Raw genomic sequence first — 57671 nt, forward strand, 5'->3', positions numbered from 1 at the left:
GTCTTCATTGATCTCATCCAATCGCTGTGATGGCCTTGACCACCAGGTCCCAGAATCCCTGGAAGTCCAGTTTGACGGCCACCTGGGTGTGGCAGTCCTCAGCTGAGGGCTCAGGGCCGCGCAGATCTGCCACGGTCATCCCGCAGGTCAGGTCCCCGCGCAGCTCCACATCAACCGGGCAACGACGGGTGCTCACAATAGAGGGGTCGATCAGATAGGCCACAGTGCATGGATCATGCACAGGCGGGTCCACGAAGTCCTGGTTATCCTGGTAGGACTTGCGGAAGAAGTCCATCAGCCCGCTGACGAAGTGGGCCAGATCGGTGCCGATGCCCTCTATGCGTTGCTGGACCTCGGGGGTGCACAGGGCCTGATGAGTCAGATCCAGCCCCACCATGGTGACCGGCCAGGGCTCGTTGAAGACGATATGCGCGGCCTCGGGATCCACCTTGATGTTGAATTCAGCGACAGCGCTCCAGTTGCCCACATGGTAGCCGCCACCCATAAGCACGACCTCACGGACGCGGTCGACAATGCGGGGTTCCTTGCGGACGGCCATGGCGATGTTGGTCAGGGGTCCAGTGGGAACCAGGGTCACTGTGCCTGGCTCCTCGCGCATGATGGTGTCGATGATCCAATCGACGGCGTGGCCAGGATCCAGGGGCCTGGTAGGTTCAGGCAGCTCGACACCGTCCAGACCAGTCTGGCCATGGATGGAGGCGGCCACCTCCTGAGGACGCACCAGCGGCCTATCACATCCGGCGTGGACCGGCACCTGACGCGCATGAGCCTTCTCTAGCACAGCCCTCGCATTATAGGTAACCTTGTCCAGACTCTGGTTGCCGCCAACCGTAGTCACTCCGATCAGGTCGATCCGCGGATCACCTACTGCCAGAAGGATAGCCACCGCATCGTCATGACCTGGATCGCAATCCAGGATGATCTTGCGCGTCGTCATATACTCGCCTACGCCTTTCTCATGGATATGTCCTGGGCCATGGACCATGGCCCAGGACATGATACCCCTGATTGGCATTGAAACGATGTAGGCGCGTTAGGCTGGGTCAGTATCGGACGTGGCGAATCCACCCACTGCCCAGGCCAGTCGATCCTGAAGATCAGGGTCCACCGCGAATAACCCCAATCCATGCACCCCTCGTTTGAGCAACACGTTGAACTCGTGCCGTAGATTATCCACAGGGTCCATCTCCTGCTCCGACCGCCGATTGGTCGCCAGTGTGTTGCAACTGAACTTCGGTTCGAATTCGACCTTTCCATTCCTGTAGGTGACCGAGGGCCCGATGATGACTCCCGCATAGTTGAGGTCAAAACCTTGGATGGTGAAGATGGAGCCGACCTCATCAATGGTGAAGGGCAGCTCGGCCCAGGCGATCCGGTGATTTGCTGCAGAGTTTCCCTGCTCCTCATACAGTTCATAATTCCAAGGCATGGCGAATTCACCATCCCCGTCCTGACCCTCTTCGGCCCACACCCATTGGCCCGAATCCTGCTGGTGCAGTACAACCTGCCAATGACGGGAGGGATCCTGTGGGTCCGGGTGATTCTGGCTGCTGTAAGGCCAGTCATAGGTGGCTAGGAGTCGGCAAAGCCCCAAGGAACCCTCGCCTCTTTGCTCCTGGTCCTTTCGGCGAATGAACTTTCTCAAAGTCTTAGGCGAATCGAAAACCTTGATCTCATAAGGATGCTCCCAAGGATCCGGATGCAGTGGGCCAATGGTGCCATCCTTGGCTGTCATCCGATCCAGCCAGGCGCAGGTTGCAGGATCAGCTTGGATACGCATCTGTTGATCCAAATGAACATGACTGACCTGGAAGATATCCTTGCGTACATGCTGACCGTCCCTTGACTTTTCGCGGATAACCATGGGTTGCGAGAAGGTCTTGTCATGCTCGGAACCCGTCAACCCCAGAAGCCGACTTTCCTGAGCATCTACGAACTGGGATCCACGCAAGACCTGTTCCGGGTCGAAGACCACGATGGCTACTTTTGCCCGCCGCAGAATGTCGTAAAGCTGGTTGCTTCCGGAGTAGCTCTGCGACCCTTGCGTCAGCAGCAGGTGCGCCTCGTCAACCAGCACCACATCCGCCTTCGCCTCGACGCTATTCATAGGGTCTGCCGCCCTGCCTGTGGACCGGCCATTTCGATGGGTGTGCTTGCTGAACCGGTTGATGAACTGGACAGCGCCAACAACGCACTGGCCGCGCTTCTTCTGCAGTCCCAGCTTCAGAGCCATTTGGTTGTAGACATTGGCCTGCTCGGCCTGGTTGACAATGATGTAGGAACGCTGTCTGGCATTTGCCGAACGGTTATCGTCCTTACCGTCCAAGTTCCCATAGATGCCATATCTGGCACATATTTGGTAGAAGAGGTGGCTAAGCAAAACGGTCTTGCCAGTTCCTGACATGCCCTGAACGACTATGACTCGAGTATGGTCTTTATCCTTGATCCGAACCGGGCCTATCGATTCTGTCATCGAGTGGAAACCCTCGCCTGGGTTTTGAATAATGACCGACTCCAGCACATGCAGAACAGCTTCTTCAGCTCGCCGTTGTTCGTCTGTGAGCTTGCGGAAGGGCGAGGCCTTGAACAGGGCGGAGTCCAGGATGGCCTTCTCTTCCGGAAACAGATCAGGCTCCATTTCATGCAGGATCTGCCAAGCCTTGGAAAAGATGCTGTCGAATTCATCGCTGGTGTAATACATGTTTTGAGCGTTAGTTCTACGGTTCATAACCAGCTTGACTGCATCGACGCTCTGCATATACCCCATCAACCGATTTTCCATATCCAGGGTCAGGGACTTGTTGAAGTGGCGATCACCGATGATGTACTGGCAGACCCTGTCTCGGTGATTGCGCATGAATCGCACCAGGCGTTCCCAATCCGTGCGGGTTCGTGGATCCAGCTCGATGTGCTGCCTGGTCCGAGAACGAATGTCATTGGTTTCCCCGACGTAAACCACGTAAGGGGGTCCACCGCCATGCTTTTTGCTGCTGTCCCTTTCATCAGCAGAGACAATATATACAGTGGGATAGCGTAGGAACAGCTCCTCAAGCAGCCTCTCCTCCAAATGACTGCCCTGACTGCCAACAGCTTTCGCCTGCTTGTACTCTGCAATGGCCTTGGAAAAATCCTCATCTCTGAAATCGCCATAGGGCAGAGTCATCACAACAGGCTGCGGCGCGCTTGATGAATCCATGTTTTTCACTATGCCACGAACCCATACCAATCTAATGGCAGGAGGGCCGGCTGATAGGCTCGAAATCATGATCAGCAAGGAAACAGAAACAGCGGTGATGAATTTTGTACACGAGCGCGACTGGGATCAATTCCACACGCCCGCCAACCTGGCCAAATCAATTTGCATCGAAGCTGCCGAGCTCTTGGAATGCTATCAGTGGGGGGACGATCCCAGGGACGGAGATGAAGGCCACGTAACCGACGAGCTGGCTGACGTGCTCACCTATTGCATCCAGCTGGCGGATCGGCTGAATCTGGACATGGATCAAATTATCATGGATAAACTGCAGAGGACGGCCGAAAGGTATCCGGTGGCCATTTCACGCGGCTCCAGCCGAAAATACCGCCCCCTGCAGTAGTCAGATTGAGTCAGCAGGTCTGCGCAGCCGACGACCCCAATCGTCCGAGTCGCTTGGCGATTAGTGCAGACAGATCATCCAGGGTGACTCCAACATAGCTCTTCATGGAAGCGAACTGAGGGCCTGATGAGGTGTCGACCGGGTTGGTGCCGGTATAGGCCACAGTGGTGGCTCCTGATGCCACAGCCGAAGTGATGCCGGTCAAGGTATCCTCGAAAGCCAAGCAGGAGGTCATCAAATCAGGGCTGTTGATGCCAACCAGACTGGCCGCATGCAGATAGGGCGCAGGGTCGGGCTTCTGCGCCAGCCCATCGTCCCCGCAAACATAGTCGGCAAAAGCCCCCTCGGGCGCCTTGGCAACCACTGCCTGGGCCATACGGCGTGGCGAAGCAGTGACCAGAATCGAGGGAATGCCGGCCCCAACCAGGTCTGCCAGGATAGTGCGAACACCTTCAATCCAAGGCATGTGACGCTCCTCCATGGCAATGACCCCATCAATCAACAAATCTGGAATCTGATCCTCAGGAAGGTCAAGACCACGCTCCCGCATCAACCTTGCCACGGTGGGCAGAGGTTTGCCGGAAACCTGCCAACCCATGTCGGCATTCCAGTCTCCTCCATGCTCGTGCACTAGATCAACCTCCGCCTGATGCCAGTAGGGCTCTGAATCGATCAAGGTTCCGTCCATGTCCCAAAAGACCGCGAGCGGTCGGCGACTCACAGCAGACCGGGCTTTGTCAGTCGACCCGGCACGACTTTCTTCCATTTGATGCTCCATGTTCATGCATTCACCCTATCGGCAGGGCTTGTCTTGAAAATGGTGCCACCCAAATTACTTGGCATGAAGATCAGGCCACGGATCAGGCAACAACTCATCCAGACTCACATTAAGCACTTGGGCAACTGCCATGATGTTAATCAAACTGGGATTGGCTGGACTCCCGGGTCGCGACTGTCCATGCTCCAACTGTTGGTATGCGAACCGGGAAAGGTTGGCATTGTAGGCGACGAACTCTTGGCTGTAGTGCAGAGCCGCCCTTCTGCGTTGTATGTTCATGCCTATTATTACGGCGTATTCCGCCCATCCACTCGGTACTTGAGAATGTGCCACAGAGCCAAGATAGAAACAAGAAACAAATTGTCATGCCTTACCGGTAATACTATATCAGTAAGGCATTACCGGTTATTTACACGAGAAACGATTTCCTAGCTCTGCCTCACACCGAAAATGGGTCTGTAGTAGTCGTTACTGGTTTCGGCACCTACAAGCCCGATGAACGAAGAGGATCATCAATGAAAGAAACAACCCTGGAAGACTATGCAAACATTGCAAAAAGGACGAATCCATGAAAAAATCTGCCATTCTTCATAACCCGGCCATTGGTTTGGCCATTTCACTCATCCTCTGCCTGGCGTGCGGGCTTATGTCCAATCTGGCCCAAACCGATGGGGGCCGCGTCACCAAGGAGACGCTGCAGATTGAATCTCCGTCAGGCCACCGGTTGAGTATGGACATGCTCCAGCCGAAAACGGCTACTCCTAAGCACCCGGCACCTGCCATTGTCTTTGCTCACGGAGGCAACACCAACAAGGAGAAAAGCGATGACTTCCAGATTGAGTGGGCTCGCAGAGGTTTCGTCGTGGTATCTTTCGACCTTTATGGCCATGGCGAATCCGAAATTCTCAATGACCAGGAATGGCTGGTGAACGGACGTGGACTGTATGACACAGTGGAATACCTCACCTCTCTCCCCTTTGTCGATGCTGATCGGATAGGGGTTTCAGGGCATTCAAGAGGTGGGAACACCATACATGAATCCATCCTGATCGACAATAAGCGACAGCATCCACTGATCAAGACCGTGCTCTATGTCAGCCGAGACCCGGTCTATAAGGACAACGAGACGGCCGCCTTCGGGTATGTTCCCGGCAAGACCAACGTCGTCGAAGCAGCCAAGAAGAACACCAACGGCAAATATTTCAACTACTACCGTGACCGTACTGTAGGAGTACTCGCCGGCAAATACGACGACTACTCTTTCAAGGAAAAAGATACGTCAACTGGCAAAATCAAGCCCAATCCGCAGTATCTCAAATCAAATAACGCACGATCCTTCCTCAACTTCGGCATCACACCCACCGATCAGACCCCTGCAGGGATCAGCGGCCGGTGGTACCACAAGCAGATCAATGGCCATCAAGCCTCGCACGTCATATATATGGAGAACGGGACGCATGGAACAGTGCTCTTCCTATCCCGCCCATGCACCGATGCCGTCCAATTCATGGTCCGGGCTTTCAACATGAAAACAGACCTTGCCGACGGCGTCCATATCTACCCTGTCAAAATGATCGGAGGACTTCTCGGACTGATCGGCCTCATGCTCTTCATGGTCTACGGGACCCTCTGTCTGGTCAGAACCAGCCTCTTCAAAAAGGCCGGATCAGAGGAACCGGCACGCATGCGTCAAGCTGATGCCTACAAGGGAGGTTCAGTATGGCTGTGGGCCTGCCTGCTGTCAGCCACCGCCTTCTCAGTTGCCAGCGCTCTGACATTGTTTGGGCTGAAGGTCGACAAGCATATCGGCAACTACTTTCGGCAAGGTATGCCCTTGTTCTATGGTGTGTGGGGCTGCCTGAATGCCATATTCATGATCGGACTGACAATTCTGTGGTACCGCATGTATGCGCGAAAGCGGGGCACTAAAGTCTCGGATCTTGATCTGCCCATCGGTGGACGAAGACTTTGGCAGACAATAACACTTGCATTGACAGTGAGCCTTCTGGCTATATTGCTGATCTTCACCTGCAAGTTCCTCTTCAACTCCGATTTTCGGTTCTGGTACTGGGCCGCCAGACCATTCACCGCCGACAAGATTCCTGAGATGCTCAAGCTACTGCCCTTCTTCCTTGTAGCCTACGGAACCACATCGGTCTTCATCAATAGTCTGAATTACTCCACATCATTCGGGAGGAACTCAACAGCCAACATAGGTCTGCTGGCGTTCTTCAACATGCTGCCGGCCCTGCTTATAGCTGTAATTGGATACGGGTATTTCTTCGTCACTGGAGTCAACGGCCTGTTCGGTAACAACACACAGATACCGGACTGGATGCTGACACCCTTGGTCCCGCTGGCCGTCATGCCTATGGTGACCCGGGCGATCTACCGTCACACCAGAAATCCCTATCTGGGTGGCATCATTACCGCGATCATTGTCACTGTGATGACCTGCATCAACTCCCAGATCTCCTTCCCCGCCTAACAGGGAGCCACACCTAACCTAAGTCCTTCCTGCCCCTGTCTACAAGCAAAACTTCGACAAGGACAGGGAGGACCAACTTATCTGACCACCAGTTCACTCGGCGTTGCCGAAGACCTGGTTGCGCAATTCGTTGCGCTGGGTCTCGTACTGGGTGAGCTGACCAAGAAGGTCGAACTTCTCCTGACCGTCGGGCAACTGATTCATCCGGTGCCTGGCCGAGGCAATCAGCCGCATGTATGTGGCGTCCAGCAGTCTTGCAAGCAGCTCGGAGGCATACTGACGCTCCTCCGGGCTAGGCTGCTTCAGCTGAACATCCGCGTCCTCGGAGCCCGCGCCCTGATCGCCTTCCTTATTGCCCGGTCCTGTGCCCCTCTGCCTATCCTCCTGCTTATCCAAATTCAGCGGCAAAGGCATGACAGCCAGCTCGTTGATGGCCGACTCCAGCATGGGCCCGCCCGCCTTGGTCAAGTTATGCATCCACAATCCTTGGGGTGTCTTCATGTCAGGCAGTCCTCCGGCGGCCTGCACAGCCCGATAGAGCGAGCGGAAAATCGGAACCTCGAAACTGTCCGGACTCAGCTGAGCAAAGGCATCTGAACCGATTGCTCTGGGAATCTGGATAAGCACGCCCATGAACTGCTGCTCGCAAATGAAAACAGAATCATCGATGTGATGATAACCCTGTCGGAGAGCATCCTCACGCTGTATCCTACGACGTTGCATGGCATTGTCACTGCCATGGCCCGCGCGACCCTCCGATTCACCCGCACCGCGGTGAGGAGTGCGGACCGCATATGCATCCTGGTCTTTCACATGCAGCTTGCGGCGGGCCCTGTTGACCTCCTGGCGCAGCAGATCCAGATCTACGCCGATTTTTCTGGCGGTCTTGCGGGTATAGGCCCCTACCAGGGAGCGATCCCTGATCTGGGCCAGGATGGGTGCCACAGCCTTAACCGCGCCCATCTGCCCGGTGGTGTACTGGGTATCGAACATGGCTACGGCCGTGTCGATGACGAAATCGTACAGCGGCCGGGCATGCTCGACCAGAGAACGCACAGCCTCATCGCCATACTGGATGCGCAGATCACAGGGATCCAGATTCTCCCGGGCCACAGCCACGAAGGTCTGCGTCAGAAAGCTCCCGTCAAGGCCGAAGGCATGCAGGGCGGCCTTCTGCCCGGCTGCATCCCCGTCGAAAGTGAAGACCACGCGGGAGCCTTGGACCGGTCCCACCAGCTGGATAGCCCCTAAGGCATCGTCGGAGATGAGCCGACGGACGATCTTGGCATGGTCCTCGCCGAAAGCAGTTCCGCAGGTGGCTACAGCAGTATCGACACCAGCAAGGTGGCAGGCCATGACGTCGGTATAGCCCTCCACAATGACCACCTGCCGCTTTTTGACGATGGCGTCCTTGGCCAGGTCGATGCCGTAGAGCACCTGGTTCTTGCGGTAGAGCTGGGTGTCGGGCGTATTGATGTACTTGGCGTTGATGCCATCGTCCTCGTAGAGCTTGCGAGCGCCGAAGCCCAGGGTACGACCCGTGGAATCCCTGATAGGCCAGGTGACCCTGCCCCGGAAGTAGTCGTAGACCCCCCGCTGCCCTTGCCTGGCCAGCCCCGCATCCAGCATTTCCTGCTGGGTGAAACCCTTGGTGGACAGGTGGCGAACCAGATTGTCCCATCCACGTGGGGCGTATCCGCAGCCGAAATGAGCGCTGTCAGCCTGGGAGAAGGTCCTGCCCGCCAAGAGCTTGCGGGCCGCCAGCGCCTCCTTGCTCATGATCTGTGAGACGAAGAAACGCTGAGCCTCCTCGTTGGCCTCCAGCAGCCGGGAACGTTTGGACCCGCGACGCTTGTCCTGACGGGAGTTTTCGTAGTGCAGCTCGATCTGGTACTTGTCTGCCAGGATTTCGACGGCATCGCCGAACTCGACGTTCTCCTCCTGCTCCACGTAGGTGAAGACATCGCCGCCCAGACCGCAGCCGAAACAGTGCCAGACCCCCATGGAGGGACGCACCGAAAAGGAGGGGGACTTCTCATCATGGAAGGGGCACAGGCCCATGTAAGTGCCGGAACCAGAGGGCTTCAGAGTCACGCTTTCGGATACGATCTCATACAGATCGGCCTTGGCTCTGACCTTCTCGATGTCTTCCTTCTTGATCATTCCGGACATGACACCCAGCCTACCGGGCCAGGGCGATGTGTTGCGCCCGGCATAAACACCGCAGGCCTAAGGGCAGACCAGGGAATGCAGGGCCAGCGCCGAGCCGTCGGTCAGGGAGGCCACCTGGTCGATAGCCACCCGCAGGCGCTCCCCATCCGAACCCGCTTGGCGCCAATCCTCCAGGAAGACATCCTCCAAGGCATCAGATGGGGCTGGCGAGTCGGCCATCATCACCTCAACCAGGTCGGTCACGATTTTCAGCTGCTCTGCATGGAAGGGCTCCTTCTCACGTGGAGCCATGACGAAGTAGACGGCAATCCCCTTCAAGGCAACAATCTCATAGGAGGTCCGAGGAGGAATGACCAGCCCAGCCGAGTACCTGGTCAGCGGACCTTGGCCGTGGCGGCTTCGGGTAGCCGCCTCCACGGAGTCGGCAAAGCGGCCGATCAGGTAACTGGTGGTGTTCTTCAAAGTAGCCAAGGCCCGGCGTGAACCATCAAAGCCCGTCGGCAACATGCCACGGACGGTCTCCAAGGCTCGGACCAGCTGGTCAGCATCCCAGCGGTCGCCATACCAGGATCGGGCGGCTCGGACCACGCCATCGATGATCCTGGGCTCAGCCAGCCGCTCAGGCACGAAGGAGCCAACCACTATGGCATCCTCCACGTCGTGAACGCTGTAGGCAATGTCATCAGCCAAGTCCATAACCTGGCACTCCATAGGCGTGCTGGCCTGCGGTGCTCCCTGCTTGAGCCAGCGAAAGACTTCCTGGTCGTCCGGGTAGACGCAGAACTTGGCAGTCCTCTCCCCCTTGGGATGAGCCGAGGCCTCAGCCAAGGTCCAAGGATATTTGACCGCAGCGTCCAGGGCGGCCCTGGTCAGGTTGACCCCTGCCGAACGTCCGTCCGGGTGGAAAACCTTGGGCTCCAGCCTGGTCAGCAGTCGAAGGGTCTGCGCATTACCCTCGAATCCCCCTATGTCTGAGGCCAGCGAGGATAGGGCACGTTCGCCGTTGTGGCCGAAGGGCGGATGACCCAGGTCATGGGCCAGGCAGGCACAATCCACCACATCGGGATCGCAGCCCAGCATGGTGCCGATCTGCCGGCCGATCTGAGCCACCTCCAAAGTGTGGGTCAGGCGCGTACGGGCAAAGTCGTCAGTGCCGGCGACCAGGATCTGCGTCTTGGCCCCCAGTCGACGCAACGCCGAAGAATGAACCAGACGCGCCCGGTCACGTTCGAAGGCGGTCCTGCTGCTGGTCTTTGGAGGCTCTGGCGCCCACCGTTCCTGATCCTGGGCGGAGTAGCCCTCGGCCAGCAGGCGGGATCCGCCCTCCTCATCAGTGCCCATCAGGCGCGCCCGCTCCGTTCAGTCCAGATTATCCACGACCACCACTTCAGTGGGCACATTGCCCGCTGTGGCCTTGGAATAGGGGCAAAGCTCCTGGGTCCGCTCCACCAGACGGGTGGCCAGATCACGATCGATGCCGGGCAGGCAGACCTCGATCAGAGCCTTGATGCCAAAGGACTCGCCCTGGTCGCCAAGGGAGATGTGAGTGCGCACCTTGCTCTGGGCCAGCTTGGTGGCTGGCACGCGCAGCTCCTTTCCGGCCAGTCCCATGGCTCCCTGGAAGCAGGCACCCCAGCCGATGGCGAAGAGTTGCTCGGGGTTGGTGCCCTGGCCCTTGCCTCCCATAGCCTTGGGTGTATCCAAGTCCAGGGAAAGATCGGGCTCGTGGCTGTCCGCATGGCCCTCGCGGCCTCCGGTGATGTCAGCTACGGCTGTGTATGAGATATTGCTGGGTTCATTTCCTGTATATGTAGTCATAACCTCATCTCACCACTTATATTGCCCCTTGACAAGGCCCCAAGCCCAGGTTCTACCTGTGATAGTGGTCTCAAAGAATGGATTCAGGGGCAATCATGTGCAGGTCGGAGGGTTCGACCACCTCACGCACACCCAGGTAGAGCCGTGGAATCCTACTACGCAGGCAGGTGAAGATCTCATAGCTGATGGTGTCAGCGGCCCGTGCCCAGTCATCAGCGGTTGGCTCAGCCTGGTCCTCCCCCTGGCCTGGCCCAAAGAGAACAACGGTATCGCCCTCGTCCACTCCCAAGTCGGAAGCCATCCCTTCTAGATCCAGTACACACTGGTCCATGCAGACCCTTCCAGCGACACGAACCAACCTGGGCCCTTGACGAGTCATCAGACGGACGGGACCTCCCAGATGCTCTCGGCCCATAGCGCCCTCGCAGTCAAAGCCCGAGGCTGACCGATGGATCCCGTCGGCGTATCCCAAGGGCATGATGGCCGTGCTTGTGGGCTTCTCCGTCAAATAGGTGCGCCCGTAGGAGATGCCGTGACCGGCCGGCATATCCTTGACAGTGCCCAGCTGGGCCTGAAGGGTCATTGCCGGACGCAGACCATAATCCGCCGAAATCCCCATGGAAGGATCAGGCTCGTACCCATACAGGCCGATGCCCGGACGGGTCAGGTCATAACGTATCCCTGGGCGGCTGAGCGTGGCGGCGGTGTTGGCAAGATGCCGGATTTCAGGCTTCATGCCTGCGGCCGTCATCCTGTCATAGAACTCTTCGAAGAGGGCGATTTGCTCGTCAGTGGACGACACGAACTCGTCCACCCCAGGCATGTCGGCCACTGCCAGATGGCTGAAAAGCCCCACAGGCTCCAACAGGCCCTGGGATGCCAGGCGGGAAAGCTCACGCAAGGCATCCCCAAAGGTCTCAGGTGTGAAGCCGTTGCGTCCGAAGCCGGTGTCCACCTTGACATGGACGCGGGCAGGTTTGCCGACCTGGCCTGCCGCCTGAGCCGCCATGTTCATGGTCTTCAGGGAACCGACGCCCAGGTCGATGTCAGCCTGAATCAGCTGGTCGAAGGGCGCGCGGTCCCCGTTGAACATCCAGGACAGTATCCGGCAACGGTCGGGGCCAATGCCTGCCCGACGCAGACGCAGGGCTTCGCTGGACTGGGCCGTTCCCAGCCAGGTCGCCCCGCCGGACAAGGCTGCCAGAGCAACGGGAATGAGCCCGTGGCCGTAGGCATCGGCCTTGACCACACCCATGACAGCAGCACCGGGGTTCGTGGAATGAACCAGTTTCACCAGGGTGGCCATATTGGCCTTCAAAGTCCGCAAGTCCACGATGATCTGCCCAGGATAGGCCCGAAGAGCTTGCTCGTAATGCTGCTGGCCCTCGGGCCCGGAGAACTGCCATGCCGGTGCTGCGCTCAAAGTCATGGCTCCATTGTGCGACGGCACTACGACGGTCTGCCCTCGCTCTCAGACGGTGACCAAGCGCTTGGCCTCCCTTTCGCGCTCAGCCAGGTCAAGGGGACGATTGTGCAGCTGATAGGCCACCCGCACGTTCTCGATCTCCTTGTTTTCAGGCATGATGATGTTGCCGCAGCGGGTGAAGCCATGGGTCTCCAGGATGTGCTGCATGGCGTAGTTCTTCAGTCCCGTATCGGCGCGGATGTTCTCGTACCGGCGCATGCTCCAATCGAGCAGGTCCCCGGCCGCGTGACGCCCCAGTCCCGAGGCGGCCACCCGATGGATGGTGGTATAGGGCCGGTCGTCCAGCCAGCTGCCATCAATGACCTTATAATCTGGTTCCGGGTCATGGAAGAGAGCAAAAACGCCGATGATGCGCTCATGGTTGCCCTTGTGTTCGTCCAACTCCGGTTCAGGGTAGACAGGATCCTCAGGAATCTGATCCATACCAGCTGCATCATCGACCAAGAGCATGGTGTGGCCCCCGGCGATGTCCTCGCGGATGCGTTCAGGCAGAGGGTACTTGTCCCCCCACTGACGGGGGTTGCCGGTCTCGGCCATCCGCTTTCTGGCGTAGGCGTAGACAGGCATGATCGCCTCAAAGTCGTCCATGGTGGCATGACGGATCCAACGTGCAGTTTCCATCGCGTACCTGCTCACTGTGGCTACCTCTTTCTCGACCGGTGCGGCAAGGACGAAACCCGCCCCTGCGATTGCCGAAGTACGAGTGTATCCATCAGCAGGCAGTCATGAAGTGAGTACGCATTGAGCGAATCGGGGAATAGTTTGGGCTATTGTGCGGCCTCTTGAACCCGACTTTCCGATTGCAAATGACTGGCATGGGTCAGATTGACCACACTGTGTCGGCTGACCAGACGGGTCGGCATGACCACATGCCGCTGGAACTCCTTGCCCTGTCGTGCATCGAGAATCATTCCCACGGCCATCCTGGCCATCAGATCAAATGGCTGATCCACCGTGGTAAGGGCAGGCATCAGGTAGGAGGATGGATAAACGTTGTCGAATCCGACCACAGACAGGTCCTGACCGGGCTCCAGTCCACGTTCACGCGCCGCTCTGTAGATATTGACGGCTGTCAAGTCGTTGCAGGCCAGGATCGCGGTCGGAGGATGAGCACGGTCCAGCAGATCACAGGCGGCTTGGTACCCTCTGTCGGGCAAATAGTCTCCCTGCAGAACCATGCTAGACGGCAGGCTGGCACCAATGGCTGCCAATGCTGCTCGGTATCCAGCCAGTCTGGCCTGCGCGGATTGCACATTCGCCGGTCCGGCTATAACGCCAATGCGCCGGTGCCCGGCATCAAGAAGGCATTTTGCGGCCTGGTATCCTCCAGTCCAATTGTCAAGCGTTATGCTCATGTCCTCATCGTTGACCAGGTCCACCGGATCGACCGCCACCAAGGGAATGCCTCTTGCTTTGAGCACATTCTTGCCCTTCTGGTCTATGGAGGACATCTGGGTAATCACACCCAGCGGGTTGCGATCAATGATCCCCCTCAGACATTCCTCGGCACGCCGCTGGTGATCGGTCTGCGTCACAGTCAGAGCCAGACCGGCATCCAAAGCCCACTTCGAGGCATAACGTATCATCTCGATGGTGCCATTGTTGGCGATATAATCCACCACCAGTTCAATGGTCTGGGCAATTTTGGTACTGACGAGCGGATGTGCATAGCCCTGATCAGCCAAGGCCTTTTCGACCCTCCGACGGGTTTTTGCCGCCACGCCCGGTCTACCGTTGATCACCTTGGAAACGGTCGAAGCCGAGATGCCGAGATGCTCGGCTATAGCGCCGACGTGCGGATTGCCGGGTTCCTGTCTGGCCATGTGCATCCTTTCCAGTACCCAACAATCGTAACCAATGTAGCGGCGATAACATTCATGTCGAGTTTAGAATTTTTACATTTTTAATTTTCAAATTTCTATTTCTGCGCCTATACTGACATCTATGTTCACGGGATTGGCAAAGGAGCCACGATGAGTACTATCACTGCGGTGAAAACGTATGACTTTCGTTTTCCCACTTCTCTGACCTTGTCAGGATCGGATGCCATGAACAAGGACCCGGACTATTCAGCCGCCTATGTGGAAATACACACCTCGGCCGACGATGGCATCAAAGGATGCGGCCTGGTCTTCACCATCGGACGAGGCAACGATGTCGTATGCAGAGCCATAGATTCCATAGGAGAGACTCTGTGTGGCCTGGAGGTTGAACGTCTGCTGGACAGCATGGGCCTGGCCTGGGACCTACTGGTCCATGATTCGCAGCTGCGCTGGCTGGGACCCGAAAAGGGAGTCGAGCATATGGCCATCGGCGCACTGCTGAGCGCCCTTTGGGACATGAAGGCCAAAAGAGCGAGGAAACCTTTGTGGTTGCTGCTGGCTGAAATGGACCCTGAAGACCTGGTCAGCACCCTGGACTTCAGATACCTCTCCGATGCCCTGCGTCCCGAGGAGGCCATAGACATCCTCAAGGATGGGCAATCCGGCAAGCAGGAGCGCATCGAGGACATTCGCCAGCACGGATACCCCGGTTATTCGACAGCACCAGGCTGGCTTGGCTACAGCGACGAAAAGATGGTGGAGATTGCCAAACGAGAGACAAAGGAAAAGGGCTTTAAGCAAATCAAGCTCAAGGTAGGCCAGAACCTCGATGATGACATACGCCGTCTGGGATTGGCCAGGGATGCCATCGGCCCCGACGTGCGTCTGGCCGTCGACGCCAACCAGGTCTGGGACGTCCCGCAAGCCATTGATTGGATCAACCATTTCCATGACTTCGACCTGGCATGGGTCGAAGAGCCCACTAGCCCCGACGACATCATCGGCCACGCAACCATTGCCAGGGCCATCAATCCCATCCCCGTGGCAACCGGCGAACAGATGCAGAACCGCATCATGTTCAAGCAATTCCTACAGGCCAATGCCTTCGGTATCATGCAGATCGACGCCACCAGAGTGGCGGGCCCCCAGGAGATAGTTCTGGAATACCTGCTGGCTCGCAAGTTCCACAAGATAGTCTGCCCCCACGCTGGCGGGGTCGGACTGTGCGAGATGGTCTGTCACTTCGCCATGTTCGACTACGCAGCCGTCTCCTGCACCACGCAGGGCCGAATGATCGAATACGTGGACAACCAGCACGAATATTTCGTAAACCCCGTGCGTATCAGCCAGGGCATGTATCAAGCACCAACCGCTCCCGGCAACGGGGCTGAAATGACCGTTGAGACTGCGCAGCGCTACCTCCACCAGGAGTGACTTCGGGTCATCTCAATCAAAACCAGGCCCAATCGCTGGATCCCTAGCAAATCATCCATTCATACAGACAAAGAAGCTTTCATGGATCTGCATCTCAAAAACAAGGTATTCATCATCACCGGTGGCTTCAAGGGCATCGGCAGGGGCATCGCCCTACAACTGGCCCAGGAGGGCGCCATAACCGCAGTCATAGACCGTGACGAGTCAGCCAGGGACCAGTTCTGCAAAGACATCGAGGCCTATACCGATACCTACCGGACCTTCATTCTGGATCTGAATGACACCGACGGCATAGCCCCCATTGTGGAGCAGGTGCACAAGGAATTCGGCCATATCGATGGCATAGTCAACAACGCTGGAGTCAACGACAACAAGGCCTTGGAAACTACTGACTGGCGGGAGTTCGAGCGTTCCGTACACGGTAATCTCACCCACTACTACGAACTCATGCACGCCTCTTGTGCCTATCTGAAGAAAAGCCACGGATCCGTCATCAACATCACCTCCAAAACCGCCGTGACCGGTCAGGGCAAGACCAGCGCCTATGCGGCGGCCAAGGGCGCAGTTCTGGGCCTGACCAGAGAATGGGCCGCAGCCTTGGTCCACGATGACGTACGAGTGAACGCCATCGTGGTCTCGGAATGCTGGACCCCCCTCTACGCCGACTGGATCAAGACGTTTGGCGATGAAAAGGCCCAGCAAGCCCGTCTTTCAGCCATCACCGACAAGATCCCCCTGGAACATCGCATGACCACACCCGAGGAGATCGGGAACACCGCCACCTTCCTGCTCTCTGATCGCGCATCACACACCACCGGCCAATGGGTGTTTGTCGATGGCGGATACGTCCACCTGGACCGGGCACTGAATTGAGCTCTGCCATGAAAAATCCAAATACGCAAAGCAAAGGCGGTTCCCAGGCCACCGTCGCCATGCTGGTAACCGCTCCCAGATTCCTCTACATCGCCTTGTATGCCTTTCGTGGGTGCCACATATGCCTTGAGCAGGGAGCCTGAGATGACGCGACAATTGCAGGTCATCGATGCTCACTTCCACATGTGGAATCTTGAACGGCAACATCTGCCTTGGCTGGAAGGAATGCCATCACTGAACCGGAGCTTTCCCCTCCATGAGCTGGAAGACGAGTACGGGCAGTTGGGAGTGGAATTTTTGGGCGGAGTCTATGTGGAAGTTGACTCGGATGACCCCCTATTAGAGGACCGCTTGGTCTATGAGAACGATGACCCGAAAATTCTCGCCCGAATGCTAAGGGCACAGGTAGGGCCCTATATGAGGGTACCTATCAATGCTACGGGCATCAGAGAGCCCTTGCATACTGACTCTGCCCCGCGCGGCCGTTGCCTTGAACCCTCCTTCATCGCCGGGCTCCACGCCATGGCTGATAAGGGGATGCCCTTCGAGCTATGCAACAGGGGCGCAGAACTGCCGGACATGGCCCAGGCATTCTCTCAGGTTCCTTCCCTGACTGTCATCATGGATCATATGGGCAATATGCCCAACCTGTCACCGGCCTGCAAAAAAGCCATGCGGGCTATGGCGGCCCTGCCGCACTGCTATATCAAGGTGTCAGGCGACCAGCCGGTCGATCGCGACATCGTCGCCTTCGTCAGGGACACCTTTCCCCCGAACAGGATCCTCTACGCCTCCAATTGGCCGGTAGTCACCGTACACTCCTCGCTCAGGGAACACTGGCAACTGATGCTGGATACCTTTGGCCCGGATGAGGACTTCTTCAAGCACAATGCCATGAGGGCCTATGGAATCGATACCGATACGCTTACTTCGGAAGGGTGAACATGAGCACATTATCAGCCAAATTTGAGGGAATTTTCTGCCCGTCGATAACCGTCAGCGACGATCAAGGAGTCATCGACACCGACCTGTGGGGACGACATCTGGACCATCTAATCCGGGCTGGCATCAACGGGGTGCTCCTGTTCGGAAGCATCGGCGAGTTTTATGCCTATGATCTCCAAGAGAAGCGCTCGGCCCTGCAATTCGCCGTCGACCATATACAGGGACGCATGAAGGTATTCGTCGGAGTTGGCGACACGAATATGGACCGGGTCATGGATCTGACCAAGTTTGCCGGACAAATCGGCGCCGATGCCGTGGTGGCTGTCAGCCCCTATTATTTCGGCCCTTCGGAACCAACCGCTTATAGGTATTTCACCAGCATCGCCCATGCCTCGACTGTGCCGGTGATCCTCTACAACTTCCCTGCCCGTACAGGCAACGACTGCTCCCCGGAGCTGGTCGCAAGACTTGCCCAGGAATGCCCGAATATCGTTGGCATCAAAGACACCGTGGACACAATCAGCCACACACGTCGAGTCGTTGCGGCAGTCCGGCATGTCAGCCCTGAGTTTTCTGTGTTCTCAGGATTCGACGAATACTATATGGTCAACCGCATCTGTGGAGGCAACGGTGTTTTATCAGGCCTGACCAACGTGGAGCCGGAAACCTTCGTTGCCATGCATAAGGCCTATCAAGATGGCGATTACCAAACCGCACTAGACAAGGCCCGACGCATCAACCACTTGATGGCTATTTACGACACTGCGGATTTGTTCGTGTCGGCCATCAAGGGAGCTGTGCGACTGCAGGGTCTGCCCATCAGCACACGCATCCGCGAACCGGCTATGCAGATTGATGACGACCAGATGAAACAGATCGAGACCATACTGCGTAGTTGAGCTTTCACCTGTTTCATCGAACAGGGCCTGAGAAGAGGAACCTACCCCCTCCTCAGGCCCTATTGTTTGCCTGTCCGCGCTCAGACCAGCTTGCGCTCGTAAGGATCGGAGCTGATGCCGGCAGCGACAATATCACGGCTCCACTGCTTGGCCGAGAAGAGCGAATGGTCGCGGTAGTTGCCGCAGGAGGTGATCTCGGTGCCTGGCACGTCGTCCCAGGTGGCCTTTTCGGCAATGAACTCCAGCGACTCCTTCAGAGCCTTGGCCACATCTTCGGTCGAATGACGGCCCCAGGCAAGCAGGTGGAAGCCCGTCCGGCAGCCAAAAGGCGAGCAGTCGATATAGCCAGGGATGCGCTCGCGCAGGAGCACGGCAATCGTATGCTCTATGGTGTGCAGCCCGGCAGTTGGAATGGCGTTCTGATTGGGCTGAACCAGGCGTAGATCATAGTTGGAGATGATGTCTCCCTGAGGGCCCTTCTCCTCGTCGATCAGGCGAACGTAGGGCGCCTTGACCTTGGTGTGATCCAGCTGGAAGCTCTCTACGATTGGTTTGTCAGCCATTGTTGTTTCCTTTCCTCTCGGGCGCCTAATCTGAAAGGCAGCCGCGATGAAGTCATGTATACCTCATGGTAGGCGGACCTACCTATCAGATCCGGCAGCACCTAAGACCACATTCGCTCCTTTTCCCGCCGAGAATTCGGAGATGACCCCCATGAACCGGGGCCCATATTGTTCCAGCTTGTGCTGTCCCACCCCGTTGACGGCCAGGAAGGTCACATCATCAACTGGACGCAGACGACACATATCGCGCAGCGCCTTGTCGGAGAAGACAATATAGGGAGGTTTGCCGATCTCGCGGGCTATGCTGGTCCGCAAATCTCGCAGCTTCTGGAAAAGTTCCTCGTCCTCTGGGCTGGCATCGCTTGCGCCGGCCTGCTCGAGACCGTCATCATCGACGGTCGAAGAAGACCCGCCGCCGAAGACCTTGCCTGAAGTACTCGGGCGTTCCGTCCGTTTGATCTCATAATGAAAGTCCGGACTGACCGTCTGCGCAGCCTTGGGTCCGAAATGGACCATGGGCAGCCGTCCTTCGGTGATATACAGATATCCGTCCGAGGCCATTTGGTTGAGCACGTCGCGAATGCGCGCCTCCGGAATCTGGGCCAGAACGCCATAGCTGGGGCACCGATCCAGCCCTCGCCGAAGAAGGTCCTGCGAGCGCGAGCCCCGGAGGATCTGGGCGATCTTGCCGGAGCCGAACCCCTGATTCACGTCATGCACGCACCTGCTTATGGCACGGGCCACATCGCTGACATCGATGGTTTTGAAGGTGCTCAGACAGTTGGAACAGTTCTGGCAGCCGGTGCTGACGGTGTCGGGATGCCCGACTGGGACGGGTTTGCCTTTGTCGGCCTCCGCAGGCGAAAGACCCGCGGCAGCCTGGTCCACCTCTTCGCCAAAGTACCGCAGCATGTACCGGTGAAGGCAACCGGTGGTCCGACAGTAACCGATCATGACGTTGAGCAGACGCCGGTGTTCGGCCCTGACCGCTTCAGCCTGCTCACCGGTCAGTCTGTCATTGCCATTGTCCATGTCCAGAAGGCGCCTGCGAGTGACGATATCGCTCTCGTTCCACAGCAGGGAGCATCGGGCGGGCTCACCGTCACGTCCTGCCCTGCCAGCTTCCTGGTAGTAGGCCTCGATGCTCTCGGGCATGTTGTGATGGATGACATAGCGCACGTTGGACTTGTCAATGCCCATGCCGAAGGCATTGGTGGCCACGACCACCTGCACCTTGTCGTTGACGAAGTCCCGCTGCGCTTGCTCTCTGTCCTGGGCATCCATACCAGCGTGGTAGCTGACAGCGCTTACACCAGCCTTGGTCAGATCATCGGCCAGAGCTTCGGTCTCCTTGCGGGTGGCGCAGTAGACGATGCCCGAATCGCCTCCATGCTTCAGGGCGTATTGGACCACCCAGCGATTCTTGTATCTGCTCTCCAGTTTGATCACGTCAAAGAAGAGGTTGGGCCTGTCGAATCCCGTCACCGCCACGTAGGGGTCGTCCAAGCCCAACATGTATACGATGTCGCGCCGGACCTTCTCGGTCGCCGTAGCAGTGAAGGCTGCCACCGTGGGCCGGTTAGGCAGGGATCTTATGAAGTCCCCGATACCCAAGTAGGCAGGGCGGAAGTCCTGACCCCACTGGGATACGCAATGGGCTTCGTCCACAGCGAGCAGGGAGATCCTCGTATGCTGGGCGAATTCCCTGAATCTGGGGGCATCCAGCCGCTCGGGGGCCACGTAGAGGATTTTGCTGCGTCCCTGGGCAGCCTGAGCCAGGGCCAGGGACTGCTCATCCATGTCCTGGGTGGAATTGACGAATGAGGCCTGGATGCCGGCATCCTCCAGCCCATCCACCTGGTCCTTCATCAGGGAGACCAAGGGAGAGATGACGATGGTCAAACCGTCCAGAAGGGTGGCAGGAATCTGATAGCAGATGGACTTGCCGGCACCGGTCGGCATAACACCCAGGCAGTCTCGCCCGTTCAGGATGGCCTTGACCAGATCCTCCTGACCCGGGCGAAAAGACTCATATCCGAAATACCGCTTCAGCGCCTGCCCTGCATCCTGGATGTCCACCATGATTCCCCAGTCTATTGCCCCGGCAGGAGTCAAGCAGTGGGCGAACGACCATGTGGTCAATCGTCGCCGGTATGCATAGCTATCCTGCCGCTAGTTCAGAATGCTGAACCCTTGGATGGCTGGTAGCTGCCGACGGCTGGTGAGCCAGTAGCTGAACACGATGCATATGGCCGAGAAGACCAGGGTGAAGACCACTTGGGGCCAGAGCAAATACACGGTGAAGTATCCCCATAGGTCAGTATTCATGAAGGGATTCAAGGTCTTGTACACCCAATGGCCGCGCGTCAGATTGAGCATCTGAACCGCCGTTTGCGGCCAACCCCAGAAATTCCAGCCGGAAATCGAATACCAGAGACCAACACAGATCAACAGCCCTGCCAGCAACAGGCATCTGCCTTTTCGATCAAGACGGGCAGCTAGGTCACCCAGCACCTGGCCAAGAAGAACGAAGGCTACCTGCACCATGAAGACATGCAACGCCAGAGCCAGCCAACGGGACGGCTGCTGGTCATACGACCGGTTAAAGCATGAAACACTCCAGGGATCAAGAGTGAGCCTCCAAGGTGAGCAGCCCTGCACGAGAAACCTTTGGTAACTTTCCGTAAAGGGCATCCATCCGATTTGGCCCAGGCTACTGATAATGGCGACCCCAATCATGAAAGTAGCTGTCGCTAGGGCCATGAACACATTGGAGATGATCTGGGTCCAAGCGATCGTGGACCGGGTCACGGCGTTGGAGATCAGGGGCCGGAAAGTCGTCAGTGAGCAGACAAGGGCGGTGGCCATGAACACCATCTCGGTGAACAGACCGGTGAAGCCGGAGCTTAGGGGAATGAACCCCACAACTCCCAGAGCGAGGACGAGAGCCCAAATCAAAAAGACGATCAGCCTCGGCATCACCTGTACGCGCAGGGCCATCCGGGTCTGCACCGCAGGCGACAGGAAGCGCTTGATTCGGGCCCATCCTTCAGCCGGTCCCGCACCGATGTCGGGCCTGTCTGGCCCTGACTTGGTCTTCGTCCGCACTGCCTCTGCAACTTGCATGTTATTCATTGTGTCGCACCTTCCGTAATCTGGACGAAGTAGGTCTGCAGATCCATGGGGGCGACAATAAGCCCCTTGGGCTGCTCGTCGGGCACCGGCCCCTCGAAGCTGACGCGCAGCAGGTCGCCGATGCGCTGCCTGCTCAGCAGCTGCGGGTCGCCCTGGGCAAGGTAACCCTCTACATCACGCGGACGTCCAGTGACAGTGTTCCCCAGGGCTGACAGATCATCCACGCTGAAAGATCGCAGGACCCGCCCCTGGTGGATGATTGTGGCGCGGGAGATGAGCTGGCTGACCTCGTTGATGATATGTGTAGCGATGATCATGGTCGGTCCACGGCGCTGATAGGCCTCCAGAAGGAAGGAGTAGATCCTCTCCCTGGCCGCCGCATCCATTCCTGTCGTCGGTTCATCCAGAATGAGGTATTCCACAGGCAGGCAGAGTCCGATGATATCCTTGACCACCTGACGCTGCCCTGTGGAAAGGGAGGCAAAAGTGTCAGTCAGCCTCAATGCGAAGCTCTTAAGAATGTTCTCAGCCAAGTGCCAGTCGAAATCACCGTAAAACCCCTCGGCCATGGCAAATGCCTGCCTAATGTGCCGTCGGGATGGATAGGGCCAGGTTTCGTTGACCAAGGCCACGCGACGAACGATTCTTGAGTCGCTTACCAGATCGCTTCCATCCAGGTGAATCAGCCCCTGGTCCGGAAGTGCCCTGCCCGTCATCAGATTGCACAGGGTGGACTTGCCGGCCCCGTTCCGCCCGAAGAGTCCGTATATATTACCGGGCTCAAAGCAGAGCGAGATGTCATCCAAGGCCTTCAGCTTTCCGTACGATTTGTCCACCTTGGAAACTGTCAGACTCATTGGTAGACCCTTTCTATGATGGCGTCCAGGTCCTCACGGGATACGTCCAGAGACTTGGCTTCCTCGACCAGATCCTGGAACCTTCCGTTCAGGAGTTCTCTCCTGCGACGCTCACGAACGCTTCGGCCCGCACCGGCAGTGACAAACATGCCCAGCCCCCGCCGTTTCTCCAGAAGACCCCGGTCCACCAGCAGGTTCATCCCCTTGAGGACGGTTGCCGGGTTGATCTGGTAAGCGGTCGAGATTTCCGTGGTGCTGGGAATCCTCTCACCATCGGCGATCAGACCCTCGGCTATGGCTTCGGCCAACCTGTCTGCCACCTTCACGAAAACGGGCCGACCATCCGGTATTTCGATCGCCATCGTTTGACCGCCTTGTCTGCCTTGATTCAGGGCGTCGAGTTAGGACCTTTACTATTGTTTATTACTTAGTTACTTAAGTAACTAACCAACAGTCTATAATTTGCTTTCCCAACCGTCAAATCATGTGCAGCCGTAATCCGTCGGTTGGCTCTGCACGGCTCATCCCACTGCTTTCACCCGATTCCGCTTGGGCAGGATGCCGCACGGGCCCCGGTACCTAGAGGGTTGCAGCTGCCAGTAGCTGACGGGTGTAGGGCTGATTTGGGTGATCGAGGATGGTCCTCACAGGCCCCTCCTCCACCACCTTCCCCTGGCTGAGCACCATGACCCTGTCCGCGATGTGCTGGACCACACCCAAATCATGGGAGATGATGATCATGGACATGCCACTTGACGAATCGCTTTGCTGTCTTGACTGGGCCATGATGGATTGAAGGGTATGAAGAATCCCCACGCGTGCTGAGACGTCGATGGCGCTCATAGGCTCATCGGCCAAGAGTATCCGAGGCTTGACGACCAGGGCCCGGGCTATGGCCGCCCGCTGGGCCTGGCCGCCTGATAGATCGGAGGGATAAGCCGTCATGATCCTGTCCGGATCAAGTTGAACCTCTGACAACGCCTCGGCCACCTGATCAGCGAGGTCTCGCTCCTTCTGATATCGATACCATACGCGCCCACTCTCCCTGCGCTTGACAGCCAAAAGAGGCTCGGCGACCGACCGGCCGATGGTCCACCGAGGGTCCAAGGAGGCAAAAGGGTTCTGGAAGACCAGAGCAGAGTCCCGGGCAAGCGCCTTGGCGGCCGGGGAACCATGCAGAACTGGCCTGTCCTGATATGTCACCTGTCCGGCATCAGGCCTCAACTGACCCAAAAGCAGACGGGAAAGTGTGGTTTTCCCAGAACCTGACTCCCCTATAATCGCCAAGCACTCCCCCGGTTGGAGGGAGACATCGATTCCGTCAACCGCAGCCTTTCGAGCCATGCCGCTGCCGTTGGAGGCATAGACCTTGATCAGGCCCTTCCCGGTCAGGATCGGATCGGCATGCGCATCGTCAGTCGTCCTCATGCTTGCCTCCATCTGCGCTCAGCGTCAACTCCTTGGCCGCTGTCACCAAAGTCCTGCCCTGTGGACTGGATGGATTGCGCAGAATGCTCTGCGTTTGTCCGCTTTCCACCACTCGGCCCGCGTCAAGGATGTAACAGTAATCAGCAACCCGGGCCAGGACGGAGAAATCATGGGTGATGAACAGCAGGGAGGCCCCACTCTGATCAACCAGCGAGACCAGCAGGTCCACAATCTGCCGCTGGGTGATGGCATCCAGGGCCGTGGTCGGCTCGTCCGCAAGGATCAGTCTGGGCTTGGTGACCAGGGCTGTGGCTATGGCCGCCCGCTGCTGTTGACCCCCGGACAGCTCATGTGGATAGGAGCCGGCCAGTTCCGCATCCAACCCGACCTGGGACAATATCTCCATGACTCGTCTGCGCCTTTCCTGGGCGCTCAGACGGTAGTGGCGACGGAGAGGCAGCTCGACCTGACTGTAAATTTTCTTGACCGGGTTCAGGGCCGTAGAAGGATTCTGAAAGATCATGCCCATCCGGGAACCGCGAAGGTCCGCCAGGGACCGGTCATCCGAACCGAGAATCTGAAACCCGTCCACCAGAATGGATCCCGACAGGGAGGCCGTCAGCGGTGCGGTGCCCAGAACGCTGCGGGCTATCATCGACTTTCCGGAGCCAGAGGAGCCGATCAGGCCGACCCTTTGGCCGTCTGCCACCTTGAGGTCCACCTGGTCAAGAATGGTGCGTCCATTGATGGACAGGCTCAGGCCGTCAATACTCAGGGACATCATCGACCTCCCTCGCCTGCATGGATTGCATTCTCGACATGACGACCGGAGTCATCTAATTGTGCAGACATCTCCTGGCGCTCCGCAGACGGGAGAGCGGATCGTCCAGCGGCAGCCACGGCTGCTCTGAGAGTGGGGTTGGTAACCGGATCGATGGCATCACGCAGGGCATCACCGAACAGGTTCAGCGCCACCACAACCATGGTGACCACCAAGCCGGGCCAGAGCACGGTCAACGGAAAGACGTTGATGAACTTGACCGAGGTAGTCAGCGAATGACCCCAGGAGGGCAGGCCAGAGGGAACGCCCACCCCCAGGTAGGTCAACCCTGCCTCAGCCAGAACGGAGGTACCCGCCGACATGGAAAGCTGCACGCACAGGACAGGAACGACATTGGGCACCAGGTGGGTGCAGAATATTCTGAAGGACCCGACCCCGCTGTGCCGGGCGGATTGCACGTAGTCCGACTCTTCCGCCAGGAGCGCCTGGGGCCGTACGATCCGGGCCAGGTTGAGTCCGTAGCCGAACCCGCAGGCTACGACGACCACGGCAATGCTGGGACCCAGGGGGACGGCCAGGATCAGGGCCAGCAGAACTGTGGGCAGGGAAATCAGAGCGTCGACCAGGACTACGACCGTCTGCGATACTCCTGAACGGCGCGAGACCATAGCCATGACCAGAAGGAGTCCCAATACACCTGACAGGACGACCGCCAGAAGACTGATGGCCAGGTTGGTGGCTGACCCCGCCATCAGCCAGGAGAGAATGTCTGCCCCGGTCCCGTCCGTACCCAGAAGGTGGACGCGGCTGGGTGCCTGCCAGATCCGGTACCCGTCAGTGGTCCAAATAGGGACCGGGGTCCAGAACCTGGAAACCAGAGAGACCAGAATCCAAATGGCCAGAACGATCAGGGAGTATCGCCCCGAGGCCTTGCGCCACATGCTGGCCAGTACCACCCGCATCCGCACGAAGAATCCTAGTTGCCCGGGGAATGCAACCCGCGATCCCAAGCACGGTCTGCCTGCATGCTCCCAACTCATCAGTCAGCCACCTCCTGCCTGACTGCACCTCGAAAACGCGGATCGATCAGTCTATGGATAACGTCGACCAGCAGTCCCAGAAAGAGGAAGAAGGCCGCCAGAAGAAGCAGCTCGGACTGAACAGCCGGAAGATCCCGGTTGCCCACATCGGTGATCAGCATGGAGCCCAGTCCCGGTAGGGCGAACAGGTTCTCGCTGACCATGACCCCGGTGATCATCTCGGCCATGGTCAGCCCGACCACCGAGACCAACTGGGGGGAGGACAGCCGCAGACCGATGCACAGGGCGGCCTGGGTTCGGGTCATCCCGCAGGCCATACCCATGTCCACATACCCCGATGAAAGCATGTCGCCCAACAACGAGCGGGTGTATCGCATGATTCCGGCGCCTACGATGATACCGGTGGATAGAGCAGGCAGAATCAAGGACGCCAGGGCCTGCCCCGGCCGAGCCCAGCCGAGAGCAGGGAAGCCCTGGGATGGCAGCAGGCCAACCAGACCACTCCCCTTGGCAAAGAGCATGATCAGCAGCAGTCCTGACCAGAGGGCCGGTACGGATCCGCCCACGATGGCAGCCATGTGGCTGAAGGACTGCATCCATGGCGAGCGCGCCAGAGCCGCCGCACAGCCCAGGGGAATGCCCAGCAGCAGAGCCACACACAGGCCCAAAAGAATCAGCGGGAAGGTGATCTGGGCCCGGATGCCCACCTGGGAGGCGATGGAACGGTTGGTCAGAATGGACCTGCCCAGGTCCCCTTTCAGAAAGTCGCTGATCCAATCCAGATACTGCCTTGGGTAGGAGCGGTCCAGACCCATCTGCCGACGGAGCCGGTCGACACGCTCGGGCGGGGCATCCAGTCCGGCCATGACGGCGGCCACATCCCCGGGCAGAATGCGCAGGGCCAGGAAGATCAGCAGGGAGATGCCCATCAACGCCAAAACGAAGAGCACCAGACGCCGCATCAGGAATCTGACCATGGTCATCCCCGCCTATAAGTCACGTCGGACAGGGGCATGAGGGACTGGTTCAGATCGACCGGGAAGCCCTCCAACCCTGTCCGCCAGGCCGTGGTCACCCGGTAGTTGAAGAGCCAGTCCGCCGCCGCATCGCTGCTGACAATACGGGCGGCCTGGGCCAGGAGCCTGTTGGAATCATCGGCGGAGGTCGTGACCATGGCCTTCTGGTAGAGCTCTTGGACCTGACGATTGTCATAGTTGTAGTAGTAGCCAGGATTGGCCCACTGATGGAAATCGTGGCTCTCGCCATGATCCACCAGAGACAGGTCATAGTCCTTGTTGGCATGTACGTCCTGCAGCCATACCGAAAACTCCACCACCCTCACATCGAGGTCAATGCCCACCTGGCGCAGCTGCGAGCGCAGCTGATCACCCAACTCGCTGCCGTAGGTGTTGGCGTAGGTCAACCGCAGCCTGAGACGGTGGTCGGGACCATACCCAGCCTGGGCCAGGAGCCTCCGTGCTTGCTCCGGATCGTGGGGGTAAAGACCGGTCAAATCCTGATAGCCGGGATCCAGAGAGGGTATGGGTCCGCCCAAGGCCCTGTCCGATCCGCCTCGGGAGGCAATCAGCTGCCGATGGTCAATGGCATGGCGGATGGCCTGACGTACCCGCGGGTCGGATGTAGCGGCACCCTTGCCATTCATGGCTAGGACGTACTTGTCGGTGTCGTCGCCCGCCTTGACCTGGAAGTCGGGGCTGTTGCGGAATGGGCTGGCCAGGTTCTCGGTGACCGGAGCCAGCACCTGCACATCCCCGCTGCGCAGGGCGTTGACGGCGGCGTTGTCGTCATTGAGGTAGCGGATGACGATGGTTGGCGTCTTAGGCTTGTCGCTGCCCCAATAGTGAGGATCGGCCTTGAGTGTGACCGAATCGTTTGGTCGGAAGCTTTCCAGCAGGTATGGGCCGGATCCCACGGCCTGGGTCTTCATGTCATAATCGGCCCGCCGGTCAAAGACCAGACCAGCCCGGCCGCTCAGCTGCCAGAGCAGATCCTGGTATGGTCTGGACAGCGCCAGGCGCACCGTCAGCGGATCTGTGGCCTGAACGCCCTGGAAGCCCTCCAGCATCTCGCTGCCCTGATAATGGCCTGCCATGAGCCCACGAATGGAGTCGACCACGTCCTGCGCCTGAAGAGCATGGCCGTTGGAGAAACGGATGCCCTCATGCAGGTGGAAGGTGTAGACCAGGCCGTCCTCGGAGACATTCCAGCTCCTGGCCAGCCCCGGACGCACCCGATTCCGGGAATCCCGCGACACCAGGCCCTGATAGACGTTGCCGATCAGGAGCTGATCCAGCGCCGTGCCTGACTGGTTGCGGATGTCCAGATTGGTGGGAGCCAGCTTGAGCCCCACCGTGACTGTATCGGCCACGGTCCCGCCTCCAGCCTGTCCGGAGGCTCCACGATGCCCGGTCCACAGGGAGAAAGCCAAGGCCAGGGCCAACAGGAGACTGAGCAGCTTCCAGGGCAAGGTGTTGCCGCCCGACCTCATGGGCCTGATCCTGGCATTGAGTTCGGGGTCAGTGCTGGGACCTGGCTCCTGAGCCATATCCGTATCTGTTGCGGTCACGCTGCCGTGGGCATGCGTGCCGTGTCGATCTGCATTCATTGACGAATCCTTATGCTGCGGTTGACCGCCATTCTGGTCGATCACCGCCCACCAGCATACTCCCCGAAGCCATCACCCCGGCTTATGCGCTTAGGATGGATTTGAAAAGCGTCACGCGCCCGGACGACGGCAGGGAGGAAGAGACATGCTGCTGGCCATCGACATCGGCAACACCAACATCGAGGTCGGATTCATGGAGGGCGACCAGGTCGCCGCCTCCTACAGGCTGACCACAAGAATCGACCACACGGCCGACGAGTTCGGGCTTCTGCTGGGGCAGCTCATGGCCTTGGCCGGCTACAAGACTGCGGATGTTCAGGATGTCATCATCTCCTCGGTGGCTCCTGCGGTCATGCATGCCGTCAGGTCCTGCCTGATCCGTTTCTTCTCCATCGACCCCATGGTGGTGGGCCCCGGCGTGAAGACAGGCATGAACATCCGTCTGGACGATCCACGCTCCCTGGGCGCCGACTGTCTGGCTGACTGCGTGGGCGCCTTCCACCGCTACGGAGGGCCGGTTCTGGTCATTGACTTCGGCACGGCCACCACCTTCAACTATGTGGACGACAAGAGCGCCATTCGCTCAGGCCTGATCGTGCCTGGCATCCGCTCAGGGGCCCAGGCCCTTGCCGGTCAGACCGCCCAGCTGCCCCAGGTGGAGATCACCCGTCCACAGACCATCATGGCCACGGGCACCAGGACCGCCATGCAGGCCGGACTCTACTACAACTTCCTCGGCGGTCTGGAGCGGATCATCCGCCAGTACCGCAGCGAGATAGGCCGAGACTTCCACGTGGTGGCCACGGGCGGCATGGGTCGTACCTTCTCACAGGACACTGACCTGATCGAGGTCTACGATCCCGAGCTGATATTCGCCGGCATGTACAGGATTCACCAGCTCAATGCCGATGGCCGACCACACGCTGCACCAAAGCGCCATTGACCTGCAGACTGGCCTGCTGGCCATCCCCGTCGATGCTGACCAGCGAACCCACCAGGACCTGGCCCTCCAGCTGAACCTGCACCGGATGCCTGGTCCGGTTGAACAGAAAGACGAAGCGCGTTCGATCATCCTTGCAGACCCGCTCAACTCTCAATAGATCGGGGTCGCCCTGGGCCGACCTCATATCAGAGACATCCAAGGCATCCAACAGGGCAGGAAGGGCCTTGGCCAGATCCTGGGCATCCAGACGGCATCCCAGGTAGACGGCCTTGCCATGACCCCAGTCATGGACGGTCATGGCCGGCATGCCATCCATACCCGTCCAGGGATCCGCCCGGTAGCTTGCCAGGACCTTGGTGCCCTTGTCCAGGCTGCCGATGACATCGGCCCAGTCGTGTGCGGTAACCCCGTTGGTCAGGTCCAGATGGTCCAACAGACCGGGCGTGCCGGGAGCCATGGGTGCGAACTCCTCCACCGACAGCCCCAACAGGTCCCGAAGCGGCCCTGGATACCCGCCGATCCAGACGCGATCCTGCTCGTCGGCGATACCGCTGCCCCAGGTGACGATCAGCCGTCCTCCACTATGTACATACTTGTGCAGCCGCTTGGACAGATCGGCATCGATCAGGTAGAGGGCCGGCAGGACCACCAGCGGATACTCCTCCCAGGAGGCCCTGACCGGCAGGACATCAGGCCGGATGGCGTTGTCCAGAAAGGCACGGTACCAGACCGGCGGCTCCTGGCCATGCTCGACCCGGTTGCTGGGCGAGGATGCGTGGGAGCTGGCCCACTGGCTTGCGTAGTCGAAGACCAGAGCCACCGGGGCCTTGGCCAGCATGCTGCCGGCCAAGCCAGCCTGCGATAGACCCTGCAGATCCCCTCCCAGCTGGCAGACGTCACGGAAGACAGCCGTGTCCTCACCAGCATGAGGCAGCATGGCCGAGTGGAACTTTTCCGCGCCAGCCCGGGACTGCCTCCACTGGAAGTAGCAGATGGCATCAGCACCGAACGCCAGATGAGCCAGGGAATCACGCTCCAGCTGTCCAGGCTCCTTGCGGGGGTTGACCGGCCGCCAGTTGACCGCCGATGTGGACTGCTCCATAAGCCACCAGGGACGCCGACGGGCGATGGCATCCACCAGGCTGGAGGAATAGGCCAGCTCCTCCAGATGATCCCTGCCCGGCATCGCATAGTGGTCATTGGCCACAAAGTCCACCTGGTCGCCCCAGTCGTCGTAGTCCAGGGTGAATCCACCGGCGCTGACCATGAAGTTGGTGGTCAAAGGTATATCCGGGGTGATCTCAGCTAGGGTGTCACGCTCGGCCATATAGAAATCCTTGAGGGCATCGGAGCTGAACCGCTCAAAGTCCAGCATGCGTCCCGGATTCTGGAAATTCCCTTTGCCGATGAAACGCGGTGGCAGAATCTGCGAGAAATCACTCAGCTTCTGTGACCAGAAATCCGTGCCCCAGGCCTGGTTGACGGCGTCGATGTCCTTGTAGCGGCGGCGGCACCACCGCTGGAAGGCCCTCATGGCATCGTCGGAATAGTCAAAGCGATTGTGGCAACCATACTCATTGCCAACATGCCAGGCCACCAGATAGGGATTGTCCCGGTAGTGCTCGGCCATGGCCCGGCAGAGCTTCAAAGCGTAGGATCGGAAGATCGGCGAGGTGGGCCGCCAGTGCTGCCGGGCACCGGGCCAAACCGTGTCGCCACGCTCGTCCCTGAGCAGGACTTCGGGATGGGCCTGGGTCAGCCAGAGCGGCGGCGAGGCCGTGGCCGAGGCCAGGTTGACCCCGATGCCCGCCCGACCGAGCTTGTCGATGATCCGGTCCAACCAATCGAAGTCGAAAACACCCTCGCTGGGCTCAATGCGCGACCAAGAAAAGACCGCCAGGGCCACCACGTTGACCCCTGCCTTGGTCATCAGCCTGATGTCCTCATCCAAAACATCCTCGGGCCACTGGTCGGGGTTGTAGTCACAGCCGTACCAGAGGGACTGCTGACCCTTGAGATGCTTGGGCCATCGATAGGCCCGCCGTGTCGGTTTGCTCATGGGTAGAACCTCCTGGTCCGTCTCAATTTTCGGACGGGAATGCCTGCCGCGTCCACGTCGTCCCACGGCTCCGGAATCCCCAGACCATTATGTCCCACCAGGCTGACTGTTCAGGCCTCTCCCTGAGGTTCCAAGGGAACGGAGGAGGTGAAGATGCGCTCAACCCCGGTGAACGGGTCGGTGAACTCCAGGCGACGGGCTACCAATTGCAGTGGTCGGGAGAAGTCGTCATAGGCCCGGGTCTGGATCCGGGGATAGAGATCGTCACCCACTATGGGCAGGCCCAAAGCGTTCATGTGCACGCGAAGCTGATGGGTCTTGCCTGTCTGCGGGCAGAGCGTGTAGGTGGCAAGACATCCCCGGCCCGCCGTCAACTCGACCCTGGTAATGGCATTGACAGGTCCGCGTTCCTCCCAGGCCTGGAGAATCCCTCGGCGTTTGATCACCCTGGAGCGGCGCTCTAGCGGGAAGACCCTGGGCGGATCCAGGTGTTGCACTGTACCGGTCCGCGGATGAAGTATGGGCCGTACCGGCGCCAGGCACTGGTAGACCTTGCGCACGCGATGCTCCTGGAAGAGCATCTGATAGGCCCGTCTGGCAGCCGGATCGCGCACCAGGACCAGTACACCTGCGGTGGCTCTGTCCAGCCTGTGGGCAGGTACGATGTCGGGCTCCCCGTACTGCTGGCGCATTCGAATCAGCACGGTACCCTCGTACCACATCCCCCTAGGCATGGTAGCTAGGAAGTGGGGCTTGTCGACCACAATGATGCGGCGATCCTCGTAGATGACTCTGGGCTCAAAAGGGATTTGCGGCTCCTCCAGAACGATTCGATGCCTACGCTCCTCGGACCCGACGATCATGGACAACCTCTATTCCACAGTGACCGACTTGGCCAGGTTGCGGGGCTTGTCCACATCCAGGCCCTTGAGCCGGGCCATGTCCAGAGCGAATAGCTGCAGGGGAACCACATCCACCAGAGGGCTGAGCAGGGTCGGGCATGGCGGCCGCCAAAAGACCACATCAGCATAGCGGTCGGCATCCGGATCGCCCTCCTCGGCTACGACGATGGTGAAGGCACCGCGTGCCTTGACCTCCTCGATGGCCGAGATGACCTTGTCGTGCAGCACATTGCGGCCCCGGGCGCTGGGGACGATGACCACCACAGGCTCCCCCGGCTCCACCAGGGCGATGGGCCCGTGCTTGAGCTCGCCGGCGGCGAACCCCTCGGTAAAGATGTAGGCGATCTCTTTGAGCTTGAGCGCCCCCTCCAGGGCTACCGGATAACCCACATGCCGCCCCAGAAAGAGGAAGGAACGGGCCTTGGACATGCGCTGGGCCGTCTGATTGATGACATCGGCCTGACTGTCCAGCACTTTCTGGATTTTGGCAGGCATGGCCTTGAGATTGTCGATGGTCTGGTGGATCTCGTCCCGATACATGGTTCCCTTGACCTGGGCCAGGTAGAGCCCAAGCAGGTAGGCCGCCACAATCTGAGCCAGGAAAGCCTTGGTGGAAGCCACAGCCACCTCAGGACCGGCGTGCGTGTAAAGCACAGCATCGGACTCCCTGGGGATGGTGGACCCCTGTGTGTTGCAGATGGCCAGAACCCGGGAGCCCTGCTCGCGTGCATGCCGAAGCGCCATCAGCGTGTCCATGGTCTCCCCGGACTGGGAAATGGCCACGACCAAGGTGCGCGGGGTCAGAATGGGATCACGGTAGCGGAACTCATGTGCCAGCTCGACCTCCACCGGAATACGGACCCAGTGCTCGATGGCATACTTGGCCACCAGCCCTGCGTAGGAGGCCGTTCCACAGGCTACAACTATGATCTTGTCGATCTGGCGGAAGACATCTTCGTCGATGTGGACCTCGTCCAGGTCCAGGTCGCCCGACTCGTCGTACCGGCCCAGCAGGGTGTTGGAAACCGCCGCCGGATCCTCGTGGATCTCCTTGTCCATGAAGGAGTCCCACCCGCCCTTTTCGGCGGCCGATGCATCCCAGTCGATGGTATAGCGGCGGGGGTGCTCCACCGGATGCCCTTGGAAGTCGGTGACCAAGACCTGGTCCGCGTTGATGCAGACAGCCTGGTCCTGCCCCAACTCCATAGCCTGACGGGTATAGGCCACGAAGGCCGCTACATCGGAGCCCAGGTAGTTCTCTCCGTCCCCAAGGCCGACCACCAGCGGTGAATCGTGTCGGACGCCCACCACCAGATCGGGCTGCCGTGAATCCACAGCCAGGATGGTAAAAGCCCCTTTGAGCATGCGGGCCAGCCGCCTGATGGCCTCGAAGATGTCGGGCTGGCCAGTGGCATCGATAATCTCCTGGGCGATCTTGCCTAGAAGCTTGGCGGCCACCTCGGTGTCCGTGGAGGACACGAAAGTATAACCTTCGGTCTCCAAGTCCAGCCGCAGCCTGGAGGCGTTCTCGATGATCCCGTTGTGGATCAGCGCGACCTTGCCGTCACGGCTGATGTGGGGATGGGCGTTGACGTCAGTGGGTTCGCCATTGGTGGCCCAACGGGTGTGACCGATGCCCACAGTGGCCTCGGGCATGGGCTTGGCCTTCAGATCTGCAACCAGATTGCCCAGGCGCCCGGCCTTCTTGCGGACGGCCACCCGCGCCATCCCAGGGGCAGCCAGGGCCACTCCGGCCGAGTCATAACCACGGTACTCCAAGCGTTCCAGACCCTTGAGGCAGACCTCCAAGGGCCTGCCACACGCCGTCCGTACTGATCCCGCATAACCGACGATTCCGCACATGGGCCCCAGTCTAGCCATGGGAGCTCGGCCGCCGACCATCCAGAAGGCTTCTTGCCGGAATTTCTACAACCTGAACAGTGCCTGCTTCTAGAGCACGGTATGCAGGAACTCAGTGAACCGCTCGGTGCGAGGATGGTCGATGATGTCAGGGCCTCCCTGTTCCACCACGACACCCTGGTCCATGAAGACGATCTGCTCGGCCACCTCGCGGGCGAAGCCCATCTCATGGGTGACCACCACCATGGTCATACCCTGTTGAGCAACCTGCCGCATGACCCCTAGAACCTCCCCCACCAGCTCTGGATCCAGGGCTGAGGTGGGCTCGTCAAAGAGCATGATGTCAGGGTGCATGGCCAAGGCTCGTGCGATGGCCACACGCTGCTGCTGGCCGCCGGAGAGCTGAGCGGGATAATAGTCCATCCTGTCCTCGAGCCCTACACGTTCCAGCTGGGCCTGAGCCTCCTTGCGGGCATCGGCCTTGGGAACCCTACCCACATGGACCGGCGCCTCCATGACGTTCTCCAAGGCAGTCATGTGGGGGAAGAGGTTGAAACGCTGGAAGACCATGCCGATCTTGGAGCGTTGCCTGGCAATAGCCTTATCATCCAGGGTCTGCAGCACGGGACCCTTGCCGGTGTCGACCTTCCGGTAACCGGTCAGTTCGCCGTCCACGTAGATTTCGCCGGCTGTACGGGTCTCCAACTGGTTGATCAGCCGCAACAAGGTTGACTTGCCTGAGCCGGAAGGTCCTAGAACAGCCGTTACCGTGCCGGGCATGACCTCCAGGTCGATCCCCCGAAGCACATGCTGATCGCCGAATACCTTGTGCACATTCCTGATGACGATGGCCGGATCCTTGCCGCCCTTGCCATCGTGCTCGGTCTGCCTGTCCTCGTCCATGATTCTCCTCCTGCACTCAGGCGTTCAGCCCGGCCATCATGACCTTGTTGACCTTATCAGTCTCCTGACGGGTCTGCGGGTCATCGCCATCCTTGCCGTCCTTGGCCCCTGACCCAGCCAGGGGGCGCGAGTCGAAGCCCTTGCCGAAGTGCTTCTCCAGCTGGGCCTGGATGACCATCAGAACGGAGGTGATGACCAGGTACCAGATACAGGCCACAATCAGCAGCGGGATGGTCTTGTAGATACGGTTGGCGATGGCGTTGGTGGCGAACTGAAGCTCCAGGGTGAAGGGCACCGCGAGGGCCAGGGATGTGGTCTTCAGCATGCCGATGGTCTCATTGCCGGTAGGCGGCACAATGATGCGCATGGCCTGAGGCAGGACGATTCGCCGCATGATCATGGACGGGGGCATGCCCAGAGCCTTGGCGGCCTCCTCCTGGCCGGGATCCACAGCCTCGATGCCGGCACGGACGATTTCGGAAAGATAGGCGGCCTCGTTCAGTCCCAAGCCCAGAACCGTAGCCACGGTGGCGTTCAGCACGGTCTTGGTGTCGATGCTCCAGAATTCAGGCCCGAAGGGGATGCCGATGGCCAGCTTAGGAATCAACACGGAAAGCAGGCCCCAGAAGACCAGCTGGGTGTACACAGGAGTGCCACGGAAGAACCAGATGAAGAACCAGCTGACCCAGCGCAGCACCGGATTCGATGACTTGCGCATGACCGCCAGGAGTATGGCCAAGATTGTAGCCAGGACCATGGCGTAGACGGTCAGCAGAAGGGTCCACTTTATGCCGTCAAGGACGTGCTCGTTGAAAAGATACTTCCAGACCGTGGGCCAATCAAAATTGGGATTGGTCACCATGCCGTGGATCAGCATGGCCACGAAAATGGCTACGATGACCGCAGCCACGATAGGCCCTGGCTTGCGCACCGGCCTGGCATGTATTCTCCCGGGGATCTGAATCTGGTCCGTCCCCTTCTTGGTATGCATCTCCTGCTTCCTTCCGCACCGCTGAACCTATTCAGGCCTAGCCTAGCCGAACCACCTGGCCTTGCCTTAATCAGAGACCGCAGGGTTGATCTCAGCCTTTTCGACCGCGCCGCTCTGAACGCCCCAGTTCTTGAGGATCTTGGTGTAGACGCCGTCGTCGATCAGCTTCTGAAGAGCCGCCTGGGTGGCCTCGGCCATGCCGCTGCCCTTCTTCAGTGCGGCGCCTTGAAGGACGATGTCGGTATCCTTGCCCAGCTTCTCCAGCTGTCCATCGGTCTGCTTGATGGCATACCCGGTCACCTGGGAATCGGCGTAGAAAACGTCGATCTTGCCGTTGACCACTGCCGTGGCGGCATCAGTCTGCTGCTTGTAAGACTGAACATCCACCGGCTTCTTGCCCTTGGCCTTGCACTCGGCCGAGATCTTGTCGGCAGCCTGCTGCTCTTCGATGGTCCCAGTCTGTACTCCGACCTTGACACCGCAGATGTCGTCGGGATTGATCTTTGAGGGGTTGCCCTTCTTGACGGCAAAGGCCGTACCCGCCTTGAAAGTGGTGACGAAGTCAACCGACTGCATCCGCTCCTTGGTGATGGTGAAGCTGGAGATGCCAGCATCATACTTGCTGCCGATGGCTGGGATGATGGTATCGAAGGAGGCGCTGACCATCTCCCCCTTGAGCCCCATGACCTTGGCAATGGCGTTCGATAGGTCCACGTCATAGCCAATGGGGGTCTTTCCGTCCTCATTCATGAACTCGCCAGGCGCATATGAGGTCTCCATGCCCACGGTCAGCTTACCGTCCTTGGAAACCGACTCAGGCACCTTGGCCGCAATGGCAGGATCCTTCTTGATGCCGCTGACGTCAAAAGCCGCTGGATGTGAGCTTGTGGTGGCCTTGCCCGATGCACTACTGGTGTCCGCCTCGTCGGTGGTTCCGCAGGCCCCGATGGAGGCCAGCAGGGTGACACTCAGAGCCGCCGCCAACACCGCCTTGATCTTGCCCATGTCTTCTCCTCTTCCGGACCGCCCGAAGCGACCCCTCATTGCCCTTGATTGACATGCACTATTATGCACACATTTGTATTTTTATGCATACAGATGACGACTCGCTCCGCATTTGCAAACTAGATACTCTGATGTTTTTGGCTCTGTAACAAGCCAAAAGCGCCATCAAGGGCTGCTTATCGGCATCGGCCCCGGGCGTGTCGGATCTGCATAGAACGGGGAAGCTCTCAGCAGACGACTGTCGGTCGTTATGAGACCGGGGAAATTCAGTAGATTTATCTGAAAATCAAGAAGAGACTAAACCTGAAGCTCAGCCTCGCCGGTTGCGGTAGCGCATGGCCCGTTGAGCCTCGCGGCGGTCCTGCTCCTCCCGCAGAGACTGGCGCTTGTCATACTCGCGCTTGCCTCGTGCTACGGCGATCTCCACCTTGACTCTGCCATCCTTGAAGTACATGCTCAAGGGGACGATCGTGTATCCCTTGGCCTGAATCTGCCGCTCCAGGCGAAAGATCTGCTTGGCGTGGAGGAGCAGCTTGCGTTTGCGCTTGGGGGCGTGGTTGTTCCAGGTGCCATTGAGGTATTCAGGGATATTGGCGTTCTCCAACCAGACCTCGTGCCGCCTGTCAATGCTGACGAAAGACTCGGCCAAGGAGGCACGCCCCTCGCGCAGGGACTTGACCTCAGTCCCGGTCAGCGCGATGCCGGCCTCGTACCGGTCCTCGATCTGGTAGTCATGACGGGCCCTGCGGTTCTGGGCGATCATGGATGTACCGGTTTCCTTAGCCATAATATCCTCCTCTTGATCGCGGCAAGGAGGCTACCTGGCACTCCGGACAGCGATAGTAACGTTCCAAGCGGCGGACCTGGCCCGCAACGGCATCAGTAATGAATGTATTGGTAGTTGCCGGCCCCATAGACCGTCTCATAAGCGGGGAAGGATGCGAAGCCGGTACCTCCTTGGGAGATAAGCACCGATCCATCTGCATTGACCCGCTCAACCACAGCCACGTGACCATAGGTCCAGTCCGCATTCCAGGAACCGACCCGCTGGCCACGGGCGAAGACCATGGCGGCGCCAACATGCGGAGTGTTGTTGACCAGGTAGCCCAGACTACGTGCCGTATTAGCCCAATCAGCCCCGTTTCCCATATAGGATCCCACAGGCAGGGACAGCTGCGAGCGACGGATGTATGCCCAGAGCGTGCACTGGCGAGCAGGATAGGCACTGCCGCCCACCGAGTTGCCGGTGGGATGGCCATAGCAGAACCCCGAGCCCTCAGGGCAATTACCGGGTACCCCATAGTTCATGCCGGAAGCACCTCCACCGCCCCCGTTGCTCGGCTGAGAAGGCCGCGGAGCCGGCGATGGTGCGGAACCGCCTCCGCCGATCTGCTGGGCGCCGCCGGCATGGGGATCAGCACCGCCGCCGGCATTGCCTGTGTTCAAGGAATCGATCATAGACTCGGTGGCCACAATATCAGCGGCCTCACGGGCCGACTGCGTGGTCAGGGCAGCCTTTTGACCCTCCAGCCGCTTGCGTGCTGCGGTTCCTTGGTCGCGCAAGGCCTGCAGGCTGTCCTGCTTGGCCTGTGCCTCGGCTGCAGCCTGCTGGGCTGCCGCCTGCTGCTGGTCGGCCTTGGCCTTCAAGGTGCTGATCTGCTCCTCAATGGCTTCCAGGCGCTGCTTACGGTTCATGGAGGAATTGAGTGTGTTGGCGGCATCATTGGCGGCGTTGGCCTCGGACCGGGTTACGGCCGCATCAGCCTGCATCTTGTCCACAAAGTCCTTGGTGCTGGAAGACTTAGTCACCACGTCCATGACCTGGGAGACCTCAGAGCCGCGGAAGCTCTTTCTTGCCATCTGCGCCACACCAGCCTTGGCGTCGTCATAGTCAATGCCAGTCTGACGGATCTTGGTCTCCAAGTCGGCTCGATCCTTCCGGGCCGCCTGCAGACGATCGTTGGTGGCCTGAACCAGGCTGTCTGCTTGCTCGGCCTGCTGCTGGGCTTCGACCGCCTTCTGCTGCGCCGCCGGAATCTGGTTGGCGGTCAAATCGTTGAGACTCAAAATTTGGTTAGCCAGTTCGTTGCTGACACCCGCCAGCTTGCTCTTCAGGGCCTCATGGTTCTGTACCTTTTGTTGATAGCTGCTCCAATCAGCCTGCGCCGGTGCGGGGGCCACTGTCAATCCCAGTATTCCTCCCCCGAACATCATGGCCAACGACCCCACCAGGCCACAGATGGCTTCCAAATGTTTCGTGCGATTCATGGTCAAGTCCTCACTATCACTCATCCATGCTAGTCATCATTATGGCAGAGCTCGTGCCCATAAGGTCGGTCGGCCCGTCGCTGCGGATCAGGTTCGCAGGTACCTCCGCAGGGAGATGGAAGAGGCCAATGCGGACAACAGCATGGCCCCCAGAATTAGCACCGGAGCCATGAGCAGGACCGTGGACTGGTCCACGTAGGGCATCCACTGGACCGTCTGGGCCAGCCAATCCGTGATGAAAAGTTTGACGATGGCGCTCAAAGCACCGACAGCCAGAAGAGAACCCAGCAAGGATGCCACCACCCCCTCCAGGATGAAAGGCAACCTGATGGTCCAGTTGGATGCTCCCACCAGTCTCATGATCTCCGTCTCGTTTCGACGGGAGGCGGCACTCATCCTGATGGTGGTGCCGGTCAGCAGAATAGCCACAATCACCATGACCACGGCAAGGACCAAGGTGACCGCCGTGGCTCTATTAAGGATTTTGAAGACCGGGTCGAATATCTGACGCTGATCGGAGACCTCCTCCACCCCATCGCGTCCGGACAGCACCTCGGAGACCACCTGGTACTTGGTCGGGTCCTTGAGCTTTAGACGCAGGGAGGCCTGCATATCTGCCGCAGTCATGGTCCTTCCCTCATAAGTGCCTTCAGGGTACTGCTTGAGGAAGGTGTTCTTGAAGAAGTCCTCACGGCTCTGGTAGGTGATCTTGGCTACGGAGTCGCGCAACTCGGTATTGATGGTGTTCTCCAGCTTGACGATCTCGTCGTTGGTGGGTGCCTTGCCGGTCGCGCATGTAGCCGCCTGGCTGGTGCCATCCGGGCAGAGCCAGACCACTACCTCCACCTGGTCGTACCAGTCTCCCTTAGCTTTGCTGATCTGAGCCTGCATGAGGCCTGAGGCGCCTATGAACAGGAAGGAGATGAAGGTGACCAGCATGACCGAGAGAATCATGGACCCGTTGCGACGCAGGTTGTCCCAGGTGCTGGAAAGGATGAACCGCAGTCTCATCGTGCCGCCTTCTTCTCGTCATCTTGCTCATCCCGAGCCGATGCATCATTATCTCGTTGGGACTTCCTTGATTGTTTGGGGGCTTCAGGCGGAGCAGGAGGTGCCGGTGGGGCCCCCATGGACTCGACACCATGATGATTTTCGCTCATTGAGCCCTTTGCATTGGTCCTGCTCTTATTGGAGGTCTGTTTTGAGGATTGCGCGACGTCCTGCTTCATCTGGCCTGCAGTCTGACCGGATTTGCCGGTCGGTTCTGCTGGGCTGGAACCATCGGACCTCGAAGGCTGATCGGGCCTCTTATTCTGTTGCCCAGAAGCAGAAGTCTTGGCAGAGGAGTTCTTCATCGGTTGGCGATCTTTGGCGTTGAAGTTTTTCTGAGACGCTTTTTCGCCACGATCACGATTGCGGTAATCGTCTTGGTTCTTGTCCCGATTCCGACTGTTCGAATCTCCAGTCTGCCGATCCTGGAACCTGCTTTCGGCAGTCGGCTTAGGCCGAGCAGCATCGGAATCAGGGGCAGACTTCCGGGATTTCCGGGAAGCTGTATGTTCAGCCTGGAGGTGTTTCGCAGACTCATCACGATCAGTTCCTGCCTTGTCGTGTCCTCTGTGGCCGGAACCGTCAGTTGATTGACCTGACCGATCCTGGCCGCCATGGGTCGCAGGCCTGCGGAATCGCTCATCCGAGCCAGAGTCGTTCCCTTGATCGGGCTGCCCTGCAGCCGCATCTTCATGCCGATTGGAATCTTCCTGCGCGGATTCAAGACTGCCCAGACCCTTGCCCCAGGTCAGGGTGTCCTCCACCGAGGTGAAGACCTTTCCATAGCGTCCGGTTCTCCCCGAATGCATGGACTTGGCTAGACGTGCGATTCCCTCGTCGCCATACTGGCCCTGGTTGACAGCCTGTGCTGCCGCCTGGACTACCTGCTTGGCCCCCTTGGTTCCATCCGCGATGGGCCCGGTAGCCGAGTTGTTCCCATCCTGCACGACGATCTGCACCGGACGGCGCCCTGCAACTCCAACCTCGCGTGCACGGTCCAGGGCATCGCCGTCATTGGGATCCCCGATGGCGTGATGAGAGCGCGCCGCAACCTCGGCATCTGGGAAAAATCGCGAAGAATCATAGGAACCGTGGGCTTCGTCGCGCATGATCCGACCCGTATGCAACTCCACCACCCGCTTGCGCATGGAGTTGACGATCTCCTCGTTGTGGGTGGCCATGACCACGGTGGTACCGGTCCTGTTGATGGCGTCCAAGACCTCCATGATGCCCAGGGAGGTGGTGGGATCAAGATTGCCAGTGGGCTCATCCGCCAGCAGAATTTCCGGGTTGTTTACGTAGGCCCGGGCCAGAGCCACTCGCTGGGCCTCACCGCCGGAAAGCTCATGGGGGTAGTTGTGCTCCTTGCCAGTCAAACCCACAGTCTTGAGCACCTGCGGCACCAGAGTCTTGATGGTGGACCGACGGGCACCGATGACCTCCAGCGTGAAGGCTACGTTCTGCCATACGGTCTTGTTGTTGAGCAGTTTGTAATCCTGAAAAACGAAACCGATGGAGCGCCGATACCCTGGGATCTCGCGGTTGCGCAGACGTCTTAGGTCGTTGCCGGCCACACGGATCTCGCCCTCGGTAGCCTCCTCCTCACGAAGGAGCAGGCGCAGCAATGTGGTCTTGCCCGATCCGCTGGCGCCTACCAGAAAAACGAAATCCCCACGATTGACATCCAGACTGATGTCATCCAAGGCTGGGCGGGACCCCTTGGGATAGATTTTGGTCACGTCCTTGAGCGAAATCAACGCCATTGACACTCCGTTCCTCGGTATTCACCTACAGAGGCTATCAAGAAGACTGACACTACTCACTCATGAAACACCGACCAAACCACGGCCGGAAGAAGCTCTACTTACTGGCTTCCTCCTCGCGAGCCTGGACCCGCTGCTGGTGCCGCCAACGGATGCCGGCCTCGATAAAGGCATCAATGTCACCGTCGAAAACCCCCTGGGTGTCAGAGGTCTCGTATCCGGTGCGCAGATCCTTGACCATCTGGTAGGGATGCAGCACGTAGGAACGCATCTGGTCCCCCCAGCTGGCCTTGATGTCGCCAGCCAGCTCCTTCTTCTTCTTGGCTTCCTCCTCGTGCCGCAAAACCAGCAGCCGGGACTGCAGAACAGCCATGGCAGCCGCACGGTTCTGAATCTGGCTGCGCTCATCCTGCATGGTGACCACGATGTTGGTCGGCAGGTGAGTGATGCGCACGGCCGAATAGGTGGTGTTGACTCCCTGGCCCCCCGGGCCGGAGGAGCAGTAGGTGTCCACTCGGATGTCCGAGTCGGGGATGTCGATGTGGTCGGTGGGCTCCACCAGGGGGATGACTTCGACAGCAGCGAAAGAAGTCTGCCGCCTACCCTGGTTGTCAAAGGGCGAGATCCGCACCAGACGATGGGTGCCGCCCTCCACCGACAGACGGCCGTAGGCGTAGGGAGCGTCCACCTGGAAGGTGGCCGACTTAATACCGGCCTCCTCCGCGTAGGAGGTGTCCATAACCTTGGTAGAGAAACCATGCCTCTCAGCCCACCGCATGTACATTCGCAGGAGCATCTGCGCCCAGTCGGCTGCATCCACTCCGCCGGCACCCGAACGGATGGTGACCACGGCAGCACGCTCGTCGTACTCACCGTCCAGCAGGGTCTGAATCTCCATGTCAGCCAGATCGGACCTCAAAGAGTCGATCTCCTTACGGGCCTCCACCAGAGTGTCCTGATCATGCTCCTCCTGGCCCAGCTCCTCAAGAGCCTGGACATCGTCCAGCCGGGAGGATGCAGACTCCAGATGCTTGAGCTGGGATTGCAAGGCCGAGAGCCTGCTGGTCACCTTCTGGGCGTTCTCCTGATCGTCCCAGAGTCCAGGCGCACTGGCCTGACGCTCCAGATCAGCAATTCGCGAGCGCAAGCCCTCCGGGTCCAGCGCCTTGGAAATCATCTCGTACTTGGCCTTGGCCTGCTCCAATGATTGAGCAAAATCCATCTCTGCCATACCGTCTCACCGCTTTCCGGACCGGCTCCGCACGAGCCGGCCACCGTCTTCATTCCTATTTGCCTTTGCCTGTGACGGCCGAATTCCCGCCGACCGGACGGGCCCGGTCAAAGGCCGCTGAAGATGGCGGGGATGACGAGACTGGCCAGCAAAGCCACGGCGATGACCAGGCAGACCACCCTGGCCGTATTGCGGCGCCGACGCTCTCGGCGCTCACGCTCATGACTGTAGGCACTCATAGTTGATAATTTTACCTATCGGCTGGGACCTGGCTGGCGACGATCCAGACCCAACTGTCGGACGGATAGTGTCTGTTTGAATGTCGACCGGTTTATTCTGTAAGACAACTTATATCAATTGACTGCACCGCCTGAAGGAGGAACGATGAGTAAAGCACGCACCGCATGGGGTTGGGGCCTGGCCAGCCAGGACGAGCAGGGCCGGACCTTGGACGTCTGGTATCCAAAGGCCGAGATCTCGACGCCGCCGACCCCGGGGAACCGTCCCAATCACGACTTCGGTGACCAAGTCCACAACCAGCCCGACGCACGCGGCATCCGCCGGGTGCCGGTCTTCACCGTGGCCGATCTGGATGGCCCGATAGCGGATGCCGCCGATGCCTATCTGCGGCTCCATCTGCTCAGCATGCGTCTGACCCAGCCCAACAGCATGAACCTTGATGGAATCTTCGAACAGCTGACCACGGTAGTGTGGACCAACTACGGCCCCTTCGCCGTGGAGGACTTCGCCCTGCGCAGGTCAGAGGTCATGGCTGCAGCCAGCCGGTCCATGCCAGGCATCCCGGTGACGCAGGTAACAGTGCTGAGCGTGGACAAGTTCCCCCGCATGGTGGATTACGTGGTTCCCGAGGGGGTACGCATCGGCAACGCCGATCGTATTCGGCTCGGCGCCCATCTTGCTCTGGGAACGACGGTCATGCATGAGGGCTTTGTGAACTTCAACGCCGGAACCTTGGGCCACTCCATGGTCGAAGGCCGGATCTCCCAAGGGGTTGTGGTCGGCGACGGTTCGGACATCGGCGGCGGAGCCTCCATCATGGGCACCCTGTCCGGAGGAGGTCGCCATCGGGTCTCCATCGGTCAGCACTCCTTGCTGGGAGCCAACGCCGGCATCGGCATCTCCCTGGGCGACGACTGCGTGGTTGAGGCCGGGCTCTATGTCACCGCCGGCACCAAAATCGGCCTGGGCGACCAGGTGGTCAAAGGAGCGGAACTGAGCGGACGGGATCATCTGCTCTTCATCCGCGACTCCCGCACCGGCCAGGTCAAAGCCCTGCCCCGCAAGAAGGGCATCGAGCTGAATGAGCGGCTGCACGCCAACTGAGTCCCAGTCGGTCATCGGACTCAGCGCTGCTCCATGGGAAGGTAGTCGCGCGGGCCCTGCCCGGTATAGACCTGCCTGGGACGACCGATTTTCGTGTCTGGATCGTCCAGCATCTCCCTGTACTGGGCGATCCATCCGGGGATGCGACCCAATGCAAAGAGCGTGGTGAACATCTCCGGGTCGAAGCCTATGTCGCGGTAGATGAGTCCAGTGTAAAAGTCCACATTGGGATAGAGGTGGCGCTCGACGAAGTAGTCGTCATGCAGGGCCAGATCCTCCAGCTCCAAGGCCACGTCGAAAAGCTCCGCATCCTCGGCATTTTTATTCTGGTCGGGTTCATCCATGAGCTTGTAGAGCCATTGCTTGGCTATGGCCGCGCGCGGGTCATAGGACTTATAGACCCGGTGGCCCAGACCCGCAATTTTCCGACCCTCCTTCTTGGCCTGGTCCACATAGCCTCGCACACCCAGACCGGAATCCCGTATGCTCTTCAGCTGGCGCAACACGGCCTCGTTGGCGCCGCCGTGCAAGGGACCTGACAGAGTATTGATGCCGGCAGCCACTGCCGAATACAGATTGGCCCGGGCTGATCCAGCAATCCGCACTACTGAAGTGGAGCAGTTCTGTTCATGGTCGGCATGGATGATCAGGAGCTTGTCCAGGGCCTGTACCTTGAGAGGGTCAGCCTGATAGGGCTGGTAGGGCATGGCGAAGCTCATCCGCAGGAAGTCCTCCACATAGCCCCAGGTCCTGTCCGGGTAGAGCAGAGGCTGATCACGGCGACGCCGGTGGATCAAGGAGACGATGGTACGCACCTTGGCCATGATGATGGCGCTAGCCTCATCCAACTGGTCGGGATCGTCTACATCACAGGTGTCCGGATGGAAGCCGGCAAGGGCATTGACCGCAGCAGCCAGCACACTCATGGGATGAGCCTGGCGAGGGAAGGACGAGAGCAGATGACGGAAGTCCTCCCCTACGAGCGTGTGCCCCAGGACATGGCTACGGAACCGCTGGTACTGCTCGGCATCAGGCAGCTCACCGTGGGACAGCAGCCAGGCTACTTCGAGAAAATTGGACTGGGCGCACAGGTCCTCTATGGCATAGCCCCTGTAACGCAGTATGGACCGCTTGCCGTCAATGAAGGTGATTCCCGAAACGCACTGAGCTGTGGTCTGGAAGCCGGGATCCAGAGTGACCCAGCCATCGTTGCGCAGGGAGGAGACCAGAATGCCGTCGGGCCCTTCGGTGGCGCGAACCAGGGGAAGATCTACCTGTTCGGAATCGATGGACAACCGTGCTGTAGACATCACGCACCTCCTGTTAATCAACCAGTGAGGTGCCAGTGGGAGTCGACGGTCGTGCCGGATCAGGCTACCGGCACCTGTACCGGCGTGGAATTGCCGACATGCTAGCAGAAACAACCACGACTTCGATTACCGGCTTGTAACCACAAGCATGAACCCGTTACCTCCAGCCACGAGGCGCAGGTCCAAGCCAGCGCCGTCTTCATTCCCGCACCAGCCTGCGGGCACAAGGCCCGGGAGGAAAGCGCCGGTATCAAAGAAGGTCGGTATCGAAGAGGGATCCAGGAGCATCCACATCGTGGACATTCCTAAATCCCTTTTAGTCCTAATTCGACCTCGAACAACCTCTGACTCAGTCCCTGGTCGTCAGGATGACAGGTCCCTGCTCGGTAATGGCGATGGTGTGCTCGCTGTGGGCGCCGCGCGATCCGTCTGCAGAGCGCAGGGTCCAACCATCCTTGGGATCCTGATAAATCTGATCGGTGGTTGCCAGGAACCAAGGCTCAATGGCGATGACCAGACCTGGGCGCAGTTTGTAGCCGTGATGAGGAGTGCCGTCGTTGGGCACATGGGGATCACCATGCATAATTCGCCCTACCCCGTGTCCGCCGAACTCCAGGTTGACGCTGTATCCGTTTTCATGGGCAACCTCACCGACTGCAGCGGATATGTCACCTAGGCGGTTACCGGGCTGAGCCTGGGCGATGCCCGCCTTCAAGGCCTCTTCGGTGGTTCGAATCAGTCGCAGATCCTCTGGATCGGCATGCTCGCCCACCACGAAGCTGATGGCCGAATCGCCCACCCAGCCGTCCACATTGATGGCCAGATCCAGGGAGAGCAGGTCGCCATCCTTGAGGTTGTAGTCATAGGGCACTCCGTGGAGAACGGCATCGTTGACGGATAGGCAGATGTAGTGCGCAAAGGGGCCGGTGCCGAAGTCAGGCGCGTAGTCCACGTAGCAAGAGGTAGCCCCCTTTCGGGAGTTGATCCTGTCCTTGACGTAGTCGTCCAGCTCCAGCAGGTTGACCCCGGGTTTGCTCATGGCCTTGAGCTCCTTGAGGATGCTGCCGACAAACCTGCCCGCCGGCTTCATCTGTTCGATCTCCTGCTTGGTTTTGAGCTCGATCATCCTCTGCGTCCTTTCATGATTGGTGCCCGCGGGTGCCGCCCCTCAGGATCCTGCCCAAGTACTACCACTCAGTATTATCGGGTCAGTCGGACGAGTCCGGCTCTCAGTTCCGGCCGAAGGTGAAGGCCCTGATAATGGAAACGACTCCCAGCACCAGAAGAGCGCACCCGCTGAAGATGACCAGGAAGATGACGGAGCTCAGCGGGTAGATCATGACGATGATCCCGGCGATGATGGAGACGACGCCTGAGAAGATGGCCCAGCCTGAATGCGGGAGCCCCCAGGAGGCTGCCAGACTCATCACGCCCTCCATGATCCAGCTGATGCCCACAATGATGGTGACCAGCAAGGTCAGCGCTGAAGCGGATAGGGCCGTGTTCCTGACGATGACAATGCCGCCGACGGCAATCAGGGCGCCAAAGAGGACACCCAACACCCGCCATCCACCGGGAAGGCCCTTTGACACGATGGAAGTGGCCAGACGGACCACGCCGGAGATGATGAAGTAGATGCCCAGCACCACAGTCACGGCAATCAGGGTCTTATCCGGCCTGAGCAGCAGAGCCAGGCCCAGGATGACTCCAATCACACCCATGACACCCATGATGACTCGGATGGCCCGCAAGGTTCTGAATCCTAGATCTTCGGCGATCATGGAAAATGGATCCATCCGTGGCGGGCGCCCCTGATAGCCGGGGTATTGCCCATACTGACCATAATTATTCTGGTATTGGCCGTTATTCTGCGAAGAATCCTGACCACTGTACTGATTGGGCTGACCGCCCTGCATGGGATCCGTCATACCGTCCTCTTTCACTCGCTCAAGGCGGCCGAGCGGCCGTCCTGTTACCGTCTGTCAAGTTTAAATCACCAAGGAGGCAATCGCGGCTTTTCCCCTTCGGCGGATGGTTCGCCGATCCGCCGATCCCGGCAACCCAGGGCATGGCATGTCACCAAAGATGGCTAGGCTTGTGGCATGGCACAATCTACTGAACCCAAGACCTCCTCCGGACTTGATCCGGCCTCCTTCTCCTCGGTCATTCGGCCGCAGGACGATCTCTTTCGTTTTGTCAACGGTCCCTGGATCGACACCTACAGTCTGCCCGAGGACCGCTCCCGGTTCGGCTCCTTCGACAAGCTTGCCGAGGATGCCGAAGCACAGATCCGTGAAATCCTCGAGGATCCGGAATCCCCGGCAGTCAAATCAGCCCTGCTCTACCGCAGCTTCCTGGATACTGATGCCATAGAAGCCGCGGGAATGGAACCCATCCGCCCAGACCTGCAGGCCATTGACGCTGTGTCCGACAAAAAGGCGCTCACCAGCCTGCTGGGCCGGTTCAACCCCACTGGCGGACCTGATCTGTTCGGCATCGCCATCTATGGCGATCCGGGCAACGCTGGTGTCAACGTGGCTCATATGGAACAGGCCGGGTTGGGACTTCCCGACGAAGCCTACTACCGGGAGAAGAGCTACGCTCCGGTCCGTCAGGCCTACACCGACATGGTGGCCTCCCTGCTCAGGCTCTCCGGCTACGCCGAGGACCAGGAGGCTGCCCACAGACAGGCGGAGTCTTTCCTTGATGTCGAGACACGCATAGCGGCACGCCACTGGGACAACGTGTCGACCCGAGACGAAGATCGCACCTACAATCCCACCACCCTGGTCGACCTGGAGTCTACACTCGCCGATTTCGATCTGCACACCTGGATCGAGTCCTGGCAGAATGCATATGCAGCCAGTCCTGTCGCCAATCTGCAACCGGTCGATCTGAGCTCAGCCATGTCCAGGACCATAGTGCACGAACCCTCCTTCCTGCAGGGTTTGAACGAACTTTGGAAAACCAGCGATTTGGAGGATCTCAAACTCTGGGCCCGCGTGCACACCCTGATCGAGTGGGCAGGCCTGCTCAGCAGCGACTTCGATCAGGCCAGGTTCGACTTCTATGGCAAGGTTCTTTCAGGCACGACCAAGATGCGTGACCGCTGGAAGCGGGCTGTCTCCCTAGTCAATGGCATTTGCGGCGAGGAGGTCGGACGCGAATATGTACGTCGGCACTTCCCTGCCTCCAGCAAGGCCCGCATGGAGGCCCTGGTCTCAGACCTGATCGATGCCTATCGGGTCTCCATCACCTCCAGCGACTGGCTGGGAGAACAGACCAAGGTCAAGGCTCTGGCCAAGCTGGACAAATTCTCGCCCAAGATCGGCTACACCGAGCACTGGCGCGACTATACGGCCCTGGCTGTGGACGAAAAGCTGGGTCTGGTCGACAACGTGCGGCGGGCCAACATCTACGAGTCCGGCTACCAGTTCTGCAAGGCCGGTCAGCCTGTGGACAAGGAAGAGTGGCTGATGAACCCTCAGACGGTCAACGCCTACTACGAGCCCACCCTGAACGTCATCGTCTTCCCCGCAGCCATCCTGCAGCCGCCTTTCTTCGACCCAGACGCCGACGACGCCGTCAACTACGGAGGCATCGGGTCGGTCATCGGCCACGAAATCGGCCACGGATTCGACGACCAGGGCTCCAAGTACGACGGTGACGGACGTCTGCAGGACTGGTGGACCCCGCAGGACCGCGAAAACTTCGAACAACGGACCAAAGCACTCATTGAGCAGTACAACGGATTTGTCCCCCAGCAACTTGCCGAGAAGTACGCCGACAAGCCCGAGCAAGCACCTCATGTCAATGGAGCGTTGACCATTGGCGAGAACATCGGGGACCTGGGAGGCGTCAACATCGCCATCAAGGCCTATGCCATCTCCTTGCAGAAGAAGGAGGGCGGCACAGCCGAGACAGACGATGCTGCCATGGACCAGGCGCTGGCCTCGGCTCCGGTCATGGACGGCTACACTGGCCTGCAACGGTTCTTCCTGTCTTATGCCTCCATATGGAGGACCAAGAACAGGGATCAGCTGGCCGAACAGTATCTGCAGATCGATCCCCACTCCCCTGCTGAATTCCGCACCAACGGCATCGTCAGGAACGTGGATCGCTTCTATCAGGCCTTCGGAGTCACCGCCGACGACGGCATGTGGCTGGAACCCGACGCACGAGTCAAGATCTGGTAAACCTGTTCTGATTAAAACCGTTGGTTGACGGTTTTAATCAGCCTACTGATCAAGGCGGGAGGCCGACGAAAATCAGTCGGTCTCCCGCCTTCGTTTTGCTCGGCCGAAACAACCTATGCTCATCCAGCATCGGAAACCTCCACCGATGTCCCCTCGGCTGCAGATGACGCAGATGATGCAGAGGCAGATGCAGTTTCGGACGATGAAGACGATGGCGGCGTAGTCCAAGGGTCCGGACCGTCAGCTCCCTCATCAATAGGCGCAGTACCCGATCGGATCCTGGTGAAGGTATCCTGCCCCCGGGCTAGGTCGTGACCGATGCCATCCGCCACCAAAACCAGACTGCTGTGCGGTTGGCCATCGCTGGTCCACTCCTCCGTCACCAAAGATCCCGTCACCATGACCGGATCGCCCTTGTGCAGACAGGCCAGGGCATTGACCGCCAGAGTCCTGAAAGCTTTGACCGTAAACCAAGTTGTGGATTTTCGTTTCCACACTCCAGCCGCAGCATCGTAATGGGCCGGAGTAGAGCCCAGCCTGAAGGAGCAGACAGGCGTAGACCCCGGCTGTCCCAGACGCGTTGGCTGGGTCCCCATAAAGCCGAAGACAGTCGTTTTTATTTCGTTGATGGCCATACCGGAACCTCTCTTTTGACGTTATGAATTCGATCCTGATCTTGCAGTGATGAGGCCATTCGACGGAGGATCACCGACCAGAGCGCGGATAATTGGAGCGGGGGAAGGGACTGGCCCCAGCCAGGAACCCTCCGTTGAACGGTGAATCCATCCTGCCTCTGCGCACTTCCCCGCACCTGATTTGTGGACCATTGTGGTCGAACGGACCCGGCCTGATTCACATTGTGGACAAACCAACCTTTCTTCCATAAGAAACATGAAATAGGTCCATTGTTAGGAAGATCTGTCTCATTGGGTAAAACAAGGTGGATTTACCCCTGATTATGAAAAATCGAAAACAAGGGAAACCATGATAACGAAAAATGGACGGCTTGGATGCAGGTAAACGTCAATGGCGATAAGGTCTCGACGACTCATAATTAGTGATTATTCAAGGAATTCAAGAAGGAAGGTGGGCACAAAATGATTGCAGGAGCGATTGCGGGTGTAGTAGCGATAGTGGTACGCATAGCATGGATAATGGTAGTTGCCATACTCGTTACATTGTCGATTCGATATCCCAGGAAGAACAGAACACAGCATACATAATTCCAGGCAATAGCTTATGGGCGGCCCTGGCTTTCAATTCCTATGATTTCATCATCGACAATGGGTGGTGACCTGCGTTATAAGAAAAGCCGCCACCCACTGTCTTGTTCCCGGCCGCTTATAGTGATGTTGATTCGAATACGTCATGAACACTCCAGCTGGGCAGTCGCCACCAGTCACTATCCGTCAGGAAGCACACAACTGTACAAAAAGAATGAGAGACTCAGACAACTCTTTTCTGAACCCACGAAGGTCGCCTCCTCGAAGAGTCACTAGGTGTAAATCATTCTGGTAGAGGCTGCCGCGCAGACGTGAAGACAAGGCCGCAAGATTGACGAGAAAACCAGGTGAGCAACGTTCGAAGAGGGTATTCACTCGGCGTATCTCGCTGGATGCCTGCTCTACCGATGCCTTCTGTGCCGATGCCGAAGAATACATCAACGGGACCACGACTGAATTCGGATTGTCCCCTTCACAGCCCAGGACCATCGAACATTGGTCCTAGGCTAAACTGTGAGAGCAGATACATCGGCACGGTTTGGAAGGACCCGCAGTCATGGTTCACACGCTGGTCAGTTGGAACATCGATTCGCTCAACGCCGCCCTGCTGGGCAAGAGCAGCCGCAGCGCCCTCTCCCTGAAGGTGGTGGAGACCATTCGGGATCTGGACCCCGATGTCGTAGCCATCCAGGAAACCAAACTCAACGGTGATCAGAAGAAATCGGCGGGTATCCTTAAGGCGCTCATGCGCTACTTTCCCGATTATCAGGAGGTGGACCGCCGTTCCGAGGCCCCGGCCCGCACAGGCTACGCAGGCACGCTCATGCTCTACCGCAAGAGCCTACCGGAACCTACCGTGACCCGCCCCCGCATCGGCGCTCCCGACACCATGGATGACGAGGGCCGCATGCTCACTCTGGAGTTCCCGGACTGCTTCGTCACCACGGTCTACACTCCCAATTCCGGATCGGGACTGGTAAGGCTCAAGCCGCGCGGCGTCTGGGATGATTGCTACCGTCGCTACCTGCAGGAACTGGATGCCCGCAAGCCGGTCCTGGCCTGTGGCGACTTCAACGTGGCCCACGAGGAGATCGACATTGCCAACCCGGCCTCCAACCACCATTCCGCCGGCTTCACCGATCAGGAACGCGAAAAGTTCAGCCTTCTGCTGGATGCAGGCTTCACCGACACCTTCCGAAAAATTCATGGCGATGCCGCCGGCTTCTACGATGACCACCGCAGCATCTACACCTGGTTCGCCCAGCGTGCCCCAAAGAGCAAGATCAACAACTCCGGCTGGCGCATCGACTACTGGCTGACCTCCAACCGGATTGCTGACCAGGTCAGCACCAGCGAACCCGTGGACACAGGCGAGCGCCAGGACCACCTGCCCATTCTGCTGCGCATCTGACCGGATAGATCCCTGAACCCAAACCAATACAACCATAAGGGTGGGGCTTTGGTCGCGCACATCATGACGCGACCAAAGCCCCACCTCTTTAATATATTGCTTGCGATAAGCAACTATGGTGCGGTATACCCTACTGCAGAGCCGCGATCCGATCCACGATCACCTGAGCGGCCTGAGCAGCAGGCACCGCTTGCACTTCCGAGCCGTCACGGTTGCGGATCTCGATGGTACCGTTGGCGATGGTGTCGCGACCGGCAATAGCGACCAGAGGCACCCCGATCAGCTCGGCATCCTTGAACTTTACCCCGGGAGACACCTTAGGCCGGTCATCGTAGAGGACCTCCACGCCACGGTCCTCCAGGTCGGCAACCAGCTTCTCAGCGGCATCGAAGGCCTCCTGCTTCTTGCCGGTGGCCACCACATGAACCGCAGCGGGAGCGACAGCCTTGGGCCAGGCCAGACCCTTGTCATCGTGATGCATCTCAGCGATGCAGGCCAGCACACGGGAAATGCCGATGCCATAGCAACCCATCCAGACCGGCACCGCCTTGCCATTGCGGTCCAGAACCTTCAGTCCCAATGCGTCAGAGTATTTCAGTCCGAGCTGGAAGACCTGGCCGATCTCCACGCCACGCTCGAAGCTGAGCGGCCCTGATCCGTCAGGGCTCATGTCACCGTGACGGACCTCGGCGGCCTCCACCACTCCGTCGGCTTGGAAGTCACGACCGTAGACCGCATTGGCCAGGTGCACGCCTTCGGCATCGGCACCGGTCACCCAGGCTGAGCCAGACGCCACATGGGCATCGAGGAAGTAGCGGATATGGGCGGCAGACTCGCTGTCCGAACGCTGAGGGCCCAGAACACGGGGGCCAATGTATCCCTTGACCAGCTCAGGGTGTACAGCCAGGTCGGTCTCATTGGCCTCCTCGATTTCGGCCGGGGCGAACTGGGCCTCCAACCGCTTCATGTCCACCTGACGGTCGCCCGGCAGGCCGACGGCCACCAGCTCCCGCCAACCCTCGGGATGGTCATCGTCCGCAGGGTGTTTGACGGCCACAATCAGGTTCTTCAGAGTATCGGCAGCGGTCCAGTCCCGGCCGTCCTCGCGAGGATGCAGCTGGTTGAACCGCTCCACAAGAGTGTCGATGGTGGTCGAGTCGGGGGTGTCCAGCTCCTGCATGGCCGGCGTCTCGGCATAGTCGACGGGCTCAGGACGCGGGGTGGTCAGCGCCTCCACGTTCCACGCCTTCCCCGAGGGAGCCAAGGCAAATGTGTCCTCGCCTATAGGCAACGGAGCCAGGAATTCCTCGGACTCGGATCCCCCCATGGGTCCGGAGACCGCATGGACTATTACGTAATTGACACCCAGGCGCTTGAAGATCCGCTCATAGGCGCCGCGCTCATCCTGGTAGGCCTTCTTCAGCCCCTCCTCATCCACGGTGAAGGAGTAAGCGTCCTTCATAATGAACTCGCGACCCCTGATCAGCCCGGCACGGGGACGGAACTCGTCGCGGTACTTGGTCTGGATCTGGTAGAGAACCACCGGCAGGTCCTTGTATGAGGAGTACATGTCCTTGACCAAAAGGGTGAACATCTCCTCATGGGTGGGAGCCAGCAGGTAATCAGCGCCGTGCCTGTCCTGGAGGCGGAAGAGATTCTCGCCGTACTCCTCCCATCGGTGGGTGGCCTCGTAGGGCTCGCGAGGCAGCAGGGCCGGGAAGTGGACCTCCTGGGCGCCAATGCCGTTAATCTCCTCCCGGACCACGGCCTGGACCTTGTCAAGGACTTTCAGACCCAGTGGCAGCCAGGTAAAGATGCCCGGGGCCACCTTGCGGACGTATCCGGCACGCTGAAGGAGTTTGGCCGAGTCCACATCGGCGTCGGCCGGATCCTCCCTGAGGGTCCGCAGAAAGAGGGTTGACATGCGCATGGCTTTGGTTCTCATACCTCCCAAAGATATGCGCGCAAAGGGACAAGCAGCCATAAAGGACGCCTTATGACAATTTGTTGAAAGCAAGCCAGAAACCCCTATGATTATGGACGCTTTCTCAGAGAAGGTCGCCATGGTCGCATACGGCCGCTCAACAACGTCGAGGACGAATCACCCTCAAAAAACAATGCTCGCCTGGGCACCATTTCGAAGATGAGGCGGTGGGTTGACTCGCGCTCACCGCTAGCAGGTGGAAGCTCTTGAAAACCAACATTATTCATCGCGCCAATCATACGTAGTTCTGGCAGCCACGCCCCGGATCATCACTTGAGAACAATCATGACGCTGCAGAGCACCGCGATTGCATCTTCTTTGAACATTTCCGAACACCGTTCATGCGCCTTGCCAAGCACATCGATTTGACTCAAGCAGTTATGTAATGTACGTTTGATTTAACTTTGAAGTAAAGATTCAACTTTTATTAGTTTGGTTCAATGGTGAATTATAAAGTAGATGTTTCCCTCTCGCACGTGTCTTTTTCCTACGGCCGTAAACAGGCGCTGTCGGATGTGTCCTTGAGCTTCGGCAACGGCGTATTCGGGCTCTTGGGTCCCAATGGTGCCGGCAAGACGACGCTGATGAATATTGTGACCACCTTGTCACGTCCTTCCTCGGGCAGTGTAAGGATAGCCAGGGCGAATGTGCTGACAAGCGCTGGACGACGTCGGGCCAGGAGCCGAATCGGATATTTGCCGCAATCGTTCGAGTTGATGAATGCTTCCAGCCTGATGCGCAATGTACGGTACGCCGCATGGGCGCGCGGTCTGTCCTGGAAAGCTTCCTGTGATGCAGCGGTGTGGGCCCTGGAGCAGGTGGAATTGTCCGGGGAAGCTCGCCGCCCGGTGCGCAGCCTGTCCGGTGGCATGCGTCAACGGGCGGGCATCGCGTGTGCAATTGTCGCCCGTCCCGACGTGCTTGTCTTGGACGAACCGACCGTTGGCCTTGATCCGGTGCAGCGCATTGAGGTGCGTCAATTCCTCGACGCATATGCGGACAGCCACACAGTGCTGGTGAGCACGCATTTGGTCGAGGATCTGGCCGCAATCGCCGACCGCGTGCTGGTACTCGACCACGGGCATCTGCTCCTGGACGGACGCATGGATGATCTCGCCGCCTTGGCCGATCCTGAGGACTCAATGGCATCGCCTTGGGAATCCGGTTATCGACGGCTGCTGACGGGATCCGGACACCTGCCATTCGACCAGGGTGAGGTCTCATGATGGCCCGTCTGCTCAATCCCTTGTCACCGGTGAGCTCGCTGGTGTTCTTTCTGTCAATGATGGCATATCCGGCCGCATTATCGGTGCGCAACTACGGAGTCGGCCAATCAGATGCGTCCCCGTGGGCACTGACAGATGCGGCCTTGCAGTTCGACCTGACCTGGATGCATCTGGTGACGGATGTAATCGCCTGCATGTTCGGCGCATGGAGCGCCTGGAAAGCGTGTTCCCCGCGATCCATGGTCGCGCCGCCCTGGATCGGGGGCCCGTCTGTCCGCAGATATGGCGTGCCTGTCCTCAAGGGTGCCGCATTGAGTTCCCTGGCCTATGCGGCAGGTTGTCTTCCCGCCATCGTCCAGACACTGCGGTTCACAGGCGGGTCGGTTCCCGTGGGAGCCTTGCTCATGGGTATGGCAGTGCCGGCGGCCATGTTCGCCCTCGGCTATGCGCTCGGGGCCATCATGGGCAGCCGCTGGTCCCTGGTGCCGGCCACGCTTTTGCCTGCTGCCCTGTGTTGGGGCAGCTTAGTGCTGCTGATGCCGCGCATACCCAAGGGTGACGTGTTTCCCCGAGCCTGGGGGTCGCCGCTGGCCGTGGTGATGCCGATGATGGACACGGGCATCGGTGCCGAGCCGGGACTCAGTATTAACCTTTCAGCGGTGACAGTGCGCTGGATCTTGGTCGCAGTAGTGCTGGCCGCATCCACAGCGGCATGCATGCTGACCGCACACCAGTGGCAGCCCGGCCTGTCATGGATAGTCGCCCCATTGGCTGTGCTTCTTTTAGTTCCGACTGCTGCCGGGGGCCTGGTAGCCATGTCCGGCCCGGCGGAATGGCGACGATCCGCTCCGTTCACCCCGGTGTGCAAAAGCATAGACGGCGTGCCGCTGTCAGTGTGCTCCCACCCGGATGATGGCGCCCACCTGAGACGCTACATGCGATATATGCGGTCGGTCGCCTCATGGTTCCCCAAGGACAGTGTGGAAGGCAGCTCGGGTCTTGTGCTTTTGCTGGGCAACGCCTTTACGCCTACGTCCCACGGCCAGGCGTGGAATCTCACCGGCCGAGGCCTGGCCGAACTGGAACACTTGGGCGGCAAGAAGATACAGATAATGACCGACACAGTCACCGAACGCACTGGACGATACAGTGACCTAGCTGATGTCACACAGGCCATCGTGAAGGAATTTATTCATGCCGACTGCGCGGCTACTGCACTTAAAAACGTGTATAAACAAC

At 59.1% G+C, this 57671-nt stretch carries 49 protein-coding genes and 1 pseudogene (2 of these 50 only partly in view); 12 read left to right on the plus strand and 38 right to left on the minus strand.

Translation table 11 applies throughout. The features are described 5' to 3' along the window. The 3 genes from uriT to ACVWNW_RS01915 all read right to left on the minus strand — a co-directional run. On the minus strand, window positions 1-8 hold the start of the coding sequence (gene uriT, locus ACVWNW_RS01905; protein WP_461196310.1) for a uridine transporter UriT. It extends 1441 nt beyond the left edge of the window; the window shows 8 of its 1449 coding nt (coding positions 1-8); it begins with the start codon at window positions 6-8; its stop codon lies beyond the left edge, outside the window. A 5-nt stretch (window positions 9-13) separates the two neighbouring features. After that, window positions 14-958, minus strand: coding sequence for a uridine-preferring nucleoside hydrolase UriH (uriH, locus tag ACVWNW_RS01910; protein ID WP_454482715.1), 945 nt, complete (start codon window positions 956-958; stop codon window positions 14-16). Between the two features lie 96 nt (window positions 959-1054). Beyond that, window positions 1055-3217 carry a DUF2075 domain-containing protein gene (locus ACVWNW_RS01915; RefSeq protein ID WP_454482717.1) on the minus strand — a complete coding sequence of 721 codons (2163 nt, stop codon included), beginning with the start codon at window positions 3215-3217 and terminating at the stop codon, window positions 1055-1057. Between the two features lie 67 nt (window positions 3218-3284). On the opposite strand from ACVWNW_RS01915, the gene ACVWNW_RS01920 reads away from it, so the two are divergent. Further along, window positions 3285-3617 carry a nucleotide pyrophosphohydrolase gene (locus ACVWNW_RS01920; RefSeq protein ID WP_454482719.1) on the plus strand — a complete coding sequence of 111 codons (333 nt, stop codon included), beginning with the start codon at window positions 3285-3287 and terminating at the stop codon, window positions 3615-3617. 10 nt (window positions 3618-3627) lie between these two features. Here the strand turns inward: ACVWNW_RS01920 and ACVWNW_RS01925 are convergent, their stop codons facing one another. Together ACVWNW_RS01925 and ACVWNW_RS01930 are read right to left on the minus strand one after the other, a co-directional pair. Further along, the gene (locus tag ACVWNW_RS01925) at window positions 3628-4401 is read right to left on the minus strand and encodes an HAD family hydrolase (RefSeq protein WP_461196311.1); all 774 of its coding nucleotides are present in this window, start codon (window positions 4399-4401) and stop codon (window positions 3628-3630) included. Between the two features lie 48 nt (window positions 4402-4449). Beyond that, a complete protein-coding gene (locus ACVWNW_RS01930) occupies window positions 4450-4674 on the minus strand; it encodes a helix-turn-helix domain-containing protein (RefSeq protein ID WP_454482723.1) in 225 nt (74 codons plus the stop codon). 289 nt (window positions 4675-4963) lie between these two features. Between ACVWNW_RS01930 and ACVWNW_RS01935 the strand changes: the two genes are divergently transcribed. After that, the gene (locus ACVWNW_RS01935; protein ID WP_454482725.1) at window positions 4964-6883 is read left to right on the plus strand and encodes an alpha/beta hydrolase; all 1920 of its coding nucleotides are present in this window, start codon (window positions 4964-4966) and stop codon (window positions 6881-6883) included. A 93-nt stretch (window positions 6884-6976) separates the two neighbouring features. On the opposite strand, the gene dnaG is transcribed toward ACVWNW_RS01935, so the two are convergent. The 6 genes from dnaG to ACVWNW_RS01965 all read right to left on the minus strand — a co-directional run bounded on the left by dnaG (window position 6977) and on the right by ACVWNW_RS01965 (window position 14182). Then, complete coding sequence (gene dnaG, locus ACVWNW_RS01940; protein WP_454482727.1) at window positions 6977-9055, minus strand: DNA primase; 2079 nt, start codon at window positions 9053-9055, stop codon at window positions 6977-6979. Window positions 9056-9112: 57 nt separating this feature from the next. Next, window positions 9113-10396 (minus strand): deoxyguanosinetriphosphate triphosphohydrolase, encoded by a 1284-nt coding sequence (locus tag ACVWNW_RS01945; RefSeq protein ID WP_110413224.1) that lies wholly within the window; start codon window positions 10394-10396, stop codon window positions 9113-9115. A gap of 18 nt (window positions 10397-10414) precedes the next feature. Further along, entirely contained in the window at window positions 10415-10873 is a 459-nt protein-coding gene (locus ACVWNW_RS01950; protein ID WP_454482729.1) for an Ohr family peroxiredoxin, read from the minus strand. A 70-nt stretch (window positions 10874-10943) separates the two neighbouring features. Next, window positions 10944-12302 (minus strand): alanine racemase, encoded by a 1359-nt coding sequence (alr, locus tag ACVWNW_RS01955; protein ID WP_454482731.1) that lies wholly within the window; start codon window positions 12300-12302, stop codon window positions 10944-10946. Window positions 12303-12344: 42 nt separating this feature from the next. Beyond that, window positions 12345-12980, minus strand: coding sequence for a hypothetical protein (locus ACVWNW_RS01960; RefSeq protein ID WP_046323187.1), 636 nt, complete (start codon window positions 12978-12980; stop codon window positions 12345-12347). Between the two features lie 146 nt (window positions 12981-13126). Beyond that, entirely contained in the window at window positions 13127-14182 is a 1056-nt protein-coding gene (locus tag ACVWNW_RS01965) for a LacI family DNA-binding transcriptional regulator (RefSeq protein ID WP_454482733.1), read from the minus strand. 150 nt (window positions 14183-14332) lie between these two features. On the opposite strand from ACVWNW_RS01965, the gene ACVWNW_RS01970 reads away from it, so the two are divergent. The 4 genes from ACVWNW_RS01970 to ACVWNW_RS01985 all read left to right on the plus strand — a co-directional run bounded on the left by ACVWNW_RS01970 (window position 14333) and on the right by ACVWNW_RS01985 (window position 18333). Next, on the plus strand, window positions 14333-15616 hold the full coding sequence (locus tag ACVWNW_RS01970) for an enolase C-terminal domain-like protein (RefSeq protein WP_211119755.1): 1284 nt from the start codon (window positions 14333-14335) through the stop codon (window positions 15614-15616). 81 nt (window positions 15617-15697) lie between these two features. Next, window positions 15698-16489, plus strand: coding sequence for an SDR family oxidoreductase (locus ACVWNW_RS01975; protein WP_110425563.1), 792 nt, complete (start codon window positions 15698-15700; stop codon window positions 16487-16489). 144 nt (window positions 16490-16633) lie between these two features. Next, the gene (locus ACVWNW_RS01980) at window positions 16634-17431 is read left to right on the plus strand and encodes an amidohydrolase family protein (protein WP_454482736.1); all 798 of its coding nucleotides are present in this window, start codon (window positions 16634-16636) and stop codon (window positions 17429-17431) included. 2 nt (window positions 17432-17433) lie between these two features. Then, the gene (locus tag ACVWNW_RS01985; protein ID WP_110425565.1) at window positions 17434-18333 is read left to right on the plus strand and encodes a dihydrodipicolinate synthase family protein; all 900 of its coding nucleotides are present in this window, start codon (window positions 17434-17436) and stop codon (window positions 18331-18333) included. An 80-nt stretch (window positions 18334-18413) separates the two neighbouring features. On the opposite strand, the gene ACVWNW_RS01990 is transcribed toward ACVWNW_RS01985, so the two are convergent. From ACVWNW_RS01990 to ACVWNW_RS02035, 10 genes are all read right to left on the minus strand, one after another. Beyond that, on the minus strand, window positions 18414-18896 hold the full coding sequence (locus ACVWNW_RS01990; RefSeq protein WP_029678668.1) for an S-ribosylhomocysteine lyase: 483 nt from the start codon (window positions 18894-18896) through the stop codon (window positions 18414-18416). A gap of 78 nt (window positions 18897-18974) precedes the next feature. Then, on the minus strand, window positions 18975-20978 hold the full coding sequence (locus tag ACVWNW_RS01995; protein WP_454483339.1) for a RecQ family ATP-dependent DNA helicase: 2004 nt from the start codon (window positions 20976-20978) through the stop codon (window positions 18975-18977). A gap of 90 nt (window positions 20979-21068) precedes the next feature. After that, a complete protein-coding gene (locus tag ACVWNW_RS02000; protein ID WP_144177476.1) occupies window positions 21069-22031 on the minus strand; it encodes a hypothetical protein in 963 nt (320 codons plus the stop codon). After that, window positions 22028-22888 (minus strand): ATP-binding cassette domain-containing protein, encoded by an 861-nt coding sequence (locus ACVWNW_RS02005; protein WP_198208266.1) that lies wholly within the window; start codon window positions 22886-22888, stop codon window positions 22028-22030. Before ACVWNW_RS02005 ends, ACVWNW_RS02000 begins: the two co-directional genes overlap by 4 nt. After that, on the minus strand, window positions 22885-23250 hold the full coding sequence (locus ACVWNW_RS02010) for a GntR family transcriptional regulator (RefSeq protein WP_198208265.1): 366 nt from the start codon (window positions 23248-23250) through the stop codon (window positions 22885-22887). The genes ACVWNW_RS02005 and ACVWNW_RS02010 overlap by 4 nt, the downstream gene beginning before the upstream one ends. 217 nt (window positions 23251-23467) lie before the next feature. Further along, window positions 23468-24316 carry an ABC transporter ATP-binding protein gene (locus ACVWNW_RS02015; RefSeq protein ID WP_454482740.1) on the minus strand — a complete coding sequence of 283 codons (849 nt, stop codon included), beginning with the start codon at window positions 24314-24316 and terminating at the stop codon, window positions 23468-23470. Then, complete coding sequence (locus ACVWNW_RS02020; protein ID WP_144177628.1) at window positions 24303-25097, minus strand: ABC transporter ATP-binding protein; 795 nt, start codon at window positions 25095-25097, stop codon at window positions 24303-24305. The genes ACVWNW_RS02015 and ACVWNW_RS02020 overlap by 14 nt, the downstream gene beginning before the upstream one ends. Then, window positions 25097-26059 (minus strand): ABC transporter permease, encoded by a 963-nt coding sequence (locus tag ACVWNW_RS02025; protein ID WP_454482742.1) that lies wholly within the window; start codon window positions 26057-26059, stop codon window positions 25097-25099. Before ACVWNW_RS02025 ends, ACVWNW_RS02020 begins: the two co-directional genes overlap by 1 nt. A gap of 77 nt (window positions 26060-26136) precedes the next feature. Next, window positions 26137-27114, minus strand: coding sequence for an ABC transporter permease (locus ACVWNW_RS02030; protein WP_454482744.1), 978 nt, complete (start codon window positions 27112-27114; stop codon window positions 26137-26139). 2 nt (window positions 27115-27116) lie between these two features. Further along, window positions 27117-28703, minus strand: a complete 1587-nt coding sequence (locus ACVWNW_RS02035; RefSeq protein WP_454483341.1) for an ABC transporter substrate-binding protein — start codon at window positions 28701-28703, stop codon at window positions 27117-27119. A gap of 205 nt (window positions 28704-28908) precedes the next feature. On the opposite strand from ACVWNW_RS02035, the gene ACVWNW_RS02040 reads away from it, so the two are divergent. Further along, window positions 28909-29706 (plus strand): type III pantothenate kinase, encoded by a 798-nt coding sequence (locus ACVWNW_RS02040; protein WP_454482746.1) that lies wholly within the window; start codon window positions 28909-28911, stop codon window positions 29704-29706. Here the strand turns inward: ACVWNW_RS02040 and ACVWNW_RS02045 are convergent. The 12 genes and pseudogenes from ACVWNW_RS02045 to ACVWNW_RS02100 all read right to left on the minus strand — a co-directional run bounded on the left by ACVWNW_RS02045 (window position 29663) and on the right by ACVWNW_RS02100 (window position 43977). Then, window positions 29663-31765 (minus strand): beta-galactosidase, encoded by a 2103-nt coding sequence (locus tag ACVWNW_RS02045; protein WP_454482748.1) that lies wholly within the window; start codon window positions 31763-31765, stop codon window positions 29663-29665. The two genes, ACVWNW_RS02040 and ACVWNW_RS02045, sit on opposite strands and share 44 nt — an antisense overlap. Before the next feature lie 110 nt (window positions 31766-31875). Further along, window positions 31876-32628 (minus strand): pseudouridine synthase, encoded by a 753-nt coding sequence (locus ACVWNW_RS02050; protein WP_454482750.1) that lies wholly within the window; start codon window positions 32626-32628, stop codon window positions 31876-31878. A gap of 9 nt (window positions 32629-32637) precedes the next feature. Continuing rightward, entirely contained in the window at window positions 32638-34530 is a 1893-nt protein-coding gene (gene glmS / locus ACVWNW_RS02055) for a glutamine--fructose-6-phosphate transaminase (isomerizing) (RefSeq protein ID WP_454483343.1), read from the minus strand. A gap of 87 nt (window positions 34531-34617) precedes the next feature. Beyond that, entirely contained in the window at window positions 34618-35430 is an 813-nt protein-coding gene (locus ACVWNW_RS02060) for an amino acid ABC transporter ATP-binding protein (protein WP_454482752.1), read from the minus strand. 16 nt (window positions 35431-35446) lie between these two features. Next, on the minus strand, window positions 35447-36421 hold the full coding sequence (locus ACVWNW_RS02065) for an amino acid ABC transporter permease (RefSeq protein WP_454482754.1): 975 nt from the start codon (window positions 36419-36421) through the stop codon (window positions 35447-35449). Window positions 36422-36487: 66 nt separating this feature from the next. Next, window positions 36488-37426: an ABC transporter substrate-binding protein gene (locus tag ACVWNW_RS02070; protein ID WP_046323203.1), complete on the minus strand. Its 939-nt coding sequence runs from the start codon at window positions 37424-37426 to the stop codon at window positions 36488-36490. A 310-nt stretch (window positions 37427-37736) separates the two neighbouring features. Then, on the minus strand, window positions 37737-38213 hold the full coding sequence (gene smpB / locus ACVWNW_RS02075; RefSeq protein WP_046323204.1) for an SsrA-binding protein SmpB: 477 nt from the start codon (window positions 38211-38213) through the stop codon (window positions 37737-37739). Window positions 38214-38305: 92 nt separating this feature from the next. Next, a complete protein-coding gene (locus ACVWNW_RS02080; RefSeq protein WP_110425660.1) occupies window positions 38306-39694 on the minus strand; it encodes a CHAP domain-containing protein in 1389 nt (462 codons plus the stop codon). 87 nt (window positions 39695-39781) lie between these two features. Beyond that, window positions 39782-40705 (minus strand): permease-like cell division protein FtsX, encoded by a 924-nt coding sequence (gene ftsX / locus ACVWNW_RS02085; protein ID WP_454482757.1) that lies wholly within the window; start codon window positions 40703-40705, stop codon window positions 39782-39784. Between the two features lie 770 nt (window positions 40706-41475). Continuing rightward, window positions 41476-42507 (minus strand): annotated as a pseudogene (gene ftsE, locus ACVWNW_RS02090) (cell division ATP-binding protein FtsE); the annotation flags it as partial. 97 nt (window positions 42508-42604) lie between these two features. Further along, on the minus strand, window positions 42605-43738 hold the full coding sequence (gene prfB / locus ACVWNW_RS02095; RefSeq protein WP_198191050.1) for a peptide chain release factor 2: 1134 nt from the start codon (window positions 43736-43738) through the stop codon (window positions 42605-42607). 107 nt (window positions 43739-43845) lie between these two features. Then, window positions 43846-43977 (minus strand): hypothetical protein, encoded by a 132-nt coding sequence (locus tag ACVWNW_RS02100; RefSeq protein WP_258326683.1) that lies wholly within the window; start codon window positions 43975-43977, stop codon window positions 43846-43848. Window positions 43978-44122: 145 nt separating this feature from the next. On the opposite strand from ACVWNW_RS02100, the gene dapD reads away from it, so the two are divergent. Further along, window positions 44123-45082 carry a 2,3,4,5-tetrahydropyridine-2,6-dicarboxylate N-succinyltransferase gene (gene dapD / locus ACVWNW_RS02105; RefSeq protein ID WP_454482760.1) on the plus strand — a complete coding sequence of 320 codons (960 nt, stop codon included), beginning with the start codon at window positions 44123-44125 and terminating at the stop codon, window positions 45080-45082. Between the two features lie 20 nt (window positions 45083-45102). On the opposite strand, the gene ACVWNW_RS02110 is transcribed toward dapD, so the two are convergent. The 3 genes from ACVWNW_RS02110 to ACVWNW_RS02120 all read right to left on the minus strand — a co-directional run bounded on the left by ACVWNW_RS02110 (window position 45103) and on the right by ACVWNW_RS02120 (window position 48320). After that, complete coding sequence (locus ACVWNW_RS02110) at window positions 45103-46392, minus strand: citrate synthase (protein ID WP_454482762.1); 1290 nt, start codon at window positions 46390-46392, stop codon at window positions 45103-45105. Between the two features lie 349 nt (window positions 46393-46741). After that, complete coding sequence (map, locus tag ACVWNW_RS02115) at window positions 46742-47518, minus strand: type I methionyl aminopeptidase (protein ID WP_029678693.1); 777 nt, start codon at window positions 47516-47518, stop codon at window positions 46742-46744. A gap of 103 nt (window positions 47519-47621) precedes the next feature. Then, window positions 47622-48320 carry an HdeD family acid-resistance protein gene (locus tag ACVWNW_RS02120; protein WP_121913146.1) on the minus strand — a complete coding sequence of 233 codons (699 nt, stop codon included), beginning with the start codon at window positions 48318-48320 and terminating at the stop codon, window positions 47622-47624. A 174-nt stretch (window positions 48321-48494) separates the two neighbouring features. Between ACVWNW_RS02120 and ACVWNW_RS02125 the strand changes: the two genes are divergently transcribed. Beyond that, window positions 48495-50588: a M13 family metallopeptidase gene (locus tag ACVWNW_RS02125; RefSeq protein WP_454482764.1), complete on the plus strand. Its 2094-nt coding sequence runs from the start codon at window positions 48495-48497 to the stop codon at window positions 50586-50588. A gap of 119 nt (window positions 50589-50707) precedes the next feature. Here ACVWNW_RS02125 and ACVWNW_RS02130 read toward each other — a convergent pair whose 3' ends face one another. Next, on the minus strand, window positions 50708-51223 hold the full coding sequence (locus tag ACVWNW_RS02130) for a single-stranded DNA-binding protein (RefSeq protein ID WP_454482766.1): 516 nt from the start codon (window positions 51221-51223) through the stop codon (window positions 50708-50710). A gap of 1144 nt (window positions 51224-52367) precedes the next feature. Here ACVWNW_RS02130 and ACVWNW_RS02135 point away from each other — a divergent pair. After that, a complete protein-coding gene (locus ACVWNW_RS02135; RefSeq protein WP_454482768.1) occupies window positions 52368-53222 on the plus strand; it encodes an exodeoxyribonuclease III in 855 nt (284 codons plus the stop codon). A 130-nt stretch (window positions 53223-53352) separates the two neighbouring features. Here ACVWNW_RS02135 and ACVWNW_RS02140 read toward each other — a convergent pair whose 3' ends face one another. After that, window positions 53353-55167, minus strand: coding sequence for a proline--tRNA ligase (locus tag ACVWNW_RS02140; RefSeq protein WP_454482770.1), 1815 nt, complete (start codon window positions 55165-55167; stop codon window positions 53353-53355). A gap of 479 nt (window positions 55168-55646) precedes the next feature. Between ACVWNW_RS02140 and ACVWNW_RS02145 the strand changes: the two genes are divergently transcribed. Both ACVWNW_RS02145 and ACVWNW_RS02150 read left to right on the plus strand, forming a co-directional pair. Next, window positions 55647-56432 (plus strand): ABC transporter ATP-binding protein, encoded by a 786-nt coding sequence (locus ACVWNW_RS02145; protein ID WP_454482772.1) that lies wholly within the window; start codon window positions 55647-55649, stop codon window positions 56430-56432. Next, window positions 56429-57671, plus strand: the 5' portion of a protein-coding gene (locus ACVWNW_RS02150) for a hypothetical protein (RefSeq protein WP_454482774.1). Its footprint extends 263 nt past the window's final position; the window shows 1243 of its 1506 coding nt (coding positions 1-1243); the start codon lies at window positions 56429-56431; its stop codon lies beyond the right edge, outside the window. The genes ACVWNW_RS02145 and ACVWNW_RS02150 overlap by 4 nt, the downstream gene beginning before the upstream one ends.

Source organism: Bifidobacterium sp. JNUCC 75 (assembly GCF_054819865.1).

Coding starts and splice junctions, on each gene's coding strand:
- uriH (WP_454482715.1), bottom strand. CDS start 958: ATGACGACGCGCAAGATCATCCTGGATTGCGATCCAGGTCATGACGAT.
- ACVWNW_RS01915 (WP_454482717.1), bottom strand. CDS start 3,217: ATGGATTCATCAAGCGCGCCGCAGCCTGTTGTGATGACTCTGCCCTAT.
- ACVWNW_RS01920 (WP_454482719.1), top strand. CDS start 3,285: ATGATCAGCAAGGAAACAGAAACAGCGGTGATGAATTTTGTACACGAG.
- ACVWNW_RS01925 (WP_461196311.1), bottom strand. CDS start 4,401: ATGAACATGGAGCATCAAATGGAAGAAAGTCGTGCCGGGTCGACTGAC.
- ACVWNW_RS01930 (WP_454482723.1), bottom strand. CDS start 4,674: ATGAACATACAACGCAGAAGGGCGGCTCTGCACTACAGCCAAGAGTTC.
- ACVWNW_RS01935 (WP_454482725.1), top strand. CDS start 4,964: ATGAAAAAATCTGCCATTCTTCATAACCCGGCCATTGGTTTGGCCATT.
- dnaG (WP_454482727.1), bottom strand. CDS start 9,055: ATGTCCGGAATGATCAAGAAGGAAGACATCGAGAAGGTCAGAGCCAAG.
- ACVWNW_RS01945 (WP_110413224.1), bottom strand. CDS start 10,396: ATGGGCACTGATGAGGAGGGCGGATCCCGCCTGCTGGCCGAGGGCTAC.
- ACVWNW_RS01950 (WP_454482729.1), bottom strand. CDS start 10,873: ATGACTACATATACAGGAAATGAACCCAGCAATATCTCATACACAGCC.
- alr (WP_454482731.1), bottom strand. CDS start 12,302: ATGACTTTGAGCGCAGCACCGGCATGGCAGTTCTCCGGGCCCGAGGGC.
- ACVWNW_RS01960 (WP_046323187.1), bottom strand. CDS start 12,980: ATGGAAACTGCACGTTGGATCCGTCATGCCACCATGGACGACTTTGAG.
- ACVWNW_RS01965 (WP_454482733.1), bottom strand. CDS start 14,182: ATGGCCAGACAGGAACCCGGCAATCCGCACGTCGGCGCTATAGCCGAG.
- ACVWNW_RS01970 (WP_211119755.1), top strand. CDS start 14,333: ATGAGTACTATCACTGCGGTGAAAACGTATGACTTTCGTTTTCCCACT.
- ACVWNW_RS01975 (WP_110425563.1), top strand. CDS start 15,698: ATGGATCTGCATCTCAAAAACAAGGTATTCATCATCACCGGTGGCTTC.
- ACVWNW_RS01980 (WP_454482736.1), top strand. CDS start 16,634: ATGACGCGACAATTGCAGGTCATCGATGCTCACTTCCACATGTGGAAT.
- ACVWNW_RS01985 (WP_110425565.1), top strand. CDS start 17,434: ATGAGCACATTATCAGCCAAATTTGAGGGAATTTTCTGCCCGTCGATA.
- ACVWNW_RS01990 (WP_029678668.1), bottom strand. CDS start 18,896: ATGGCTGACAAACCAATCGTAGAGAGCTTCCAGCTGGATCACACCAAG.
- ACVWNW_RS01995 (WP_454483339.1), bottom strand. CDS start 20,978: ATGGTGGACATCCAGGATGCAGGGCAGGCGCTGAAGCGGTATTTCGGA.
- ACVWNW_RS02000 (WP_144177476.1), bottom strand. CDS start 22,031: ATGAATAACATGCAAGTTGCAGAGGCAGTGCGGACGAAGACCAAGTCA.
- ACVWNW_RS02005 (WP_198208266.1), bottom strand. CDS start 22,888: ATGAGTCTGACAGTTTCCAAGGTGGACAAATCGTACGGAAAGCTGAAG.
- ACVWNW_RS02010 (WP_198208265.1), bottom strand. CDS start 23,250: ATGGCGATCGAAATACCGGATGGTCGGCCCGTTTTCGTGAAGGTGGCA.
- ACVWNW_RS02015 (WP_454482740.1), bottom strand. CDS start 24,316: ATGAGGACGACTGACGATGCGCATGCCGATCCGATCCTGACCGGGAAG.
- ACVWNW_RS02020 (WP_144177628.1), bottom strand. CDS start 25,097: ATGTCCCTGAGTATTGACGGCCTGAGCCTGTCCATCAATGGACGCACC.
- ACVWNW_RS02025 (WP_454482742.1), bottom strand. CDS start 26,059: ATGCGGGTGGTACTGGCCAGCATGTGGCGCAAGGCCTCGGGGCGATAC.
- ACVWNW_RS02030 (WP_454482744.1), bottom strand. CDS start 27,114: ATGGTCAGATTCCTGATGCGGCGTCTGGTGCTCTTCGTTTTGGCGTTG.
- ACVWNW_RS02035 (WP_454483341.1), bottom strand. CDS start 28,703: ATGGCTCAGGAGCCAGGTCCCAGCACTGACCCCGAACTCAATGCCAGG.
- ACVWNW_RS02040 (WP_454482746.1), top strand. CDS start 28,909: ATGCTGCTGGCCATCGACATCGGCAACACCAACATCGAGGTCGGATTC.
- ACVWNW_RS02045 (WP_454482748.1), bottom strand. CDS start 31,765: ATGAGCAAACCGACACGGCGGGCCTATCGATGGCCCAAGCATCTCAAG.
- ACVWNW_RS02050 (WP_454482750.1), bottom strand. CDS start 32,628: ATGATCGTCGGGTCCGAGGAGCGTAGGCATCGAATCGTTCTGGAGGAG.
- glmS (WP_454483343.1), bottom strand. CDS start 34,530: ATGTGCGGAATCGTCGGTTATGCGGGATCAGTACGGACGGCGTGTGGC.
- ACVWNW_RS02060 (WP_454482752.1), bottom strand. CDS start 35,430: ATGGACGAGGACAGGCAGACCGAGCACGATGGCAAGGGCGGCAAGGAT.
- ACVWNW_RS02065 (WP_454482754.1), bottom strand. CDS start 36,421: ATGCATACCAAGAAGGGGACGGACCAGATTCAGATCCCCGGGAGAATA.
- ACVWNW_RS02070 (WP_046323203.1), bottom strand. CDS start 37,426: ATGGGCAAGATCAAGGCGGTGTTGGCGGCGGCTCTGAGTGTCACCCTG.
- smpB (WP_046323204.1), bottom strand. CDS start 38,213: ATGGCTAAGGAAACCGGTACATCCATGATCGCCCAGAACCGCAGGGCC.
- ACVWNW_RS02080 (WP_110425660.1), bottom strand. CDS start 39,694: ATGAATCGCACGAAACATTTGGAAGCCATCTGTGGCCTGGTGGGGTCG.
- ftsX (WP_454482757.1), bottom strand. CDS start 40,705: ATGAGACTGCGGTTCATCCTTTCCAGCACCTGGGACAACCTGCGTCGC.
- prfB (WP_198191050.1), bottom strand. CDS start 43,738: ATGGCAGAGATGGATTTTGCTCAATCATTGGAGCAGGCCAAGGCCAAG.
- ACVWNW_RS02100 (WP_258326683.1), bottom strand. CDS start 43,977: ATGAGTGCCTACAGTCATGAGCGTGAGCGCCGAGAGCGTCGGCGCCGC.
- dapD (WP_454482760.1), top strand. CDS start 44,123: ATGAGTAAAGCACGCACCGCATGGGGTTGGGGCCTGGCCAGCCAGGAC.
- ACVWNW_RS02110 (WP_454482762.1), bottom strand. CDS start 46,392: ATGTCTACAGCACGGTTGTCCATCGATTCCGAACAGGTAGATCTTCCC.
- map (WP_029678693.1), bottom strand. CDS start 47,518: ATGATCGAGCTCAAAACCAAGCAGGAGATCGAACAGATGAAGCCGGCG.
- ACVWNW_RS02120 (WP_121913146.1), bottom strand. CDS start 48,320: ATGACGGATCCCATGCAGGGCGGTCAGCCCAATCAGTACAGTGGTCAG.
- ACVWNW_RS02125 (WP_454482764.1), top strand. CDS start 48,495: ATGGCACAATCTACTGAACCCAAGACCTCCTCCGGACTTGATCCGGCC.
- ACVWNW_RS02130 (WP_454482766.1), bottom strand. CDS start 51,223: ATGGCCATCAACGAAATAAAAACGACTGTCTTCGGCTTTATGGGGACC.
- ACVWNW_RS02135 (WP_454482768.1), top strand. CDS start 52,368: ATGGTTCACACGCTGGTCAGTTGGAACATCGATTCGCTCAACGCCGCC.
- ACVWNW_RS02140 (WP_454482770.1), bottom strand. CDS start 55,167: ATGAGAACCAAAGCCATGCGCATGTCAACCCTCTTTCTGCGGACCCTC.
- ACVWNW_RS02145 (WP_454482772.1), top strand. CDS start 55,647: ATGGTGAATTATAAAGTAGATGTTTCCCTCTCGCACGTGTCTTTTTCC.